This window comes from Arenibacter hampyeongensis, from assembly GCF_002909255.1.
Classification (GTDB): Bacteria; Bacteroidota; Bacteroidia; order Flavobacteriales; family Flavobacteriaceae; genus Arenibacter; species Arenibacter hampyeongensis.
Map to the genome: position 1 here is coordinate 346,030 of NZ_PIOB01000005.1, position 51,190 is coordinate 397,219.

Sequence of the window (51,190 nt, forward strand, 5' to 3'; positions counted from 1 at the left end):
CCCCGATGCCCCGTGCCTCGAAATAGGCAACGATCATTTTTTCGTCCAGACCACTGGCCAATCCTTCCGATGCATAACGTTCTTCATTAGGGTTTTTCAAGACCAAAAGAAGCGGTTGATCCTTATCCCTCCGTTGCCCTATTTGCATCGAAACCTTCAAACGCCATCCTTCCTCGGAAACAAAGCTGTAGTCCTTTCGTTCATCTCCCGACTTACTCGAAGACCTAAAATCCAATCGCATATCCAGCGGTCCGGGTTCGTCGGGAAATGCACCAAACGTTTTTTCCTTCAAAAAAAACTTAACCCTGTTTCTATAGGAATCCAGTTGTTCTACCGTTTTAATTTCTGGCGGTGAGGCCAACTCCACAAATGAATTTTGGATAGTTTTCGTTTTATCGTCTTTTGGCACACCATTTACATATACTTTTAGTTCTTCCTCCGACAGTTCCTTGGTGGTGTCAATATTAATAAGGGCTTCCGGTTTTGCCTTCTTTCCTTTTAATTCTTTTATAAAGAATGATAAAATTTCTGGTCGCAGTTCTTCCTTCGATCCATAACTATGTCCCCCAGTCGCATCTTTCATAATCAGATTTTCTGGCTTTCCGTAAAAGGAATAAATGGGTTTTGTTTTATTGAACAGCGTATGGACTGCCTCGATGGAGTAGTATAGGTCACGGTTTGGTTGTGCAATCATAAATGGTCGTGGTGCAATCAATGCACCGATGTCGGAGAAGTCGATGCCATAGGTATTGATCGGCATCATACAGTCGCAATGATCATCGATTGTTTTTTGAGCTATTTGGCCTTCAAGCGAACTTGCGCCTGCCACGGCCGCAGCAGCTTTTATTCGTGGATCGGCAGCTGGTAAATACCAGCTTTGGGAGCCACCTCCAGAAATGCCGGTTACGCCCAGATTATTTTTATCTACTTCCGGCATTGCGGACAATAGATCTAAGCCTCTAATGCCGTTCCATACTTCCACCCCCGCAGGATTGTAGCCTCTGCTATACCAATGGAACCATCCGTTCGATTCTTGCCCTAAATGTTCACCTTCTACTTCTCCTCTTTGAATGGTTTCGATAATCATGCACACAAAGCCGTTTTCAGCGAAATTCTTGGCATGTGCTTGATAGTTGTATTTTTGGGAATGGGCATGGCCACTAACATACAAAATGGCGGGCACTGGTTTTTTGATTCCATTGGGAATATAGAGGTTGGCGGGCACATATAGACCGGGCAAAGATTCGTAGTATAGCTTTTCGATCCGGTATCCCTTTTTTTGAATGCTTCCTGTTTTGGTTACATTTAAGGGAGACCTTTTTCCTTGAAGGGGCTTTCCCTGTAGCCCTAACATCTCAATAAATTGTTGGTGCCTCTCCTCGCGGACAGCCTCCCAGTCCTTCAAATTTTTAATATCATTTAAGGAATTACGGGTAATATTGCTGGCCACCTTACACAGATGTTGACGAATGTTATTTGGTTGATCAAAGTTAGGATCAACTGTAAGCCCAAAAGATTGAGGGAATGTCAACATTGAACAAAATGCAGAAAGAAGGATTACAATAGATTGACTTTTCATTGAATTGTGTTTTTACTTTTTTAACCTAAACTGCTGCATCCATCCACTCTAGATTCACGATTTCTGCTACTGACTAGATTTGTTGTAGTTTTTTATTTCAATACACTTTACTTACAATATATAAAAATATACTACCAAATGAATTTGAATAAGATGTCTAAAAAGTTGTAAATCAAAAAGAAACAACCTGGAAATCCTTGGGTATGGAAATTTTAAAACAATAGGTTTAAGTTAGTGCCGGTAAGATTTTGGACATTGGCAGTTATTTTTTCAATGGGCCAGTCCCACCATTGCTGTTCCAATAATTTGGCAATGTCCCCTTCTGAAAAACGTTTGCGGATCAATTTGGACGGATTGCCCCCAACTATACTATAGGGCTCTACATCCTTTACCACCTTGGTGTTGCTGGCTATAATTGCTCCATCGCCAATTGTAATTCCCGGCATAATGGTGGCTTTGTAGCCAATCCAAACGTCATTGCCTATAACTGTGTTTCCTTTGGAAGGGTAGCTTTTTCCATCCATCGCATGTTTCCAATCCTTGCCAAAAATGGCGAATGGGTAAGAGGAAATTGAACTGCTCAAATGGTTGGCCCCGTTCATAATAAAGGTTACATCTGAGGCAATCATACAGAATTTTCCAATAATAAGCTTGTCACCAACAAAGTCGAAATGGTATTTGACGTTTCTCTCAAAATTGGACACATCCTCAAAATCATCGTAATAGGTATAATCACCTACTACAATATTAGGGCTCTTCACAATATTCTTTAAAAAGCAGAGTCGATCGTAATTTTCCAATGGAAATGGATCGTTTTTATCAGGTGCGTTCATAACATTAAAAATTTGATAAATAACTAATTAAAATACCTACCGTAAAACTGAAAAGGGAATGCTGAAATGATAGTTTTTTAATTTGAAATAATTTCCATATCCACAAATTAAGCCAATTGAAGCGATTACGAAAGAGTCCATAAATTCGGAAGTTGACAAGAATGATCCTTGTTATTACAAATATATTAAAAAGTAAAGTTTCAAAAACAAAATGCCCAAACGGTATTATAAGGGTAAAAATTCTTTTTGTTTTGGGAAATAATCTAAGTGCGAACTACAAAATTAATCCATGGAAAACCAAAGTACAGTTAACTTCTTTTTTAAAACTAATACCGAAAATGGTTTTTATAAATTATTGTATTTTTGATTTGATTCCCAATTTATATAAACCGCTTAAGATTTTTTTCCAATGTCTAGCAAAAAAAACCGCCGTATCGTCGCTATAATGTTTACGGACATTGTTGGTTATTCGGCCTTAATGCAAAGGGATGAAAATGCTGCGGTGAAAATGCGGACACTGCATAGGCAAGAGTTTAAAAAAAATCATGAGGTTCATCATGGGGATATCCTTCAGTATTATGGGGATGGAACACTAAGTGTTTTTGCAAGTGGATTGGAGGCTGTGGAATGTGCTATAGATATTCAAATGGCATTACAGAAGGAAAACCTGGTACCACTTCGAATTGGGCTGCATATAGGAGATATTGTTTTTGATGGAACGGAAGTTTATGGCGACGGAGTAAATTTAGCCTCACGCATAGAGAGTTTAGGGGTTGCAGGTTCAATACTTCTGTCCGGTAAACTGAACGACGAACTTAAAAATCACCCACACGTATTAACCGAGTCCCTTGGGAAGGTTAAGTTGAAGAATATCTCAAAACCTGTTGAAGTCTTTGCCGTAACCAACAAAGGAATAAAAATTCCTGAAAGTTTTGAACTAAAGGGCATTCCCCAAAAGGAGGCAAAATCAGTTGCCGTGCTTCCATTTGTGAATATGAGTTCCAACACTGATAACGAATATTTCAGTGACGGAATGACAGAGGAAATCATTAATGCCCTGGCAAAAATTAAGGGGCTAAAAGTGACCTCGAGAACGTCTTCATTTCACTTTAAAAATGTTAATCTTCCTATTTCACGTATAGGTAAGGAACTTAATGTATCCACTATTTTGGAGGGAAGCGTGCGTTTATCGGGCACTAAAATGCGGATAACTGCCCAGCTGATCGATGTAAAGGACGATTATCATTTTTGGTCCGAAACTTTTGATCGGCCCTTGGAAGATGTCTTTGCCGTTCAAGATGAAATCAGCCTTCTTATTGCGGAAAGGCTTAGGGAACATATAGGCCATTTTGAAATTGAAGAACAACTGGTCCAAGACCAAGAAATACCGGTCGATGTTTATCAAGGCTATTTAAAAAGTAGGTATCATATTCTAAAGATGGGCAAGTCAGATATTGAAACAGGGATTTCAATATTGGAAAATATTATAGTGGATTGGCCCAATTTTGCACTGGCCCATTTAGGGATGCATCTGGCGTATACCCTTTTGGGAACAATAGGATTGGTTCCTTTACCTGAAGCCTTTGCCAAAGGTCAGCCTTTTCTGGACAAGGCTATGGAATTGGATGAAAACTTGCCCGAATGTCAATTACACCTTTCCTATGCCTCCTTGATTCAAAAATGGGACCTACAAGGAACCTATCGGCATTTGAACAAAGTGTATGAAGCTGGTCCCATAGTTGAGTATTATCCAAGTATGGCATCAACCTTGGTAGCCGAAGGCAGATTTGCAGCGGCAAGAACATATATTGAAACGGCCATTCAGCTTGATCCTTTTTCCTCCGTTAATTATCACCTCAAAGGGTTTATTGATTACTGCGAAGAAAAATATGATAGGGCCATTACTAGTTTTGAAAAGGCTGTAGAGCTCAAATCGGATTTTAAAACCTCCACTTTGTATTGGGGACAGGCACTTTTGTTAATGGGAAAAGGCGAGGAAGGATTGGCCTTTTTTGAGAAACTTCCTCAGGATGAAACCGAAGATGTGATGAGGTTGGGAGGAACAACCATGGCTTATGCTGTTATGGGGAAGAAAGAGCAAGCTGAAAAGGAAATTGCTAAACTGGAAGCTGCTTTGGAAACGGATCTAATGGGTAGGGCATTAAACTTGCTCATTCTATGTAATGCACTTTTGGGCAGGACATCGGAAACTTTTGAGTTAATAGAAAAGGGTATTGCCAATAGATTACCAATGATGATCTACCTATTTGTGGAGCCAATACTTAAGCCCTTTCATGGCATGTCACGTTTCCAGGTACTTAGAAGGGAAGTTTTGGGGGAGGGTAGTCAATTTGAGACAAGTAAAAGGAAGTATCAAAAATCCCTGATCAATAAAACACAGATCAAGAAATATAAAAATCAATTGGATTTGCTGATGTTGGACGAACAGCCTTACCTGGATCCCAGCCTCACTCTTAAGGCTTTGGCTGAAATGATGGAAATTCCTTCCAATCATTTATCCCAGCTGCTGAATGAGGGATATGGAAAGAACTTTGCGGATTTTGTTAATACCTACCGATTGGAAACCTTTAAAGCCAAAGTAGCGGACCCCTCCCAAAGAAACCTCACCATTCTGGCTCTGGCATACGATAGTGGTTTTAATTCCAAGACCGTATTCAATACCTTTTTTAAAAAGACGATGGGCACAACTCCTAGGGCCTATTGGAAAAAAACTGTCGCTTAAAAGGTTCCGATTTCCAAACCCGAACGACTAGTAACCCCTTTTCTTTCATCTTTGTCACAAATAAAACCCATTTATCGCCAGAAGAATTTTGGGTTTTAAGACAAAAATGCCATCAATTAAATTTTATGTTAATATGAACGGAACATATATCATAGGGGTAGTAATCCAATTAGCAATCCTGATTACCATTTTATTTACTTCATGCTAGTGTGGATTCGGATTTCGTCGAAAGCCGTGAATTGGACATTCCAGTTTCGAGTTTTGAAGCAAGATTGAGATTCTCCAAGTCAACAATTGTGATGGGGGCATACAGCAGGGTGTATTCTCTAGAATTGGTAGTATCTGATATATCAATAATTATAATGTAGACACATAGTGATAGTGTGAAGGAAATGTAAACAAAAATAGATTTAGAAGTTCGTATGTAAACCATAAAAAAAATAAAAAATGAAAGCAATCATAATTACTAAGTACGGCTCTCCCGACGTTTTAAAAGTTAAGGAAATATCGAAACCCCAACCCAAGGATAATGAAATCTTGATAAAGGTAAAGGCGGCCGGTGTAACCACCGCAGATACGATGATGCGGATGGGGAGTCCGTGGTACGGCAGACTTTTTATTGGTTTAACAAAGCCTAAGTATCCTATAGCTGGCACCGGATTCTCCGGGATAATTGAATCTATTGGTGAAAAGGTCAGTCTCTTTAAAAAGGGAGATCATGTCTTTGGCGAATCGGTATTTGGACAGGGCAGCAATGCAGAATACCTATGCATGCCGGAGGATGGATTGCTAAATATAAAGCCCTATGTAATATCCTTCGAGGAGGCCGCAACCATTTGTGATGGGCCATTGACTTCCTGGAATTTTTTGAATGAGGTAGCCAAAGTGAAAAGTGGTCAAAAAGTGCTTATAAATGGTGCTTCTGGAAGTTTGGGTACGGCTGCGATACAGTTGGCCAAATATTATGGTGCGGAGGTGACAGCTGTTTGTAGTACTTCCAATTTGGAGATGGTAAAGTCTCTTAGGACTGATTACGTTATAGATTATACCAAAACAAACTTCACAAAAACGGGGAATTGTTACGATATTGTTTTTGATACTGTGGGTAAGAGTTCGTTTTCTGAATGTAAACGAATACTGTCGAAAAACGGTATATACCTTTCACCAGTACTTGGTTTTCCATTACTATTTCAGATGTTATGGACTGCTATATTTGGCAGTAAAAAGGCAAAATTTTCAGCCACTGGTCTTTTGGCGGTTCCAAAACTTCGTGCAATGCTAACGGACCTTGTCGGACTTTTGGAAGACAATCTATTGAAGGTGGTCATTGACCAATATTATTCCTTGGACGAAGTTCCAGCTGCACATAGGTATGTTGATACAGGACATAAAAAAGGTAATGTGGTTATAAAGCTATAGGAAGCGGTGACTTTCAATTTTTCTCCGGGCTTGGGCGTTTTTATAGTATAAATAGCAGCATACTTTTTAAAAGTCATTTTTTAGGTTTAAAGGTCCCCATGGGCATTGGCCACTAAAAAATCCATTAACGTTTCTACTAAATTAATGGTCATTAAGGATTGTATTTTTTGGGCATTTAAAAAAGTGGATTATATCATTTTCAGTTGGTTGTTAAGCCAAATCTACATTTTATCCAAGGTTTGTTAGCGTTGAACGTTGATATTTTGAAACTCGATCAATCTACACTAACTTTAGGTTAAGGTACGTGCCATTATAATGCACATCCAAAATTTAAACCAAGGAATACCCAATCAAAATTAGATACCTCTCCAGTGTTATGGTGATGACTATGGAAAACAATAAAAAATAAAGTGATGAAAAAGAAATTTAATTTAATTGACCTTGTATTGACATTTAGCGGAGCCTTTGCGGTTATTGTATTGGTATTGGTAGTTTCCAAGTTTGTATAGTAGCGCTTGTTGTTAAGATGTTCAGGTCATAGGAAAGTTTCTTATAGTTAAGGGTCCATGGATGCTATTTTTTACGTAAATATATTGTTGTGTCCAAATGGATTATTTTATTGTTTAAACTAAATTCGGAATATGTCTAAAACATCCGCCCGTTGGTTAATGGTATTGGGTTTTGTTATAGTTGCTTTTGTGGTCGGTATTTACTTGCAGGATTTAAAGCATCAGGAAAGTACTAAGGCCGCATGGAAAGCCAATAGGTTTAATGTGGCTAGATTTAATAAGATAATGAGGTATGCTGGTGATATGAATTCCCATAATTGGTCCTCTATGAGGGACAGCATTGGTGGTCAACTGGATAGTTTAATGATTTTGAGATTTAGAAAAGAAGTGGACAGCATAAAAAAAACCAAAAAATAGAATTCCCTGCCAAATCAGTCCAAGTTGTTATTTATATCATGGACTGGCAAATACAGCAGGGAAATTATTAGTATAAGCAACCTAAGATGGTTGCTTTTTTTTGTGAATAACAGTATCAAATGGTATTGCATTTTTAAATTGAATAGTTAACTTAGAAGAAAATAAATGTAATAGGTATAAAATTATGTTGAGAACTGTAAACCTCACAATTACCATAAAATTGGCGTTCAGAAAAATATTAATTTGCTGCTATGGATATTAATTCGTGGGACTGGATATTTCAGTTGTTGGGACGCTTTCACCCTATGGTGGTACATTTTCCGATTGGCTTATTGGTAGTGGCCATTTTTTTGGAATTTTCTACTCTTGGAGGCAAAAGACAAGGGCTTAGGGAGGGTATTAATTGGATGGTCGCATTGGGAGCTATATTTGCTGTGCTATCTGCCGTTTTGGGCTGGCTGCTTCGTACCCATGAAGATTATGTAGGTGATTTGGTCCAATTTCATCAGAATGTGGGTATTGCAACTGCAGTTTTTGCCGCCATTACCTGGTTCTTGTTGCGGAATACATTAAGAGGTAAACTTGCCCATTATGGCTATTATAGGTTTGGACTGTTTGCAACTGTACTGTTGCTGGTTGTCGCCGGTCATTTGGGGGCGAGTCTTACACATGGGGAAGATTATTTAACCAGTGTCTTACCGCATAATCAGGATTCTTATGACGATGGAAAGGCCACGGTACTATTGGCGGAATTAAAGGGGTTGGATTCACTGTCCGAAGCTCAACAAGAAGATCTTAATCTTGGTGTAAGAGCAATTATAGCACATAATTGCTATCAATGTCATAGTGAAAATAAGCAAAAGGGCGAATTGGTATTGGACAACAAACGTGGGGTTTACCAAGGAGGGAAGTCGGGTCCAATTATTGTAGAAGGTAAGCCGGGGGAGAGTGAGATGTTCCGAAGAATAAGTCTTCCTCCGGATCATGACGAAGTAATGCCCAAGAAGGGAAAGGTCTTGAAGAGCAATGAAATAAAATTGATCGAATTATGGATCAAAAACGGGGCAAAATGGTCCGATGGGGCGCTTAAGATTTTTCCTGAAGCCGAGTTGGCCTTGTCAATGCCCGATATTCCCAAGACTAGCAATGAAAAACATCCCATAGATAAGTTTATGGATGTCTATTTTAAGGAAAATAGGTTGAAATGGCCCCAGGTGGTGGACGACAGAACATTTATTAGACGTGCCTCCCTGGATATACTTGGCCTGCTACCCGTGCCAGATAAAATAGATCAATTTGTAAACAACGGCGATAAGGGGAAAAGAGAAAAGCTTATAGATGAATTGTTGGGAGATAAGCATAATTACACCCAGCATTGGTTGAGTTTTTGGAATGACATACTCAGGAATGATTATAGTGGTCCCGGATTTATAACGGGTGGTCGTAAACAGATTACAGATTGGTTGTACCATTCCCTAATGGATAATAAGCCCTATAATATTATGGTCAAGGAATTGATAAATCCAAGTGAAGAATCGGAGGGGTTTATCAATGGGATTAAATGGCGGGGCTTGGTCAATGCCAGTCAACGCACCGAGATGCAGGCCGCCCAAAACATTGGTCAATCTTTAATGGGAGTCAATGTAAAGTGCGCTTCCTGTCATAACAGTTTTGTAAGCAATCTTACTTTGGAGCAATCCTATGGGTTTGCCTCTATTTTTGCAGATTCCATTATGGAATTAAATAGATGCGATATGCCCATTGGGAAAATGGCCGAAGTAAATTTTCTATATCCGGAATTGGGCTCGGTAGAGGCGGAAAGTGTAAAGGAGCGATTGCTATTGCTTTCAGAGGTCATGGTAAAGCCCGAGAATGGTAGGTTGTACAGAACTATCACAAATAGATTTTGGAAACGTTTTATGGGACGAGGGATTATTGAACCCGTAGACGAAATGGACAATGAACCATGGAATGCCGATTTGTTGGATTGGTTGGCCGCTGATTTTGTAAATTCTGGGTTTGATGTTAAATATTTAATGAAAATGATAATGACGTCCAAGGCCTATCAATTGGAGTCTACCCGCATGGAAAATCAGGAGAATTTGAAAAAAGGGTACGTATTTAATGGGCCGATCCTAAGGCGATTAAGTGCAGAGCAATTTTCGGATGCCGTTAGCCAGGTAGTTGCCCCTATGTATTATGCGGCGGCATATGACCCCAATAATGAAGGTTTGCCTTATAACAGGGTTTGGCATAGGGAAGTTAAGTTTGATCGTGATGTATTGCCCGAGCCGGGAACGAGATATTTCCGACATGGCTTCAATTTAACGGGGAAAAAAATCCAGACAGCAAAGGCACTGATTTCCGTAGACCATTCCTATACCCTGTATCTCAATGGTAAAATAATTTCGGAGGGAACGGATTGGAGAAAAGTAGACAGGTTAGAGGTTGGGGACAAGCTTATTGAAGGTGAAAATGTATTGGCTATAGAGGGAACTAATGAGGGAAGCATTGCCAATCCGGCAGGTATCCTGTTCTCAATGAAAATCCAATTTGAAGATGGATCGGAAATGCTGGTTACCTCCAATGATAAATGGAAAAGCACTGATAAACAACCGAAAGGAGAATGGGTACGATTAATATTTGATGACAGCGATTGGCAAGGTGTCCGTAATTATGGATCAAATAACTGGGACAAGTTGGTGAATTTTACTTTTGAAAATACAGAGCGGGAATTTGCCAGGGCCAGCCTAGTAAAGCAACATCCATTTATGAAGGTGATGGGCAGGCCTACTCGGGAAAATGTAGCCACCTCAAGAGATGAACAGGCTACCTTGTTACAGGCTCTGGAGTTGACCAATGGAGAGTATTTTAATGGCGTACTTAAGGAGGGGGCAGAGGCATGGCTTAAAAAGTATGGGGATAAGGACGAACAAATAGTGCTCAACCTATACCAAAAAACATTGGGTAGAAATCCAACAGATAAGGAAAAGGGGATAATGCTCAATGCATTGCAGACAGGTTCAAAAGAAGAGGCTTTGCAAGACCTGTTTTGGTCGATGTTTATTTCGCCCGAATTTCAATTTATATACTAACATAAAATGAATAAGGATTTACATAGTAGTGCGAGAAGGGATTTTGTTAAAAAGATGGGGGCAGCCAGTCTGGCGGCAGCTTCTACCAGCATTCCCTTGGCCAGTTTTTTAAGTTCCTGCAATTCGGTTCCAGCTATAACTTCCAAAGCAGATACCGTTATCTTACTGTGGATGGCAGGGGGAATGGCCCATACTGAAACATTTGACCCCAAGGCTTTTGTACCTTACACAAAGGGAGTGGAGAGCAAAAGGGTTTTAAGTACGTTTCCTAAAGTGCCCACAATAGTGGACGGATTACATTTTTCGGAGGGACTCGAAGGGATAGGGGGTGTAATGGATAAAGGTGCTATAATCCGCTCTTATAAATCAGCAGATCTTGGTCATATACTACATACGCGTCATCAGTACCATTGGCATACCTGTTATGAGCCGCCCCAGTCTGTGCAAGCTCCACATATAGGTGCCTGGATTGCCAAAGAAATGGGACCTGTAAACCCAGTTATTCCTCCATTTATAGCCATGGGACAGCGATTTACTGTTGGAGAGGCAGAGGAATTAAAGGCATTTCATTCTGCTGGATTTCTGGGGAGTGAATATGGTCCGTTCCTAATACCGGACCCGTCTACAGGTTTGGATAGTGTAAGGCCACCACAAGGCATGTCGCTAAAAAGGTTTGAAGCCCGCTATAAACTTTATAAGGAGTTGGCCAATAAGAGTAAGATTATGGAGGGCGGTAGTGATTATCAAAGGGAGTCCCTGATGCGTTCCATGGAACAATCCTATCGGTTGTTGAATTCTCCTGAAGCCAAGGTTTTTGATCTATCACAGGAGCCCAAAGAGGTGTATGATACCTACAATACAGGTAGGTTTGGGTTGGGGTGCCTTTTGGCAAAAAGATTGGCCATGAACGGCGGTAGGTTCATCAGTGTTTCAACGGAATATGAACCCTTTCTTGGATGGGATACCCACGAAAATGGCCATACCCGGGCGGCAAAAATGAAAGAGCTAATAGACCGGCCAATAGCACAACTCATAAAAGACTTGGATGAATCAGGGCATTTGGATAGAACGCTTATAATTTTGGCCAGTGAATTTAGCAGGGATGCTATTATGGAAGGCCGACCAGGAGTGCCCGTGCAGGACCAGGTAAATCAACCGGACATCATCGAAGACGAGAAATTCTATGGTATGCATAGGCATTTTACCGATGGTAGCTCCATACTCATGTGGGGTGGTGGAGTTGAGAAAGGTTTGGTGTATGGTAAAACAGCGGATGAACGACCCTGCTCTTCAATTGATAATCCAGTGGTGATCGATCAGGTGCATCAATCCATATATCATGCCTTGGGTATGGATCCGGAAACAAATTATACTATTGAAGGTAGACCGTTTTATACCACTCCGGATGGACAAGGTAAACCAATATTGGACTTGTTTGGCGAGAGAATAGTGACCTAAATACCTACCTGCGTTAATACAAGTGAAGTGATAGAGACCAATAAGGCGAAACTGAAATAATATAAATAAATAGCCATGCTATATTTGGGGAATAATATAACTCGGAATTGTATTGGTCTAGAACGGTAGGGTCCAGTTTCAATTAAAGAAACCAAAAGCTGCTAAAATCAGACAGACTACCACAGCTAATAGAATGGCGACCAATACTACTACCATAAGGCTAAGGAATCCATTGAGCACCCTAGTGCCAAAAGTAACATCTTCCATAATATTAAGAATTTAATACAATTTAATGAATTATCCTTAAATTATGATGGGTTTCAGAGTCAAATCCGTTAAATGACTTTGAAATAGTATACTAATCCGTTGTATTGTTAAAATTTTCGATAAACTACTGGAAATCAATCGATATTATTTTTAGATCTACTCAGTTTTTTGCCGAGTTCCTCGAGGGTAATTCCCTTGGTTTCCGGCATCATAAACATCACAAAGAGCAATTGCAACACCATCATAAAGGCGAAGAATCCGAAAACAGGTCCTGGACCTACCCAAGCAAAAAGTGCGGGGATAGAGGAGGGTATTAGCCAGGCCAGTACCCAATGTACAGAACTGCCAAAAGCCTGACCGGTTCCTCTTAAATGATTGGGGAATACCTCCGAAATAAATACCCAAATTACCGCACCCTGACCTATGGCGTGGGATGCAATAAATAGGAATAGAAAAATAGGGACTGCCATGCCTTCCCAGTTTAAAATAAAAGCAGCTGCTACCAGTGATAATGAAATTATATAGCCAATAGAGCCAAAATACATTAATTGCTTTCGACCTAGGCGGTCAATCAGAAATATACCCAATAGGGTAAAGATGAGGTTGGTGATACCGATTCCTATACTACTGAGCAAGGCAGTACTTTCACCTAATCCCGCAGCCTCAAATATTCTAGGAGCGTAGTACAAGAAAGCGTTGATCCCAGAGAATTGATTAAAAAATGCGATTAGAAAAGCCAGAGTCAATGGGAATCGATATTTTTTCATAAAAATACTTTCGGAGGCAGCGGCACCTTCTTCTCCGTAGGCAATTTCAGCTTCCAATTCTTCCAATGACAGATCTGGATTTATGGAATACAGAATTTTTTTGGCCTCTTCAGTTCTGTTTTTGGTCAAAAGCCATCTAGGACTTTTAGGAACAGTAAGAACAAATAAGGTATAAATTATAGCAGGGAAAGCTTCAACGCCCACCATCCAACGCCAATCGTTTTCGCCCACATTACTGAGGGCATAATTGGACATGAAGGCCACAAGGATTCCAAATACAAGCATAAATTGGTATAGGCCAACCAATCTTCCACGATCTTTTGCTGGAGCAATTTCAGAAATATAGGCCGGGGCCGCCACTGTTGATGCACCAACACCCAAACCGCCAATAAATCTGAATATTCCGAAGGTAACGGGATCATTGGCAAAAGCAGATCCTATGGCGGAGATGGAGTAAAGGATACCTATCCAAATAAGAGTATTTTTTCTGCCAATTTTATTAGTAGGAATTCCACCTAAAATTGCTCCAATAACGGTTCCAAACAAAGCCATGCCTATTACTACCGTTCCATGAAAGGCTTCCGAGGAGTTCCATAAAAGTTGTAATTTTTTTTCTGCCCCTGAAATAACTACAGTGTCAAAGCCAAATAAAAATCCGGCCAAAGCGGCAATAAGGGAAATGCGAAGAATTTTGGAATTCATAATCTGGTTTGTTGATTTTTGTAAAGCTAACAAAAAAAGCAAACCAAATGTATGGACTATTTAAGATAGGGCAATTTTTGGGTTAAGGGTATCCCTTGTTTTGGACTTTTGTCCATTTTTTGTTTTGGGAGCCTCTTTTTCAGGTTGTGGTTTCTGAATATCCTCCTTTTTTGGAGATGGAGCTTCTTTTTCTGGTGGTGTGGTGCCTTGTTGTTCTCCCATAGGTTCCCTACATGAAAAACAGGAAAGCACTAAATAGGATACAGCAACCAAGGTGAGAATTCGGGAATATTGCATAGTCGTACATAGGTGTTCATAGTAATGTACGTATATGGGTCATGATTTGGACGCTTGCTCCCTTATTTTCAGAGACATAAGTTCCGTTAATGTTTCCAGTTTTTGATAGATACTTTAAGTCCCCTAATAGCTCACTTATTAAGGTGTTGAATTCCATTTTGGATTTAACTACCAATATTCCACCTTTGATGACCAAGTCTTCGGCTTCCTTAAACCCCCTAAAGTTTGGTCCAATTATTACAGGAATACCGTGCACGGCAGGTTCCAATGTGTTGTGCAATCCAGTGGCAAATCCACCTCCTACATAGGAAATGTCCGCATAACTATAAATTTTGGTCAGCAGCCCAATGGTGTCTACTATAAGAACTTCATAGTCGGTTAGATCTTTATTCTCAATCTCAGAAAAAAGTACAGTTTTTTTATTTATGGATGCCCTTAATTTGTTGATATGTTCCAATTTAATGTTGTGCGGGGCAAGAACAAATTTTAAAGTGGATTCGCCAGAATTGATATAAGGCACCAAAATTGCCTCGTCTTCCGGCCAAGTGCTGCCAGCTACCAAAGTTTGGGTATTGTTCTTAAATTCTTCCATGAACTTTAAACTGTTGTCCCGATGGAGAATTTCAATTACCCTATCAAATCTTGTATCTCCGCTGATATCTGTATTTTTGATGCCAATCCCGCTTAATAATGCAATGGATTTGGAATCCTGAACAAAAATATGGGTAAAATTGCCCAAGGCCTTACGCATAAATCCCCCAAAACTTTTGAAATAAATTTGATTGTCCTTGAAAAGAGCGGAGATAAGGATAGTTGGTATTTTCCGTTGCCCCAATGATTTTAAATAATTGGGCCAAATTTCGTACTTAACAAAAATCACCAGCTTGGGATCAACGATGTCCAGGAATTTTTTGGCGTTTTTTGGGGTGTCCATTGGCATGTAAGTAATCATATCGGCCGCAGCCGTATTTTTTTTGACCTCATAGCCCGATGGGGAAAAGAAAGTGACCAATATTCTATATGCCGGATAATCTTTTTTTAATTGTTCTATTATGGGAAGGCCTTGTTCAAATTCTCCCAAAGAGGCAGTGTGTATCCAAATTATTTGATCACCCTTTGTAATGTTCTCTTGCAGGTAGGATAGTACGCCTTTACGACCGTTTACGAAAAGTTTGATTTTTGGATGGAACAGCGCTATCAATTCCAGGAAAAGAGCGGATAATTGTACGGCAAAATTATATATAGCAAACACTGAATCTTGGTTTGGGGCTAAAATACGCTTCTTTAAATAAATTCCATTGGCTGCCAATCCTTATTTTTGTAATATTGTTTGCTCCAAACCAAGTTGGGAATCTAAGTTTTATTCAATGAGGAAAATACAAATGGTTGACCTAAATGGTCAATACGAGGTCATAAAGGAGGAAGTAAACGCCTCCATCTCCAATGTTCTGGAAACAGCGGCATTTATTAACGGTCCAGAAGTACATGCCTTTCAAAAGGAGTTGGAGAACTATTTGGGTGTAAAGCATGTAATTCCATGTGCCAATGGTACCGATGCGCTACAAATAGCCATGATGGGACTTGGTTTAAAGCCCGGTGACGAGGTGATAACCGCAGATTTCACTTTTGCAGCAACGGTAGAGGTAATTGCCCTTTTGCAACTAACTCCAGTTTTGGTAGACGTGGAACAGGACAGTTTTAATATAGATCCAATAGCCTTGGAAAAGGCCATTACTCCCAAAACCAAGGCCATAGTACCTGTACACCTTTTTGGTCAATGTGCCAATATGGACGCCGTTTTGGAAATTGCCGAAAAGCATAGTCTATATGTTATAGAAGACAACGCCCAAGCAATTGGCGCCGATTATACCTTTAATAATGGTGAAAAGCAGAAAGCCGGTACTATGGGCCATGTGGCGGCAACCTCCTTTTTTCCGTCCAAGAACTTGGGATGTTACGGTGATGGTGGTGCAATATTTACCAACGATGATACTTTGGCGCATACCTTAAGGGGTATTGTGAACCATGGGATGTATGAACGTTATCATCACGATGTTGTGGGGGTGAACTCAAGATTGGACTCAATACAGGCAGCCGTGCTACGATCAAAGCTATCACGATTGGATGGTTATAATGCCAGTAGGAGGGCAGCAGCAAAAAAGTATTCAAAGGCCTTTAGTGGCAATAAGAATATTATTGTCCCACAAATGGCGAATGGCTGTAAGGAGATATGTGATACATGTGATTGTCACGTGTTCCATCAATATACCTTGAGAATTTTGAACGGTCAACGGGATGCTCTGGTAAAACATTTATCTGAAAAGCAAATACCATGCGGGGTGTATTACCCAATACCTTTACACAGGCAAAAAGCTTATTTGGATGAGCGTTATAAGGAGAAAGATTTTCCGATAACCAATCAATTGGTCAACGAGGTTATTTCTTTGCCAATGCATACCGAGCTGGACGATGAGCAAATCGCGTTTATTACCGAAACCATTATTCAGTTTATAGATAAATAATTGAAGGTCATTTCGGACTGCCCTTGTAGCAGATCAAAATATAAACAAAAATTTAAAATAAAAATCATTACATGAAGATACTCGTAACGGGAGGTTTGGGATTTATAGGTTCCCATACCACGGTAGAATTGCAGAATAAGGGCTATGAAGTAATTATTATTGACGATTTATCCAATTCAACGGAAAAGGTTTTGGATGGTATTGTGGCCATTACGGGGAAAAGACCCACTTTTGAGAAACTAGATCTTAAAGAAAAGTCAAAAGTTGAGGATTTTTTTAAAAGACATCACGATATAGTTGGCGTTATTCACTTCGCGGCTTCCAAAGCGGTTGGTGAAAGTGTGGAAAAGCCCTTGCTGTACTACGAGAACAATATAGGCACTTTGGTGTACTTGCTTAAGGAGCTTTCCCAAAAGAATAATTCCAGTTTTATTTTTAGTTCATCCTGTACCGTTTACGGACAAGCGGATAAAATGCCCATTACCGAGAGTGCGCCCGTAAAAGCAGCAGAATCACCTTATGGGAATACCAAGCAAATGGGAGAGGAAATAATTCGTGATACCTGTAAGGTAACGCCAGGAATAAATGCCATTGCGCTTAGATACTTTAATCCAATGGGGGCACATCCAAGTGCTGAAATAGGAGAATTGCCCATTGGTGTACCACAGAATTTGGTGCCGTTTATTACCCAGACAGGCATTGGTCTTAGAGAGCAGCTTTCGGTTTTTGGCGGGGATTATCCTACCACAGATGGTACTTGTATTAGGGATTATATTCATGTGGTGGATCTGGCAAAGGCCCATGTAGTGGCGTTGGAAAGACTACTGAACGGTAAGAACTCGGAGAACTATGAGGTTTTTAATGTGGGTACAGGTAAAGGCAGTACCGTTTTGGAGGCCATAAAAAGTTTTGAAAGGGTGTCCGGAAAAAAATTAAACTATAAAATTGTTGACAGAAGACCTGGGGACATTACCTCTGCCTATGCTGATACGACCAAGGCCAATAAAGTTTTAGGCTGGAAGGCAGAATCCACATTGGATGAGGCTATGAAATCGGCCTGGCTTTGGGAACAAAAGGTCAGAAAATAAATCTTGAAAGCTTACTTGGATTTTAGGATAAGTTTTGGCACAACTGATAGGTGTCAATAATTGAACGACAGTCTATTTTGGGGGTTAACATATAAGGATTAAGTAATTTTCCTGGAATAAAGCAACCCGCGCGAAGATTTTGTATCCTTCTAAAAAATAAAGGAAATGAAAGGCTTTGTTGGATTAATAACATTACTGATAATTCTGAACTGTAATAATAAAAGTGAAGATGATACTTTGGATTGTATAAATGTAGCCTGTACTGAAGAATATAGGACCATTACAATAAGTGTCAAAGATCAGGAGGGTAACGTTGTGGTTTTAAATGAATTTAAAGTAGTGGTCCTGCCAAAGGGTGCTGATATTACCCCGGATACCTCTAGTGGCGATTATGAGTGGATGATAATAAATGGAGTCTACCCTTTGTTTAGTGATAAGTATTCAATGGAATACAGGGACAAAAAAATTGAAATAAATTTCAAGGGATATGTAGAGGACAGACTTGTGGTTGATTCGGATTATACAGTTGGTGCAGATTGCTGTCATGTTTTACTTTTTGAAGGGGAAACGGATGTAGTTATCAATAATCTTTGATTCAAATAAACCATATATTATTTTGGTTAGGTAGATGTTCCAAATTAATGAGGTGTTGTTCCTTCAAGGTCCATAGGATAAATTTTCAAACAATCTTTAAGGCTGGGACTGGGAGTTTTTGAAAAAAAATGGCTTTATTGCATTTCTCAAAAACCATTTAAAGTAAAATTTCGTAAATAGGATATGGTTGTAAATTTTCCCACTATTTCGGCACTTCTAGAGCATGCAGAGGACAAGAGTCTCTATCAAAATCTAGTTTTGCAACTGCAAAAGGATTTTGTGTTTGCCAATGTATTTATAGACTTGCCCGACGAGGTGCCACCAAGGGATTTGAAGACTTTGATACATGAGAAAGTGTATTATTTGATCATGGAAAAATTCACGGATTATTTAAACTTGCTTTACATTATTGACGTTCCAGAGAAAGTGGTCAAAGCCATTGAAGCAACCGATGTGGTTGAAATTTCGGAGCAGGTGACCTTTGAGATATTAAAAAGGGAATGGCAAAAAGTTTGGTTTAGAAACGAGTACGGTTCCTAGTTTAAAAATATACTCTAACAAAAGGCATTAAGGCACTGGCGTATATGCTTTTTTGAGAGTCGTATAAAACATCGTATCGTATACCTATGGTCACATTTCTATTGCCATAGCCTATTCCAAGAAATAAGGCGGGTGACCAATAATCTTCTTCCAAATTGCCGCCATCCAATTCAAGTTGACGATTTACCCTTAGCTGTTCCAGTTCTGCCGAAAGTTGAAATGCAGGAATTGGATTGAATAGGGATATTAAACTTCCACCGTAGGCCACCAATTTTGCATCACGAAATTTGGCATAGTTAAAATTGAGTCCTGCGCCCAAACCCAATTGTTCGGTGGCCTGATAAATGGCACTTGGAGAAATCGATGCGTTGAAGGAATTATTGCCAAATCCAAAGCCTAAATTACCTCCAAAATGTACATTGTTCCAAAAATCTGAATCCCGTGGAGTCAGTTGTGAATAGCCCAAGCCGTATAAAGCAGTGAAAAAAACACATAAAATCAACTTTTTTTTTAAGGAATAACGATTTATCATAATTATTGTAATATTTTTCCATTATTAAGGACTAAGTTAAGCTTAGATATGCTAAATGTTGTATTTTTGAATAAATTTTGTTCAAAAGACAGAGAGACTTTTTCATGGATAAATATTCCTTTTTAAACGCTGCGCATACTTCTTACTTCGCAGAATTATACGATAAGTACCTAACAAATCCAGACAGTGTAGAGCCCAGTTGGAGGGCCTTTTTCCAAGGATTCGATTTTGGCATTGAAAATTCCATGGAAGGTTTTAACGATGAATTGCAAATGGCGACATTGTCGGTTGCGGGTGGTCATGAGGTAGAGGTGCCGGAGAAACTTCAGAAGGAGTTTCAGGTGGTGCGACTTATAGATGGGTATAGAACAAGAGGACATTTGTTTACTAAAACCAACCCCGTAAGGGAAAGAAGACAGTATTTCCCCACCTTGGAAATTGCTAATTTTGGATTGACACCTAGTGATCTGGATACTACTTTTACCGCAGGGGAAATTTTAGGTATAGGCCCCAGCAGCTTGCGACAAATTATAGAGCACCTTACAAAGATTTATTGCGATGCAATAGGTGTGGAATATATGTATATAAGAAACCCTGAGCGGGTAGAATGGATTCAGAATTGGTTGAATGTCAATGACAATCATCCTAAATATGATGCGGATCGGAAAAAACATATTCTTAAAAAATTAAATGAAGCGGTTTCCTTTGAAGGGTTTTTGCATACTAAATATGTTGGGCAAAAGAGGTTTTCATTGGAAGGTAATGAGTCGTTGATTCCCGCTTTGGACGCCGTAGTGGAAAAGGCTGCCGAAATGGGGGTTGAGCAATTTGTTATGGGAATGGCCCATAGAGGCCGATTAAATGTATTGACAAATATCTTCGGAAAGAAGGCAAAAGATATCTTTAGTGAATTCGATGGGAAGGATTATGAGCAGGAAATCTTTGATGGGGATGTAAAATATCATTTAGGGTGGACCTCTGAGCGAAAAGCAAACAACGGGAAGAAGATTATTATGAACATTGCACCAAACCCTTCCCATTTGGAAACCGTAGGTGCTGTTGTTGAAGGTATAGCCAGAGCAAAGCAAGATTCGCGCTACAGTGATGACTTCTCCAAGGTTTTGCCTATAGTTGTACATGGAGACGCAGCAATAGCAGGTCAGGGATTGGTGTATGAATTGGTGCAAATGGCCAATTTGGATGGTTATAAAACCAATGGTACCATTCACATTGTTGTAAATAATCAAATAGGCTTTACTACCAATTATCTGGATGCACGAAGTTCTACATACTGTACGGACGTGGCCAAGGTGACCTTGAGTCCTGTCTTACATGTTAATTCGGACGACCCCGAGGCTGTGGTTCATGCCTCGCTTTTTGCCTTGGAATTCCGTATGCGATTTCAAAGGGATGTATTCCTAGATCTTTTAGGGTATAGGAAATATGGTCATAATGAAGGGGACGAGCCTCGTTTTACCCAGCCCAAATTATACAAAGCAATTGCCAAGCATAAAAATTCCAGGGATATTTATGCCGAGGCACTAATGAAGGAAGGTATCATTGGTGATAATTATGTGAGGGAGCTCGAAGAACAATATAAAGCTACTTTGGAAGAGGAGCTGGAAGATTCCAGAAGAGAGGACAAGACCGTAATAACGCCATTTATGGCCGATGAATGGAGTGGGTATACCCACGTTCGTGAATGGGAAATGATGGATCCGGTAGATACAAAATACGATAAAAAGAAACTTACCGCAATAGCCAAGGTATTAACAGAACTGCCAAAGAATAAGAAGTTTTTGCGTAAAGTTGAGAAATTGGTAAACGACCGAAAGGCCATGTTTTTTGAAAATGACACTTTGGATTGGGCCATGGGAGAGCTGTTGGCTTATGGTACCCTCCTGGAGGAAGGCTATGGAGTGCGAATGTCCGGGCAAGATGTGGAAAGAGGTACTTTTTCGCATCGTCATGCGGTTATGAAAGTTGAAGAAAGTGAGGAGGAAGTAATGCTCCTGAACCATATATCCGATAAACAAGGTATTTTTCAAATATATAATTCCCTTTTGTCGGAATATGGAGTGGTTGGTTTTGATTATGGTTATGCCATGGCTAGCCCTAATACGCTTACCATCTGGGAAGCTCAATTTGGTGATTTTAGCAATGGTGCCCAAATAATGATCGATCAGTACATATCCGCAGCAGAGGACAAATGGAAATTGCAGAATGGATTGGTAATGTTGTTGCCACATGGATACGAAGGCCAGGGGGCAGAACATTCCTCGGCCCGTATGGAGCGCTATTTGCAGTTGTGCGCCAGGGATAATATGTTTATTGCTGATGTATCTACACCGGCAAATATGTTTCATTTGTTAAGACGGCAAATGAAGGTGAACTATAGGAAGCCATTGATCGTTTTTACGCCTAAAAGTTTATTAAGGCATCCCAAAGCTGTATCAACGGTTGAGGAATTTGCCAATGGTGGATTCCAAGAGGTAATAGACGATGCTACTGCTGAGGTATCCAAAATAAAGAGTTTGGTATTCTGTACCGGTAAATTTTATTATGACCTCTTGGCTTTTAGGGAAGAAAATAAAAGGGAGGATGTTGCCTTGGTTAGGGTGGAGCAATTGTTTCCAGTACCCGCAAAGCAAATGAAGGCGATTATGGAGAAGTATACGAATGCCGACGATAAGGTTTGGGCTCAGGAAGAACCAAGGAATATGGGGGCTTGGGGACATTTAACAATGCATTTTAGCGAGGCCCATAAATTGAGGGTGGTCTCTAGGAGATTTTATGCCTCTCCAGCGGCAGGTAGCGCAGTGCGCTCCAAACGTCGTCATCAACAAGTAATTGATTATGTTTTTGATATAAACAAGAACAACATGGGTTTAAATCCAGATGCGACAAATAATAAATAATAAAATGTCCAAAGGTTAAAATGGATCGAATCTGTTTTAAATCGGTTATTGGGTATTGTATGAAAGTTAAATTTCAATAAGAGTTCAGACAAAACACAAATTAAAATTATAAAACATGATTTTAGAAATGAAAGTCCCTTCTCCAGGGGAATCCATTACGGAAGTAGAGATAGCGGAATGGTTGGTAAATGATGGCGATTATGTTGAGAAAGATCAGGCAATAGCAGAAGTGGATTCCGATAAGGCTACCCTTGAATTGCCGGCAGAGGAGAGTGGAATAATTACTTTAAAGGCTGAAGTAGGAGATGCAGTTGCTGTAGGTGCTGTGGTGTGTTTAATAGACACTAGCGCTTCCAAACCTGAAGGAGCCAAAAGTGAAGAAAAGCCAGTATATAAAAAACCTGAGGTAAAAGAGGTGGCTGAAAAGAAAATTGAGGCAAAACCGGAAAAAACTTCTTATGCGTCCGGTTCAGCTTCTCCTGCTGCCAAGAAAATCCTAGCTGAGAAAGACTTGGATGCTGCTAATATTAAAGGTACAGGCAAGGACGGTAGGATTACCAAGGAAGATGCTGTAAAAGCGGTTCCATCCATGGGTACACCTACTGGCGGACCTAGAGGTGAAAGTCGTACCAAATTATCAATGTTACGCCGTAAAGTGGCGGAGCGATTAGTATCGGCCAAAAATGAGACGGCTATGTTGACCACCTTTAACGAAGTGGATATGTCGGCTGTTTTTGAATTGAGAAATCAATTCAAAGAAGACTTTAAGAACAAGCATAATGTAGGTTTAGGATTTATGTCCTTTTTTACCAAAGCTGTAATTAGGGCCTTGCAAATGTATCCTTCGGTTAACTCCATGATAGATGGCAAGGAAATGATTTCCTTTGATTTCTGTGATATTAGTATTGCGGTTTCAGGACCAAAAGGACTAATGGTGCCTGTAATACGCAATGCGGAAAATTTAAGCTTTAGGGGTGTGGAATCCGAAGTTAAAAGGTTGGCGATAAGAGCTCGTGAGGGTGAGATTACAGTAGATGAAATGACAGGGGGTACCTTTACAATTACCAATGGAGGGGTTTTTGGTTCCATGTTGTCCACTCCAATTATCAATCCACCTCAAAGTGCAATTTTAGGAATGCACAATATAGTGGAAAGACCTATTGCCCGTGATGGAGCCATAGCAATTGCGCCAATAATGTATGTAGCACTGTCCTATGACCACAGAATTATAGACGGCAAGGAGTCTGTTGGGTTCCTTGTGGCGGTCAAAGAAGCATTGGAGAGTCCAGAAGAGTTGTTGATGGATAATAATGTAAAAAAAGCTTTAGAGCTTTAATGTAATACTCAAGGGGCATGGCCCCTCAGGTATTGGAATGGAAATACAATGGACCTGCCAAGTTTTAAAAACTGGGCAGGTCTTATTTTTTACCCACCTTATTCGTTCTTATTGTTTTAGGTAAAGGCGGGTTTTTTTGTAATCAATAATGGCCCTACCTTTTTTTAGGATATCAGCCCCAATAATACCGTCTACTGGCATAGCCTTATGGGAGGTCAAGGCTTCGTTTACATGAACTAGGTCGAACAGGACAATTTTATGTTTTTTCTTGAACCAACTCCCCATTTCTATCCTATTTTTAGTGGATAGTTTTGTGAACATTTCTGTAGCCCCGGCACCCGCTGCCTTTATTTTGGAATCTTTGGAGTTTAATTTGAAGAAATCTATTTTGTCCAAGCCAATACAAGTGTTTGATGCTCCGGTGTCCAGAATAAATCTGCCTTTCACTCCATTGATGGTTGCGGTAACTTCAAAATGATTTGTTGCCGTTAGGACCAAGGGAATGGCTATATATTTTTTTTTGTAAAGAAAATCTTTAAGACTGGACATATATAATTTTTTGTCAAAGATAATCCTATTTTTGTTCTATGATATTAACAGATACGCATACCCATTTATATAGTGAAGCTTTTGATGATGATCGCAATTTGGTCATAGAAAGGGCCATGGATTTGGGAGTAAAACGCTTTTTTATTCCGGCAATTGATTCATCTTATACCAAGGCAATGTTGGATTTGGAAAATTCCTTTCCAGATAATATATTTCTTATGACCGGGTTGCATCCAACACATGTAAAGGAGAATTACAGGGATGAACTGGCCCACGTTGAGGAGATGTTGGCCTCAAGAAAATTTTATGCTGTAGGGGAGACGGGGATTGATCTGTATTGGGACAAAACTTTTCTTAAGGAACAGCAGATTGCCTTTAAACAACAAATTCAATGGGCCAAGAAATATGCTTACCCCATTGTAATACATTGTAGGGATGGTTTCGATGAAATATTCCAAATTTTGGAGGAAGAAAAAAGTGAGGAGCTATTTGGTATTTTTCATTGTTTTACCGGCACTTTTGAACAGGCGCTTAAGGCTATTTCCTATAATATGAAATTGGGTATAGGAGGAGTGGCTACCTTTAAAAATGGCAAAATTGATACTTTTTTAAGGGAAATTGACTTGAAACATGTGGTATTGGAAACAGATTCTCCTTATCTGGCCCCGGTTCCCTTTCGTGGAAAGCGCAATGAGAGTGCCTATTTGGTTAATGTTCTGAAAAAGATGTCGCTCATATATGGAGTGGATAAGGACGAAATTGCAGCTATAACAACTGCCAATTCCATGGAGGTTTTTGGAATCTAAAAGAAAGTCGAATCTATTGACTGATAATTGGGATTTAACCCTAATGATAGAGTTTGGAATTTGCCATTGTATATCCTAAATAAAAACTAAAATTGAATAATAGAACTTCAGTAGCCAAAAAAACGAAGATTCTCCTTATTTATACGGGAGGGACCATAGGTATGGTTAAGGATTATGAGTCCGGAGCCTTAAAAGCTTTTAATTTTAACAAATTGCTTAAAAATATTCCAGAGCTAAATCAATTGGACTGCAGCATAGAGAGTGTTTCCTTTGACGAGCCTATAGATTCGTCCAATATGGATGTTGGGCATTGGGTCAATATTGCTACGATTATTGAGGATCATTATGATACTCATGATGGTTTTGTAGTGCTCCATGGGAGCGATACTATGAGCTATACTTCTTCAGCCTTGAGCTATATGTTGGAGAATTTACAGAAACCAGTGATTTTTACGGGTTCCCAGTTGCCTATTGGTGATTTAAGGACAGACGCCAAGGAGAATCTAATTACTTCGATTCAGATTGCCGCATTGTGGAAAAACAACAAGCCCGTAGTGCAGGAAGTTGGTCTATATTTCGAATATAAATTATATAGGGCAAATAGGACTACAAAGATAAATGCGGAGCATTTTGAGGCTTTTGCCTCCTTAAATTATCCTGCATTAATAGGATCTGGGGTACATTTAAAAGTAAATGAGGAGTATTTATATAGACCGAACTCGGCTAAAAGACTAAAAGTCCATAAAGAAATGGATCAAAATGTATTCATTTTTAAATTATTTCCTGGTTTTAACCAATCCGTGTTGCACAGTGTCTTAAATTCCCCTAACTTAAAGGCAGTGGTTTTGGAGACATATGGCTCAGGAAATGCCCCAACGAACGAATGGTTTAGCTTGGAATTAAAAAAAGCCATGGAAAGAGGAATTTTTATTATTAATGTAACACAGTGTTCAGGAGGCAGTGTTCTTATGGGGCATTATGAAACCAGTAAGCACCTTCAAAAACTACAAGTAATTAATGGTAAGGATATTACAACGGAGGCGGCTATTACCAAGTTAATGTATTTACTTGGTAATAATATTTCCCCTAAGTTGTTCAAAACCATATATGAAACATCTCTCAGGGGTGAAATGCAATAAAAATAACAGTCTAAATTTCTTTAACTAATATTTTTTTTGTTATTTGGCTGCCCGTTAACTAGTACTAGAGAGGTGGCCGAGTGGTCGAAGGCGCACGCCTGGAAAGTGTGTATACCCCACAAGGGTATCGAGGGTTCGAATCCCTTCCTCTCTGCTGTTAAGTTTTAATTTTTATATTGCAATTTTTTTTTATCTTTAACCCTATTAACTAACTAAATTTAAGTTTGAAAGAAATGAAAAGACTATTCTCTATCCTAGCAACGGCTGGGTTATTTGTGGCAGGTACAAATACAGTAAGTGCGAAAGTTGTTGCAGCAGCAGCTATTTTGCAAGATGCGGCTCCAGCGGCAGAAAAAGGATTTACCCAAGTTCTTAAGGAACAATTTATACAGGGTGGTGCCGGATTTATGGGTATTGTTCTTTTATGTTTGATTCTTGGACTTGCGGTAGCGATCGAAAGAATTATTTATTTAAATCTTGCAACTACGAACACAACAAAACTAAAGCAACAAGTAGAAGATGCTTTGGCTTCAGGTGGTGTAGAAGCTGCCAAAGAAGTTTGTAGAAATACAAAAGGACCAGTTGCTTCTATCTACTATCAAGGTTTGGAAAGAGCTGGTGACAGTATCGAGTCTGCTGAAAAGGCAGTTGTAGCCTACGGAGGTGTGCAAATGGGTCAATTGGAGAAAAACGTTTCTTGGTTGTCTTTGTTTATCGCGGTAGCTCCGATGCTTGGGTTCATGGGTACGGTAATCGGTATGATTCAGGCCTTCCAGAAAATTGCAGCGGTTGGTAACTTAAGTGCTTCGCTTATTGCAGGTGATATCCAGGTGGCGTTATTAACAACGGTATTTGGTCTTATTACTGCGATTATCCTTCAAATCTTCTACAATTATATCATTGCAAAAATCGACAGTATTGTAAATGATATGGAAGATTCATCAATCGCTTTGATTGATATGTTGGCAGATCACAAAAAATAAGTCGGACACTAAATACTTAAAGTATCATGCATAAAATTGTTAAAATAATATTAGTTGTACTTGGAGTTATCGGGGCCATACTGTGGTTTCAGCTTCCAAGTTCAGACGTTCCCGCAACGGAAGCCATAAATAATGGGTCTATGAACTTTATGTTCATTATCACCTATTTATTGTTGGGGATTGCGATAGCGGCCTCGGTTCTTTTTGGATTGATGAATTTATTGACATCCAAAGGTGCCTTAAAGAAAACCCTATTTGGTGTAGGCGGACTTTTGGTTGTTGTTGTTATTGCTTATGCCCTAGCAAATGGAACGGACGTTAATTTGGACGAAATGGCCAAAAAAGGAGTTCCAACTACTGAGAGTACTGTTAAGACCATAGGGATGGGATTGAATGTATTTTTTATACTTACAATAATAGCTGTAGGTGCCATGTTGTGGTCCGGAGTTAAGAAAATGATTAGTAAATAATAAAATAAAATATTATGCCAAAAAGAGGAGCACCACCAGAGGTAAATGCGGGTTCTATGGCAGACATAGCGTTCTTATTGCTTATCTTTTTTCTAGTGACCACCACTATTGAGACAGATGCAGGTTTAGATCGTATGTTACCGCCAATAGAGCCGCCAGATACAGATGTAATCATTAAGCAAAAGAATATTTTTCAGGTTAACATTAACCGCGACGGACAATTATTGGCTGATGATGAATTAACGAATATTAAGGATTTAAGGGCGAAGGCCATTGCATTTTTGGACAATGGTGGTGCTCCTTCGGGAACCGCAGACTATTGTAATTATTGCAAAGGGAAAAGGGAAGCTACATCATCTGATAGTCCCTCCAAGGCCATTATTTCACTTAAGAACGATAGGGAGACTAAATATGGTACTTACATAACAGTTCAGAACGAATTGGTGGGTGCCTATAATGATCTTAGGAACCGTGAAGCTCAACGTTTGTTCAAAAAAGACTTTACGGATATGGAAGCTGAATATCTTAATCCAGAAACTCCGGACAATGTTCGTGATGAATTGAAGGAAAAGGTAAAGAAAATTCAGGATTTGTTTCCACAGAAACTTTCAGAGGCTGAAACATCGTCAAACTAAATTCAGAAGTTAAAAACTAGATACTATGTCAAAATTTAATAAGAAAAAAGATGCGGCTTTACCTGCGGTGAATACAGCATCATTGCCAGATATCGTTTTTATGCTTTTGTTCTTCTTTATGACGGTTACGGTGATGAAAGATAGTACCCTTAAGGTGGAAAACGTACTGCCCAATGCAACAGAAATTAAAAAACTGGAGAAAAAGGATCGAGTCATTTATATTTATGTTGGGAAACCAACCCGTGAATATGAGAAGACTTATGGTACCGAATCCAAAATTCAGTTGAACGATAAATTCGCTTCAGCATCGGACGTAGGAGATTATATTTTGATGGAAAGGGCCAAAAAGCCCCAGGAATTACAAAATGTATTGACAACAGCACTTAAGGTTGACAAGAATGCCAATATGGGTATTATTTCCGATATTAAACAAGAACTTAGAAAGGTAAATGCTTTGAAGGTAAATTATACCACCTATGACGGTGATGCTTTCAGGAATTTGCAATAGTTAGTAAAAGGATAAGAGAATCGGAACGCTTCAAATGGTTATATTTGGAGCGTTTTTTTTATGTTTAATTAATTACCTTTAGTGGGCTATGAGATTTTCCTGCATATTAATTATACTTCTGTTCTCCAGTGCATTTGTTGAAGCGCAGGTTTTGGATTCCAATCAAAATGGGGATCGAAAGTATTTGGAAGATCAGTTTTATTTTGGGCTTACCTATAATTTTGCCACAGAGCTCCCCATTGGTGTTTCACAAAGAAATTTATCATATGGATTGCAAGGAGGGTTTATAAAGGATATTCCACTTAGTTATGATAGAACCTTTGGACTTGGAATTGGTTTGGGTTATGGCATAAATTCCTACTATACAAATTTATTGGCATCCCAACAGGGTACCGAATTGGAGTACACTATATTGGATAGTGATGCTGATTTTAAAAGAAACAAAATAGCAACACATGTCCTGGAGCTTCCCTTTCAATTCAGGTGGCGCAATTCCACTCCTCAGGAATATAAATTTTGGCGGATATATACTGGAATTAAGATGGGCTATGTTTTTGATGGTCGGTCCAAGTACGTTTCCAGCACGGAGAAAATTGTTCTTGTCAACAAGGATATTAGGGATTTTCAGTATGGTCTAACCTTGAATGTTGGCTATAATACCTTTAATATTCATATTTACTATGCCTTAAGTTCGTTGTTTAACGATGGGATAATGGTGCAGTCGGGAGAGGCAATAGAGTACAAGCCACTTAAAGTCGGGCTTATTTTCTATATTTTATAGCCAAAATTTAATGGTAAATAATTGTGTAAAAAGGCCAATGGCAAAACCAATTATCACTTCCGCTTTGGTATGGGCGTTTAAATAAAGTCGGGATGTGGCCGCTAGGCCGCAAAGTATGGTCACTATGCTAATGGCAATGGTGATATTGATTTCGAAGTGTATACTTAGAGTTATCAGGAACATTAAAAGGCTGCCCATGCCCAAGAGATGCATACTGCATTTAAAGTTTAGAAAAAGCAATACCAGTGCGCTAAATAGGCCTGCTATAAGGCCTAGAAAATAGTAATGTAGCTCTATTGTAAAGTTGTTGGGGATTACCTTCAACAAGACCATTAAAAGCAGTCCTAGACTAATATAGAGCGGGTATTTCCTTTCTTGGAGATTTGGCATGAAAATGGAGCTGACAATCCCTAAGTTTCTTAAGATCAAAAAAAATATTATGGGAATAATAATGGTCAGGATAAATATGGGCAATATATTGCCGCTCTGCATTTCCAACGGACTGTATTTAGGAGTAATCAAAAAATAGGCTATAGTGCCAGCAAATGGCACAAAGAGCGGGTGTAGTAGGTAAGATGTGATCTTGAGGAATAGTCGCATTAAATCTGTTTTCTCAACCTAGCCACAGGGATATCCAACTGTTCCCTATATTTTGCTACAGTCCTTCTGGCAATAGGGTAACCTTTTTCTTTTAGTATGGCCGCCAGCTTGTCATCTGTTAGCGGTTTTTTCTTGGTTTCTTCGCCAATGACAGTCTCCAATATCTTTTTTATTTCTTTAGTGGACACATCCTCTCCTTGATCATTTTTCATGGATTCTGAAAAATAGTCCTTAATCAATTTTGTCCCATAGGGAGTGTCAACGTATTTGCTATTGGCTACTCTGGAAACCGTGGATACGTCCATGTGGATTCCATCGGCAATGTCCTTTAGGATCATAGGTCGCAGTTTACGCTCATCTCCGGTAAGGAAGTACTCTTGTTGATATTCCATGATTTCGTTCATGGTAATGTAAAGCGTTTGCTGGCGTTGTCTAATGGCGTCAATAAACCATTTGGCAGAATCCAGCTTTTGCTTAATGAACATTACGGTGTCTTTCTGGGACTTGGATTTTTCCTTGGAATTTTTGTATCCTTCCAACATGTTGTTGTATTCCCTTGAAACATGTAATTCTGGAGCATTTCTTCCATTTAGGGTAAGTTCCAATTCTCCGTCCACGATTCGAATTGTAAAATCAGGGACCACGTGCTCAACTGTTCTGTTATTTCCGGAATATGAACCGCCTGGTTTGGGATTTAGCCGCTCGATCTCAGATATGGCATCCTTTAACTGTTCCTCTGTTATATTGTGTTTCTGAATTAGTTTTTGATAGTGTTTTTTGGTGAACTGTTCAAAAGATTTTTCCAATAGTACTATTGCCAATTCAATACTTGGAGTTACTTCTTTTCTTCTTAATTGAATAAGCAGGCACTCTTCCAAGGTTCTTGCGGCTACACCTGCGGGGTCAAGATCTTGAACTATGCGCAATACTTTTTCTATGGTCTTTTCCTCAGTGTATATATTTTGGGTAAATGCCAAATCGTCCATAATGTCCGTAAGGGGCCTTCTTATATATCCGCTTTCATCCACACTACCTACCAAGAATTCGGCAATAGACCATTCCTCATCGGTCAAATAAATAGTGTTTAATTGATTTATTAGGTATTGGTTGAATGAAATTCCGGCGGCATACGGTACACTTTTTTCCTCATCATCGGCACTGTAGTTGTTGGCTTGCGTACGGTAATCCGGTACTTCGTCATCACTTAAATAGTCATCTATATTGATATCTTCGGCACTGATGTTTTCGCTATCGGTTTCGTTATCGTAGAGATCATCAAATTCATCCTCCTGGGTTTCGCCCTCTTCCTTTCCAGTTTCTAGAGCAGGGTTTTCCTCCAGTTCTTGTTTTAGTCGTTGTTCAAATGCTTGCGTAGGCAATTGAATCAACTTCATCAACTGTATTTGTTGTGGAGATAATTTCTGCGATAATTTAAACTGTAGGTGTTGTTTCAGCATAAAAATTGATAATCTTTCCTATAAAGTTAAAGAATAATGATTAGAATTCGGCATTTTGAGGCGTTCTTGGAAATGGTATTACATCCCTAATATTCCCCATTCCGGTTGCAAACAATACCAACCTTTCAAAACCAAGTCCAAAGCCACTGTGAACGGCAGAGCCAAATTTCCTTAGGTCCAAATACCACCAAAGTTCCTTTTCATCAATACCTAGTGCCTTTATCTTCTCCAATAAGACGTCCAAACGCTCCTCACGTTGCGATCCACCTACTATTTCGCCAATCCCTGGGAAAAGTATGTCCATGGCCCTAACCGTTTTGCCGTCCTCATTTAAACGCATATAAAATGCCTTTATTTTAGCGGGATAATCAAATAGTATTACAGGACATTTAAAATGTTTTTCCACCAAAAAGCGCTCATGTTCGCTTTGGAGGTCTGCTCCCCATTCGTCTATAAGATATTTAAACTGTTTCTTTTTGTTGGGTTTGCTGTTTCTTAATATATCTATCGCTTCGGTATAAGTTACTCGCTTAAATGTATTGTCCGAAACAAATTTTAGTTTTTCTATCAAAGGCATCTCACTGCGCTCTGCCTGTGGTTTGCTTTTTTCTTCGTCCAAAAGTCGTTGCTCCAGGAATTGTAGGTCTTCCAAACAGTTTTCCAAAGCGTACTTAATTACCTCTTTAATAAAGTCTTCGGCCAAATCCATGTTGGCGTCCAGGTCATTAAAGGCCACTTCTGGCTCGATCATCCAAAATTCGGCCAAATGTCTTGAGGTATTGGAGTTTTCTGCCCTGAAGGTAGGTCCAAAGGTGTATACTTTTCCCAATCCCATTGCGTATGTTTCAGCTTCCAATTGTCCCGATACCGTTAAATTGGTTTCTTTTCCAAAGAAATCTTCCTTATAATCTATATCTCCCTTATCTGTCAAGGGCGGTTTTTTATTGTCCAAGGTAGAAACTCTGAACATTTCTCCAGCTCCTTCCGCATCCGAACCTGTGATTATTGGGGTGTGAACGTAAAAGAATCCATTCTTTTGAAAATATTGGTGTACTGCAAAAGAAAGTGTAGAGCGTACCCTCATAATGGCCGCAAAGGTATTGGTTCGTACCCGAAGATGCGCCTTCTCCCTCAAAAACTCCAATGAGTGCTTTTTAGGTTGAATAGGATAGACTTCTGGATCTGCACCCCCATGAACTTTTATTTCCTTTACCTGTATTTCCAAGGATTGTCCTTTTCCTTGGCTTTCTACCAGCGTACCACTTATTCCAAGTGCCGCTCCTGTATTTATTTGCTTTAGTAAATTTTCGTCAAATTCCTCAAAATTTACAACGCACTGAATGTTGTTTATGGTTGAACCATCATTCAAGGCAATAAATCTATTGCTTCTGTAAGTTTTTACCCAACCATTAACAATGACCTCTTGGTGTAAATGATCGGCAGATAATAGCTCTTTTACGCTAAATGTATTCATTTGAATTCCTTCTAAATTAAGTGGCAAAGATAGCCTTTTTGCAAAAATATAAATCGAGTATATACCTGTATGTGCCAGGTAAAAAATATTTTAATAAACGGATGATTATTCCTTGTCCGTGATATTTAATTCTTCCTTCGGCAGAATGTCTATTTGCGGTTTTTTTAATACCTGTTTGTTGGCAATGCTTCTTTCTAGGGACAGCAGTAGTGAGGGTAATAGGATAAGGTTGGCCAGCATAGCGAATAACAAGGTGGCCGAAACCAGGGCCCCTAAAGCTACAGTTCCTCCAAAACTTGATATAACAAATACGGAAAAACCAAAGAACAAGACAATAGAGGTGTAAAACATACTAACTCCGGTTTCCCTCAAGGCGGCATAGACCGATTTTTTTATTCTCCAATGGTTGGCAATGAGTTCCTGTCTATATTTCGCTAAGAAGTGTATGGTATCGTCCACCGAAATTCCGAATGCGATGCTAAACACCAAAATGGTGGAAGGCTTTATAGGCACCCCTACAAAGCCCATGACACCTGCCGTTATCACCAGAGGCAATAAGTTTGGGATCAAGGAAATGACAATCATTCTGAACGATCTAAACAAATAGGCCATAAAGAGGGCAATAAGGCCAATGGCCAATGCCAGGGACATGATCAGGTTTTTTACCAGATATTTGGTCCCCTTTAAAAATAGGAGGGCACTTCCCGTCATGGTAACCTTATACCTATCCGAAGGGAAAATTTTATCAATATTCTCCCTTAGTTTCGCCTCAATAATTTCCATTCGGGATGTTTTTACATCCTTCATATATGTAGTCATCCGGGCTACTTGCCCGGTACTATCCACAAAACTTTTGAGAAGATCGCCGTTATCAGCAGATTTCCTGGCCACATCCATTATAAAAGTATTCTCTTGTGAAGTAGGAAGTTGATAGTATTTAGGGATGCCGCTGTAAAATGCCTGTTTGGAATATTTAACGAGGTCAACAACGGAAACAGGTCTGGAAAGTTCAGGAATCTCATGGATCACCGTTCCCAATTCATCCATTTTTTTAAGGGTGGAAGATTTTAGGACCCCTTTGGGTCTTTTGGTATCCACCACGATTTCTACGGGCATTATTCCGTCAAACTCTTGTTCAAAAAAGCGTATGTCCTGAAAAAATTCAGCTTTTTTTGGCATATCCTCAATAGGGCTTCCCGAAATATCTATTTGATAGATACCAATAATACTGGCTACCAAAAGGACAATGGAAACAATATAAACCGTAATCCTTCTATCCCTAACAATGCTTTCCATCCAACTCACAAAAGTTTCTATCCACTTCGTATTTAAGTGTTTCAAATGCTTGTGTTTTGGAAGGGGCATAAAGCTATAGATAATTGGAATTATCAAAAGGGAAAGCACAAATATTCCAATAATATTTATAGAGGCAACAATGCCGAACTCTTTAAGTAATTTACTGTCGGTTATTATAAATGTGGCAAAACCGGAAGCGGTGGTAACATTGGTCATTAAGGTAGCATTGCCAATTTTTGAGATTACACGTTGTAATGATAATGCCTGGTTACCGTGTTTCTTTACTTCTTGTTGGTATTTGTTTATGAGGAAGATACAGTTGGGAATACCAATAACAATTATTAATGGAGGAATAAGGGCAGTTAGTACCGTAATTTCATATTGTAGCAAACCTAAAATTCCAAAAGCCCACATGACCCCAATAATCACCACGAACATGGAAATAATCGTGGCCCTAAAACTTCTAAAAAAGAAAAAGAAAATTAAGGAGGTAACCCCAAGTGCAGCAAGAATAAATTTCCCTATTTCATCAATAATGTTTTGGGAGTTCATGGTTCTTATGTACGGCATCCCGGAAATATGGACATCCAGTTGGGTCTCCTTTTCAAAGTTTTTGACCAAAGTGGACAGGTCTTCCAGGATAAAGTCTTTACGTACTGAGGTATTAACAATATCCTTATCCAAATAAATTACACTGCGTATAGTATGTGATTTTTTGTTGTATATGAGATTGTCGTAAAAGGGAAGGTTGTTAAAAAGGTGGTTGGTTAAACTGTCTACCTCCTTTTTGGTTTTAGGAGCTTGCTTTAAAAAGGGCAGCATAACAAATTCCTGCTTTACCGTGTCCTTTACGAGCTCTTGTAGGTTATCCGTAGACAATACAAAATCTACCTCAGGGAATGCCCCCAATTGTTTGCTTAGCTTGTTCCAGCGATTAAATTTTTCAGGGGTAAATAAGGAGCTGTCCTTAACCGCCAAAACAACGACATTACCTTCCTCACCAAACTGTTTTAAAAAAGAAAGATATTCCAGATTTATCGGATGGTGGTCTGGCAAGAGGTTGGCCTGTGAATTGGAAAACCTCATTTTATCCCATTGCATGGACATGAAGATAGTCATCATGGCTAAAAGGACTAGAATTAGAATTCTGTTCCTAAGTATTATCCTTGCTATTTTTGCCCAAAATCCTCGCGTTAACTTTGCAACCATCTAGTGAAACGTCTTATTTTAAAATGCCTTATTGGGCATGCAAACCGTTAAATCCAATAAGCTATCCAAATTATATAGTCGCTCATAGAATCCTAAAATTATTCGAGCGCAAAGGTAGAGAATGATTGTTATTGTTCCTAGAAAGCTTGGACTAAATAGTTGGGTATTAGGATGTGATGTTGGTCGAAGATTAAATCTGGCAGGTAAACTAGTGGGCCATTGTATTTTTAATCTTGAAATAGTATGCAGAAATTAAAAGAGCGACCAATTGGTCGCTCTTTTAATAATACAGATCTATGGTGTTTATACCTTCATGATTTCAATTTCCTTGGCTTCAAGAAAGGCGTCAATTTTTTTAATGTATTTGTCTGTAAGTGTCTGCACATCGCCTTCTGCATTCTTTTGTAAATCTTCCGAAACGTCCAAGCCCCTAATTTCTTTGTTGGCTTCCTGCCTTGCATTACGAACACCAATTTTGGCATCTTCGGCTTCCGCCTTGGCTTGTTTTACCAAATCTCTCCTGCGTTCCTCCGTTAGGGGAGGTACGTTGATAATTACGAAATCGCCATTGTTCATAGGATTAAATCCGAGATTGGCGTTCATTATAGCTTTTTCAATTTCATGCAGCATGTTTTTCTCCCATGGTTGAACGGACAAAGTTCGGGCATCGGGAGTATTTACATTTGCAATTTGGGACAATGGGGTGGGGGAACCGTAATATTCCACCATTACACTGGATAACATTATAGGACTTGCTTTTCCAGCCCTTATTTTTATAAACATTTTTTCCAAGTGGGCTAGAGCGCTATCCATTCCTTCCTTGGTAGTGTCCAGTATAAACTTTATATCTTCGTTCATATGCTATTTTTTTTAAATTGATTTAACACAAATAGTGCCAAAACTATAGATTTACGACCGTTCCTATATTTTCTCCGGAAACCAATTTCATAAGATTCCCTTTTTTGTTCATATCAAAAACCACAATGGGCAATTCATTTTCTTGGCTTAATGTAAAGGCAGTGGTGTCCATTACTTTAAGTCCTTTTGTCAATACATCTTTAAAGGAGATGGTATCGAACTTTGTGGCTGTTTTGTCTTTTTCAGGGTCAGAGGTGTAAATTCCGTCAACCCTGGTGCCTTTTAAAATTACGTCGGCCTCAATTTCTATAGCCCTTAGAACGGCTGCTGAATCCGTGGTAAAATATGGGTTGCCCGTACCGCCTCCGAATATTACCACTCTGCCTTTTTCCAAATGGCGCATTGCGCGTCTTCTAATAAAAGGTTCTGCCACTTCATTTATTTTTATGGCAGATTGTAACCTGGTTTGTACTCCCTTTAATTCCAGGGCACTTTGTAGGGCCAGGCCATTAATTACGGTAGCCAACATGCCCATATGATCGGCTTGTACCCGGTCCATGCCATTGCTGGCTCCGGCCAAGCCTCTAAAAATATTGCCACCACCAATAACAATAGCTACTTCTATACCCTTGTCTACCACTTCTTTGATCTCCTCGGCATATTCAGAAAGACGTTGCCCGTCTATCCCATACTGCTTTGTTCCCATTAAGGCTTCGCCGCTGAGTTTTAAAAGTATTCTTTTATATTGCATCTTGATGTTGATTAATTTGAAGCAAAAATAATCAAAAATATTTATGAAGCGTCTTGTGCCGTACGATTCATGTATCCTTAATTATTTCATAATGGACATAGGAAGGTAGAATTATTTTTATAATCTTGTGTCAAATACTGTAGTTCCACTAATTTATATAGTTAATATGCTAAATGTTGGTCTATGCCCACATTGGGATATTTAGCTTTTCAGGAACCTACAATAAATAAAATCAATTGAAAATGACAAACAGATTAAGGTTTTTTAAAAGTTTATGGTTTTTAGGGGTTGCAATTTTAATGCTTCAAGCATGTGGCTCCACCAAGTCTTTGGTGACAGCGAATAAGGCCACCATTGTTGCCAAAATCGATTTGATCAGGGTGGTGGATGACAAGGTTATGGTGATGGTTGATCCAGGGGCATTTACATCCGAAAACATATCTTTTTATATTCCAAAAACGGTTCCAGGCACTTATAGTACGGATAATTATGGTAAATATGTGGAGCAATTTAAGGCGTATGATTATAAAGGAGGAGAGCTGCCGTTTGAGAAAATAGATGAGAATACTTGGAAAATTATTAATGCAAAGGAATTGGATAGGGTAGCATACTGGGTAAATGATACCTATGATACCGAAAGGGAAGTTGACGATAAGGTGTTTTCCCCGGCTGGCACCAATATTCTCAAGGGCAAGAATTTTATGTTGAATCTTCATGGGTTTGTGGGGTATTTTGAAGGATTACTGGAATTGCCATATTCTTTGGAAATTACTGCTCCAAAGGGGTTGGAACCTGCAACCTCCTTGACCAAAGGTGTTCAGGATGTGAAAACACCGGATACGGATGTTTTTGTAGCTAGTCGCTATTTTGAATTGATAGATAATCCTATCATGTATTCCAAGCCAAGTATAGAGACTTTTCAAGTAAATGATATTTCGGTTACTTTAAGTGTTTATTCTCCAAACGGATTTTATACTGCGGCCAGTTTAAAAGGGAGTATGGAAAAAATGATGCGGGCGCAAAAGGCATTTTTAGGGGATATCAATAGCACTAAAAATTACACCATTATCCTTTATCTTTCCAATATGGAGGATGCAGATGCAACTGGATTTGGAGCTTTGGAACACCATACTTCTACGGTATTGATCATGCCCGAACAAATTCCTAAAGATCGGTTGGAGGAATCAATGATCGATATAGTGTCGCATGAATTTTTTCATATCGTTACACCTTTGACCATTCATTCCCAGGAAATCCAATATTTCGATTTCAACGACCCCAAAATGTCCATGCATCTATGGATGTATGAGGGGACAACCGAATATTTTGCCAATCTGTTTCAAATTCAACAGGGTTTAATCTCTGAGGATGAATTTTATAAGCGTCTTATGGATAAGGTGGGCAATGCCAATTCCTATGATGACAATATGTCGTTTACCATAATGAGTAAAAATATCTTGGAGGAGCCCTATAAGGGTAACTATGCCAATGTTTATGAGAAAGGGGCCTTGATAAATATGGCTTTGGACATTAATCTTAGGGAATTAAGCGGAGGAGAAAAAGGTGTTTTGTGGTTAATGAAAGAACTTTCCAAAAAATATGGAGAATCCACCCCATTTGAAGATGTTGGCTTGATCAATGAGATTGTAAGTATGACGTACCCGGAAATAAAGTATTTCTTTGATGTCCATGTTACAGGTGAAACTCCTATAAATTACGAAGATTATTGGCAAAAAGTGGGGCTGGAGAAAGGGTCTGAAGAGAAATCCAGTGGTTATTTTTTAGATGGCGACATACCTTTTATTGATATTGATCCCGCTAAAGAGAATGAAGTGTTTGTTAGGAAAGGAATTACCCTTAATTCTTTTTTTAATGGGATTGGGGCTAAGGGAGGCGATATTATTAAAAGTATAGATGGAACACCCATAACCCTAGAAACTATGAGGGGTATTATTGGTCTAAGCTTTGGTTGGGCGCCGGACAGGGAAATTACTATGGTGGTTAAGCGGGGTGACCAGGAGCTTAGTTTAACCGGTAGAGTAGGTGTGCCAACTTTGAATACTATAAATTTAGTGCCTGTGAAAGGGGCATCCGAACAACAGATCAAGCTTAGGGAAGCTTGGATGAAAGGATAATTGATTCTAGTAAGGAATTTTAATTCAGAAATGACCAAATTTTATGTTGGGGGTTCAGTTTAATTTTAGGTAATTATCAGGGATTTCTATTTATTAAAATTAATGGAGTCTTCGATTTTTATGGCCAGAACTTTTAGAGCAAAAAAAACGCCTTTACATTGTAAAGGCGTTTTTTAATATGCTTAGTGCTTTTTGGATTACCCTAAAGCTACCCTTTTAAATCCGGTTACTTCCAATTTGGAATCAACAGATTTTACGTATTGGGCTACACTTTGTTTGCTGTCCTTGATAAAATCTTGGTTTACCAAAGTATTGTCTTTAAAGAATCGATTTAATTTTCCTTTAGCGATGTTATCCAACATAGCTTCCGGCTTTCCTTCTTGACGAAGTTGGTCTTTAGCAATTTCGATTTCTTTATCTATGATAGACTGGTCAACTCCTTCCTCGTTCAAAGCTACTGGATTCATTGCAGCGGCTTGCATGGCAACATCCTTAGCGGCGACATCTGCACCATCAACAGCGGCAGAAAGACCTACCAATGTTGCTATTTTGTTACCTGCATGTATGTATGAACCAACAAATGGAGCAGAAAGTCTACTAAATCCACCTATTTCAATTTTCTCACCTATTACACCGGTTTGCTCTGTAAGTTTATCTTGTACAGAGATTCCTTTGTAATCTGCATTCAAGAAAGCTTCCTTGGTGTCAAAGTTCAAAGCAAGGTCTGCCAAAGCGTTGGCCAAAGCAACAAAAGTATCGTTCTTTGCAACAAAATCGGTTTCACAGTTTAGAGAAATGATAACCCCGGAGGTATTGTCCGCACTTACTTTTGCAATTGCAGCTCCTTCGGAAGAATCCCTATCGGCTCTCTTGGCGGCAACTTTTTGTCCTTTTTTACGTAGGATTTCAATTGCTAATTCAAAATCTCCTTCAGCTTCAACCAATGCATTTTTGCAATCCATCATGCCTGCGCCAGTTGTTTGTCTTAATTTGTTTACCTCTGCGGCGGTAATTTTAGCCATTTTATTTTCTTTTAATTTTCATCTGGATTAGAATTGTTACGTAATCCTAATCCAGGTGAATGTTAAATTTATATTCTATTATATTAAAAGGGGATTATTCTACTCCTCCTTTAACGCTATCTTGCCATTCCTGCAATTCATCCCATTTACCGTCAGCAGCCATTTGAGCTTGCTTAGGCCATGATGCTGGATTTTTGGAAGCATATCTTGGGCCGGATTCAGTAAGGATGTCCTTAAGGTCCTCTTCTGATTTGTCGGCTAGATCGGCAAAAGTGTTAATACCTGCTTCTTGAAAAATTTCAGCAATTTTTGGACCAATACCTTCTACTTTGGTAAGGTCGTCTGCTGCTGGGGCTTTTTTAGGAGCTTTTGCTGCAGGAGCTGCTTTTTCTTCTGAAGTTGCCTTTGCCTTTTTCTCTTTAGGCTTGGCTTCATCTCCACCTTCTTTATCACTTTGCTTTTCAGATTTACGTTCTGTTAATCCTTCGGCAATAGCAGCAGTTACAGATGCCATAATTACTTCAATGGATTTGGAAGCATCATCATTGGATGGTACTATAAAATCTATTTGTCGTGGGTCAGAGTTGGTATCTACCATAGCAAAAATTGGAATGTTCAATTTTTGTGCTTCTTTTACCGCGATGTGCTCGCGCATTGTATCTACAATGAACAAAGCAGCTGGTAGACGTGTCATTTCAGAAATGGAACCTAAGTTCTTTTCCAACTTTGCACGCAAACGATCAACTTGTAAACGCTCTTTTTTGGAAAGTGTGTTAAAGGTACCGTCTTTCTTCATTCTATCAATAGAAGCCATTTTCTTAACGGCTTTACGAATAGTAACGAAGTTGGTCAACATACCACCTGGCCATCTTTCAGTGATGTAGGGCATATTAACATTGCCTGCTTTTTCAGCAACAATATCCTTTGCTTGTTTTTTGGTAGCTACGAAAAGTATTTTTCTACCTGAAGCTGCAATTTTTTTAAGGGCCTCATTGGTCTCCTCTAATTTTGCAACAGTTTTGTAAAGATTGATAACGTGAATCCCATTACGCTCCATGTAGATGTAAGGAGCCATGTTTGGATTCCATTTTCTGGTAAGGTGACCAAAATGTACACCTGCCTCTAAAAGGTCTTTTACTTCAACTTTGTTTGCCATTTTTATTTTTTAGTTTACGTTCCTTTGAATTAGCAATACTAAAGTGGTACCCTGTGGTAGCCTTTAATATTTAGATGCTAAACTAATTTATCCAGAATATATCTACTATTGGATTTCCCTAGGAGGGACAGCCAATTGTTAAAATTCAGGATTATTACTTACCCTATGACAAGGGTTTTCAATGAACAATTAAAATTTACACCAAAACCTGCAAAACGTTCCAAATGGTAATCAAGAACACTGCGTAATTTCAGTATTTGTTTTGTTAATACAGTATTAACGTTTGGAGAACTGGAATTTCTTACGGGCTTTCTTCTGACCGAATTTCTTACGTTCAACCATTCTTGGATCTCTAGTTAAAAGACCTTCTGGCTTAAGAACTAATCTGTGCTCGGCATCCATTTCGCATAATGCTCTTGATAATGCCAAACGAACAGCTTCCGCTTGTCCAGTAATACCGCCACCATATACATTAACCTTAACGTCAAAGTTTTCTTCGTTGTTGGTTAGGGCAAATGGCTGCTTTACCTTGTACTGTAATGTTGCAGTAGGAAAATAGTTGCTTAAGTCTCTGTTGTTGATGGTAATGTTACCTTTTCCTTCAGTAACATAAACTCTGGCAACTGCAGTCTTTCTTCTACCAATTTTATGAATCATTTCCATTACTTAAAATCGTTTAAGTTAATTGCTGTTGGTTTTTGTGCTTCTTGATTGTGGGCTGTGCCAGCATATACCTTTAGATTACGGAAAAGCTCTGCACCCAATTTGTTCTTGGGCAACATACCTTTTATCGATTTTTCTACTATACGCGCTGGATCTTTAGCCAACATTTCATTAGCCGTTGTAAACCTCTGGCCTCCTGGATAACCGGTATGACGAACGTAGGTTTTTGAATCCCATTTCTTTCCGGTCAGGTTGATTTTTTCTGCATTGATAATAACAACATTATCCCCACAATCAACATGTGGTGTAAAATTAGGCTTGCGCTTCCCTCTAAGTAACAACGCTACTTTAGAAGCAAGACGGCCCAATGTTTCTCCTTCAGCATCAACTAGTAACCATTGTTTGTCAACGGTCGCCTTATTGGCCGAAATCGTCTTGTAGCTTAATGTATCCACACTAATATATTTATTGATTAAACACTTCAATCCCGTTTAACGGGCTGCAAATGTACAATTATTAAGTTGAATTCCAAATGGTTGTTTCTTATTATTTATAGTTTTTTCCAATAATATACTGTCGAGGTGAACTTTGTAAACCCATTTCATCACAATTGTAACTTTTTACGTGTAAGTAGACTACTCGTTTACTTCAAATCCAAATAGGTGGGTCTGCCTTTAATTGTGCAGGGCAAGTAATGGGAATATAGGTTAAGAAACTTTGTTTTCCAAGGATTCTGGGAATACTAAATTGTTTTATAATACGTTAGCTTTTTAAACAACATAATTCTTAAAAAGATGAAATTAAAATTTTTATTGCTTTTAATAATTACCGGTCTTTTCATTTCATGCTCTTCGGATAACGATGGTGATAAGTCCAAGGAAGATACAATTGTGGGAATTTGGCAGGCACATGAGCTAAAGGTAAATAATGATACGGCCAGTGATGATGAAAAAAATGCAAGGGATTTGTTGAATTTTCTAACATTGAAGGACTGCTATGTGTTGAGTTTTAATTTTAAAGAGGATTTAACCGTCATCATTGATAATTCCGTTCAGTATCTGGAAATCGGCTTAAATTCCGAGGGGAATGGGTTTGATATTCCTTGTCCGACCGAAAAGGATACGGAAACCACTGTGTATGTGTATGCCGACGGCAAACTTACCTATACGGATGAAGATCAACAAATCGTAACCGTAGATGTAGCCATAGATGGTGATGTTATGACCGTTGATGCCGCTGGTTTGGATATCCCAAATTTAAATGCTGGTGGACAGCTTATTTTTAAAAGGAAATAAGATTCGGAAAAAAAGCTATATAAAAATAAAAAGCGGAATGCATTTAGGTTAACCCCTTGGCATTCCGCTTTTTTTGATTAATAAGGTATAGGGCTAATGGGCTTCCAGCCAATTATTACCAACGCCCAACTCTACATCCAAAGGCACCGATAATTTATAGGCATTTTCCATCTCCGATTTGATCATTGTCTTTAATTCCTCCAATTCGGGTTTATATACATCAAAGACCAATTCATCATGCACTTGTAAGAGCATTTTACTTTTGTAATTTCCTTTTTCAAGCTTATTGTGGATATTGATCATAGCAATTTTTATGATATCCGCGGCACTTCCTTGTATGGGGGCATTTACGGCGTTGCGTTCCGCAGCTCCACGGACAATGGCATTGCTGCCATTAATGTCCTTAAGATACCTTCGTCTGCCCAAGACTGTCTGTACATAACCATTCTCCCTGGCAAATTCTATTTGTTCACTTATGTAATTACGTAATTTGGGGTAGGTCTTGTAATAGGTTTCTATTAGTTCCTTGGATTCGGCTCGGGATAGGTCGGTTTGGTTGCTTAATCCAAATGCGGATACTCCGTATATAATTCCAAAATTTACGGTCTTGGCATTGCTTCGCTGTTCCCTGGTTACCTCTTCCAATGGGATGTTAAATACTTTGGAAGCTGTGGAAGCGTGAATATCCTCTCCGTTTTTAAAAGCCTCTATCATAGTGGTCTCCTCACTTAAAGCAGCAATAATCCGCAATTCGATCTGTGAATAATCTGCCGCCAATAAGATGTAATTTTCGTTTCTTGGGATAAAAGCCTTTCTTACTTGTCTTCCTCGTTCTGTTCGTATGGGAATGTTTTGAAGGTTGGGGTTGTTGCTGCTCAATCTTCCCGTAGCGGCTACGGTTTGCATATAATCTGTATGTACTCTGCCGGTGCTTGCCTCTATTTGTTCGGGCAAGGCATCCACGTAGGTGCTCTTTAATTTGCTAAGTCCACGGAAGTCCAATACGCTTTGGATTATTTCATGGTCTTTAGCCAGGTATGAAAGTACATCTTCAGCCGTGGAATATTGACCTGTTTTGGTCTTTTTGGGTTTGTCTACCAACTTCATTTTGTCGAAAAGTATTTCGCCCAATTGTTTTGGAGAAGCTATATTAAATTCTTCACCTGCTTCCTTGTAAATCTTTAATTCCAAATTTTTGATATCGTCATCCAAATCCTTGGCGAGCGAATTCAAAAATGCCTTGTCCAAATTGATTCCTTCCTGCTCCATGTCTGCCAAGACATGTAAAAGCGGGATCTCTATGTCATTAAATAATTCTTCCGTGTTTGCCTCTTTCAATTCAGGTCTAAAGTGCTGGGCCAATTGAAAAGTGATATCTGCATCCTCTACGGCATATTCGGTTTGTTTTTCCAAGGGAACCTCCCTCATGGATAGTTGGTTTTTACCTTTTTTGCCTATGAGTTCGGTTATGGAAACAGGGGTGTAATTCAAATAAGTTTCAGCCAGTACATCCATGTTGTGGCGCATATCCGGGTTTATGAGGTAATGGGCCAGCATGGTGTCAAAACATTTACCTTTTACGGATACGTTGTATTTGTGAAGTACCTTAATATCATATTTTAAGTTCTGACCAATTTTTTCAATACCTACCGCTTCAAAAAATGGTCTTAATTGTTCAATAATATTCTGTGCTTCCTTTCTGTCTTCGGGAAAGGGAACATAGAAACCTTTTCCGGCTTCCCAGCAAAATGCAATGCCTACCAATTCCGCTGTAAGTGGGTTTAATCCAGTAGTTTCCGTGTCAAAACAAACGGATGCCTGCTTCATTAAATTCTGAACAAAAAGATTCATGGCCATACCTGAATGAACGCTCTGATATACATGCGAAACCTCAGCAATATTTTTCCTGCTGGATACTTCCTTAATAGTACCTCCTGTAACCTGACCGTCACCACCGAATAAGGAAAATTGACCGCCGCCTGCCTCAGTTGGTTTCTTTTTGGAAACAGGGCTGCTGTCCTGTTTATTATCATTCGCACTGTCTTCATCAGATTCCGCAGAAAAAAGTTTAAGAAATTGGTCCTTAAGCCTTCGGAACTCCAATTCTTCGAAAATCTCCTGTACTTTATCACCATCGGGCATGGAGAGTTCATAATCCTTGGCATTAAAGGTTACGTCACAATCCACGAATATGGTGGCCAGCTTTTTGGATAGGATTCCGAGTTCGGCATTTTCTTGGACTTTCTCCTTCATTTTGCCTTTCAATTTATCTGTATTGGCCAGCAAATTTTCCATAGAGCCGAATTCCTCGATGAATTTTTTGGCTGTCTTGTCACCAACTCCAGGTAATCCTGGAATGTTGTCGCTAGCATCGCCCATCATTCCCAAATAGTCTATGACTTGTTCTGGACGTTCAACACCAAAGCGTTTTTGGACTTCAGGGATACCCCATATTTCAATGCCATTGCCCATTCTGGCCGGGCGGTACATAAATATGTTCTCGGATACCAACTGTCCAAAATCTTTATCCGGGGTGACCATAAATACCTTGTAATCCTCCTTCTCAGCTTGCTTTGCCAGGGTGCCTATGATATCATCGGCTTCCATTCCCGCCAATTCCACTACAGGAATGTGCATGGCCTTTAATATATTTTGTATATAGGGTACGGCTATTTTTATAGCATCTGGAGTGGCATCCCTATTGGCTTTGTATTCTGCGAACATTTCCGTACGGTCCGCACTTCCTCCTTTGTCAAAACAAACTGCCAAATGATCTGGTTTTTCCCTTCTTATAACATCCAATAGAGAATTCATAAATCCCATTATGGCAGAGGTGTCCATTCCCTTGGAATTTATTCTGGGGTTTTTGATAAGTGCGTAGTAGCCCCTAAAAATGAGTGCGTATGCATCAAGTAAGAAAAGTCTCTTTTGTTCTGCCATTATTTTTGATTCTTATTAAGATTTGGATTTAATGAAATTAAGGTTTAGGATTTTAAAAATGTCTCCGTGGTATTGTTGGTTTGACCTGCCTCAGAATAGCCACTATAGCTAAATCCAGGGTGAATGCAGTATCCTCCAGTTTCTCCATTCTTGTTGATGGCAATAAAGCCAATTTGAAAATCCCTTCTGTCCTTGTTCTTTTCCATGATTCGTCTTACGCCTTCCTCGCAGGCTTCCTGTGGCGATTTCCCTTGGCGCATTAGTTCAACTATCAAGAAACTACCGACCGTGCGCACAACTTCTTCCCCGACTCCTGTGGCTGTTGCTCCGCCAACGGCATTATCTACAAATAATCCGGCACCAATTATTGGGGAGTCTCCAACCCTTCCGGCCATTTTGTAACCCATTCCACTTGTGGTGCAGGCTCCGGCAATATCTCCATTTTTATCTATGGCCAGCATACCTATGGTATCGTGGTTTTCTATATTGATAATGGTTTCGTATTTGGATTTCTTTTTCCATTCCAACCAATCTTTTTTGGCTTTTTCAGTCAGTAGATTGGTTTTTGGGAATCCTTTTTCATAAGCAAATTGTTCCGCTCCTTTTCCGGCCAACATTACGTGTGGTGTATCTTCCATTACCTTTCTTGCAACCGAAATAGGATGGGCAATATTTTCCATACAGAGCACTGCCCCGCAGTTGCCGTCTTTGTCCATAATACAGGCGTCCAAGGTAACGTGGCCATCCCTATCCGGTCTACCTCCGTTGCCAACTGTTTCATTGCTAAGATCTGCTTCTTCTACCATTACACCCTGTTCTACAGCATCTAGGGAAGAACCTCCATTGTCCAAAACTTCCCAAGCCTTTGCTGTGGCATTCTTAAAATTCCAAGTGCATATTACAATAGGTTTTACACTTGCTGGGGTATTTGCAATTGGTGGTAGTTCCTTTTTTGTTTCTTGGCAGGATGCAAAAAGTGGTGCTGAAATTATTCCGGCAGTGCTTAGAGTAGAATTTTTAAGGAAATTTCTTCTTTTCATACGATTGTGTTACTTAATTTTAAGGTCCTAAATATAAGAAATATGATTGTAGAAGTATGCGCCAATTCTTTAGAATCTGCTGTAAATGCCCAAAAAGCTGGTGCTGACCGTATTGAATTATGTACCGAGCTGGCGGGAGGGGGTACAACTCCATCTTTTGGCCTTTTGAAAGTGATAAAGAAATATATTTCTATTCCTGTAAATGTGTTGATTAGGCCTAGGAGTGGTGAATTTACCTATTCCGATCTAGAGTTTGAGATAATGAAGAAAGATATTGAACTGTGCAAAGAACTAGGTTTTAATGGGATTGTATCAGGAGTGTTGAAAAAGGACTTTACTTTGGATGTTGAAAGAACTAAAGAATTGATCAATTTATCAAAGCCTATGCAATTTACCTTCCATAGGGCATTTGATTGGGTAGAGGATCCTATGGCAACGTTAAAGCAATTGGAGGAACTGGAAGTGGATACCATTTTGAGCTCCGGACAACAAAATTCTTCAGTTGCAGGAATCGACCTATTGTCAAAGTTGCTGAATAAATCCGAGAGAACTGTTATTATGCCTGGAGGTGGTATACAGGATTCCAATGTATTGGAATTTAAGAAGAAAGGTTTTGGAGCAGTACATTTGACCGGTATAAAATTCCATAGGACTCTTGATCATACACCTGTAGTTCCAATGAGCACCCCCAGCTTTCTTCGGGACGATGAAATAGCCATTAGTCATTTGGCTACCCTAAAAGAAGTGGTCCGCCTAGTTAAAGAAAAGTAAAATAGGTTCTAAAGGTTTTGAAACCAATATCTTTACTAAAAATTTAAGGAATGCTTCGTTGGATTGTTTTCATTGTTATTTACATCACACTTGGGATTTATACTTTACAGGCATTGCGGGCTGTAACCCGTTACCCTTGGGTTTATTATGCCTATATGGTATTATCTCTCTTTGTTTTGGGAAATTTTATTTATCAATTCACTATGGGCGATGCTCCTGGCCGAGTGTTGAGTGTTCCAAAAAGTTACGCCTTTGGTCTCTTGCTGGCTATGCTCACTTTTAAGTTGATTACTATTGTATTTTTATTCTCCGAGGATATTTTCAGATTTCTTTCTGCCGGCTATCATAAGATATTTGGGGGAACTAAGGAATTTAGTCTACCCCAGCGCAGACGTTTTTTAAGTACGATTGCCATGGGAATTGCTGCATTGCCATTTTCCGCATTGTTGTACGGCATGTTGAAAGGGAAGTACAATTTTAAAGTGCTTAAATACAATTTGGAATTTGATGATTTGCCCTCTAGCTTCGATGGATATCAAATTACACAAATATCGGATGTTCACAGTGGCAGTTTCGATAATAGGGAGAAGATAGAATACGCAATAGACCTTATTAATCAGCAAAAAAGCGATGTGTTACTTTTTACAGGGGACATGGTCAATAATATGGCGGAGGAAATGTTGCCATGGAAAGGCCTGTTTTCGACATTGAGTGCCAAGGACGGTAAATTTTCAGTTTTAGGGAATCATGATTATGGGGATTATGTGGAATGGGAGACGGAAGAAGCCAAGAGGAACAATTTGATCGATCTTAAAAATTTACAGAAGGAAATGGGCTTTGATCTCCTATTAAACGATAGCAGATATTTGCAAAAAGGAGAAGATAAAATTGCCTTGATCGGTGTTGAAAATTGGGGTAGGGGAGGTTTTAAAAAGGCTGGAGACCTTAAAAAAGCAGTGTCCAAAATTAATAAGGACGATTTTAAGATTCTAATGAGCCATGATCCATCACATTGGGAGGATCAAGTCTTAAAAGATGATTACCATTATCATTTAACTTTAAGCGGACATACCCATGGGATGCAATTTGGTATAGAAATTCCTGGATGGATTAAATGGAGTCCGGCCAAATGGAGATATAAGTATTGGGCAGGGGTATACAAAGAATTGGGTCAAATGATCAATGTAAACCGGGGATTCGGATTTTTAGGTTATCCAGGAAGGGTTGGTATATGGCCAGAAATCACGGTAATAACCCTTAAAAGAAAACAGATATGATACGTTGGTTAATTATTGTGCTAGTTTATTTTATACTGGCTATTTATACTTTTCAGGTTATTAAAGCAGCTAAAATGTATAATATTGTAGCTTATTGCTTTGTTCTGATTTCTTTGGTAATATTGGGAAATTTCGTTTTTCAAATAGTTTATGCGGGTAAGGTTGGGATGGTTTTTAGTGATCCTAATAATAAGGCTAAGAGTTATGCTTTAGGATTGTTTTTGGCAATGGTTGTATTTCAGGGTATTGTCTTTTTCTTTTTGTTTTTTGAGGATGCCTGTAGATTTATAGTTGCGATTTACAATAGGTATTATGGAATTTCTAAAGAGTTTTCTTTGACCTCTAGAAGACGATTTGTGAGTTTGATAGGATTGGGTGTGGCGACAATTCCTTTTTCGGCCTTACTTTACGGAATGCACAGAGGTAAGTATAATTACAAAGTATTAAATTATAATTTGGAATATGAAGATTTACCTGAGGCCTTTGAAGGCTACAAAATAACTCAAATATCGGATATTCATTGTGGAAGTTTCGACAATAGAAGTATGATTGAATATGGCGTGAGTCTAATAAACCAACAAAAGAGTGATGTCATATTGTTTACAGGTGATATGGTTAATAATAAAGCTGATGAATTAATTCCATGGAAATCTGTCTTTTCCAAACTAGAGGCAAACGATGGTATATTTTCTATCTTGGGCAATCATGATTATGGGGATTATGTGGAATGGGAGACGGAAGAAGCCAAGAGGAACAATTTGATCGACCTTAAAAATTTACAGAAGGAAATGGGCTTTGATCTCCTATTAAACGATAGCAGATATTTGCAAAAAGGAGAAGATAAAATTGCCTTGATCGGTGTTGAAAATTGGGGTAGGGGAGGTTTTAAAAAGGCTGGAGACCTTAAAAAAGCAGTGTCCAAAATTAATAAGGACGATTTTAAGATTCTAATGAGCCATGATCCATCACATTGGGAGGATCAAGTCTTAAAAGATGATTACCATTATCATTTAACTTTAAGCGGACATACCCATGGGATGCAATTTGGTATAGAAATTCCTGGATGGATTAAATGGAGTCCGGCCAAATGGAGATATAAGTATTGGGCAGGGGTATACAAAGAATTGGGTCAAATGATCAATGTAAACCGGGGATTCGGATTTTTAGGTTATCCAGGAAGGGTTGGTATATGGCCAGAAATCACGGTAATAACCCTAAAAAAGAGGTCATTAACGTGATTTTAACAGCTACCTTCCCTACAAAAATGATAGCACTAGTTGTATTTTAACATTTTTTCTTATTTTTGATTTATAACCCAACGTATTGTATATGTCTAAATTTGGTGAATTAATTGATATAAATGTTCCCGTGTTATTGGATTTTTACGCAGAGTGGAACGAACAGTCAACAGCCATGCACCCTGTACTGAGGGATGTAGCCGCCGCTTTGGGCGATAAGGGCAAAGTTATTAAGATTGATGTGGATAAGAATAAAGAACTATCCCAGGCGTTGAGAGTGAAAGGTTTGCCTACCTTGATGATATACAAAAAAGGTGAAATGGTATGGAGACAGAGTGGGGAACAGGATGCCAATACCCTTATCGGAATACTCAATGAGTATCTATAGCTAAAATAAAACGCATAAAAAAACCGGGACATCTGTCCAGTCATGGTCGGAAGAAATTCCGACCATTTTTTTATGTTTCAAAATGATCTAATTTCCCTTCACATTTTACGACTATCATAGCAATAGCCAAATT

44 protein-coding genes and 1 tRNA gene (1 of these 45 cut by a window edge) are annotated in these 51,190 nt (G+C 39.1%); 25 read left to right on the forward strand and 20 right to left on the reverse strand.

The window, feature by feature from the left end; all coding sequences use genetic code 11:
• A protein-coding gene (locus CWD91_RS14620) for an alpha/beta hydrolase family protein (protein WP_103441696.1) crosses the window boundary here: on the reverse strand, positions 1-1,579 show its 5' portion. 473 nt of this gene lie to the left of the window's left edge; the window shows 1,579 of its 2,052 coding nt (coding positions 1-1,579); the start codon lies at positions 1,577-1,579; the stop codon falls past the left edge of the window.
• Between the two features lie 212 nt (positions 1,580-1,791).
• Positions 1,792-2,412: a CatB-related O-acetyltransferase gene (locus tag CWD91_RS14625; protein WP_103441697.1), complete on the reverse strand. Its 621-nt coding sequence runs from the start codon at positions 2,410-2,412 to the stop codon at positions 1,792-1,794.
• Between the two features lie 409 nt (positions 2,413-2,821).
• Here CWD91_RS14625 and CWD91_RS14635 point away from each other — a divergent pair, with 409 nt between their 5' ends.
• The 5 genes from CWD91_RS14635 (at position 2,822) to CWD91_RS14655 (ending at position 12,053) form a co-directional block, all read left to right on the forward strand.
• Positions 2,822-5,155, forward strand: coding sequence for a helix-turn-helix domain-containing protein (locus CWD91_RS14635; RefSeq protein WP_103441699.1), 2,334 nt, complete (start codon positions 2,822-2,824; stop codon positions 5,153-5,155).
• A 447-nt stretch (positions 5,156-5,602) separates the two neighbouring features.
• Positions 5,603-6,574 carry an NAD(P)-dependent alcohol dehydrogenase gene (locus CWD91_RS14640; RefSeq protein ID WP_103441700.1) on the forward strand — a complete coding sequence of 324 codons (972 nt, stop codon included), beginning with the start codon at positions 5,603-5,605 and terminating at the stop codon, positions 6,572-6,574.
• 641 nt (positions 6,575-7,215) lie between these two features.
• On the forward strand, positions 7,216-7,500 hold the full coding sequence (locus tag CWD91_RS14645; RefSeq protein ID WP_103441701.1) for a hypothetical protein: 285 nt from the start codon (positions 7,216-7,218) through the stop codon (positions 7,498-7,500).
• Positions 7,501-7,751: 251 nt separating this feature from the next.
• On the forward strand, positions 7,752-10,595 hold the full coding sequence (locus tag CWD91_RS14650) for a DUF1549 domain-containing protein (RefSeq protein WP_103441702.1): 2,844 nt from the start codon (positions 7,752-7,754) through the stop codon (positions 10,593-10,595).
• Between the two features lie 6 nt (positions 10,596-10,601).
• On the forward strand, positions 10,602-12,053 hold the full coding sequence (locus tag CWD91_RS14655) for a DUF1501 domain-containing protein (protein ID WP_103441703.1): 1,452 nt from the start codon (positions 10,602-10,604) through the stop codon (positions 12,051-12,053).
• Positions 12,054-12,191: 138 nt separating this feature from the next.
• Here CWD91_RS14655 and CWD91_RS23085 read toward each other — a convergent pair whose 3' ends face one another.
• The 4 genes from CWD91_RS23085 to CWD91_RS14670 all read right to left on the reverse strand — a co-directional run bounded on the left by CWD91_RS23085 (position 12,192) and on the right by CWD91_RS14670 (position 15,338).
• Positions 12,192-12,320, reverse strand: a complete 129-nt coding sequence (locus CWD91_RS23085; RefSeq protein ID WP_262509684.1) for a hypothetical protein — start codon at positions 12,318-12,320, stop codon at positions 12,192-12,194.
• 134 nt (positions 12,321-12,454) lie between these two features.
• Positions 12,455-13,789 carry a sugar porter family MFS transporter gene (locus tag CWD91_RS14660; protein WP_103441704.1) on the reverse strand — a complete coding sequence of 445 codons (1,335 nt, stop codon included), beginning with the start codon at positions 13,787-13,789 and terminating at the stop codon, positions 12,455-12,457.
• A 60-nt stretch (positions 13,790-13,849) separates the two neighbouring features.
• Complete coding sequence (locus CWD91_RS14665; RefSeq protein ID WP_103441705.1) at positions 13,850-14,086, reverse strand: hypothetical protein; 237 nt, start codon at positions 14,084-14,086, stop codon at positions 13,850-13,852.
• A 16-nt stretch (positions 14,087-14,102) separates the two neighbouring features.
• Positions 14,103-15,338: a 3-deoxy-D-manno-octulosonic acid transferase gene (locus CWD91_RS14670; RefSeq protein ID WP_103441758.1), complete on the reverse strand. Its 1,236-nt coding sequence runs from the start codon at positions 15,336-15,338 to the stop codon at positions 14,103-14,105.
• Between the two features lie 115 nt (positions 15,339-15,453).
• On the opposite strand from CWD91_RS14670, the gene CWD91_RS14675 reads away from it, so the two are divergent.
• From CWD91_RS14675 to CWD91_RS14690, 4 genes are all read left to right on the forward strand, one after another.
• Positions 15,454-16,608, forward strand: coding sequence for a DegT/DnrJ/EryC1/StrS family aminotransferase (locus tag CWD91_RS14675; protein ID WP_103441706.1), 1,155 nt, complete (start codon positions 15,454-15,456; stop codon positions 16,606-16,608).
• Between the two features lie 71 nt (positions 16,609-16,679).
• Positions 16,680-17,696 (forward strand): UDP-glucose 4-epimerase GalE, encoded by a 1,017-nt coding sequence (galE, locus tag CWD91_RS14680; protein ID WP_103441707.1) that lies wholly within the window; start codon positions 16,680-16,682, stop codon positions 17,694-17,696.
• A gap of 165 nt (positions 17,697-17,861) precedes the next feature.
• Positions 17,862-18,290 carry a hypothetical protein gene (locus CWD91_RS14685; protein WP_103441708.1) on the forward strand — a complete coding sequence of 143 codons (429 nt, stop codon included), beginning with the start codon at positions 17,862-17,864 and terminating at the stop codon, positions 18,288-18,290.
• 183 nt (positions 18,291-18,473) lie between these two features.
• Entirely contained in the window at positions 18,474-18,830 is a 357-nt protein-coding gene (locus tag CWD91_RS14690) for a hypothetical protein (protein ID WP_103441709.1), read from the forward strand.
• Between the two features lies 1 nt (position 18,831).
• On the opposite strand, the gene CWD91_RS14695 is transcribed toward CWD91_RS14690, so the two are convergent.
• A complete protein-coding gene (locus CWD91_RS14695; RefSeq protein WP_239985797.1) occupies positions 18,832-19,362 on the reverse strand; it encodes an alpha-ketoglutarate decarboxylase in 531 nt (176 codons plus the stop codon).
• Between the two features lie 104 nt (positions 19,363-19,466).
• Here CWD91_RS14695 and CWD91_RS14700 point away from each other — a divergent pair, with 104 nt between their 5' ends.
• Together CWD91_RS14700 and odhB are read left to right on the forward strand one after the other, a co-directional pair.
• Positions 19,467-22,280 carry a 2-oxoglutarate dehydrogenase E1 component gene (locus tag CWD91_RS14700; protein WP_103441711.1) on the forward strand — a complete coding sequence of 938 codons (2,814 nt, stop codon included), beginning with the start codon at positions 19,467-19,469 and terminating at the stop codon, positions 22,278-22,280.
• A gap of 115 nt (positions 22,281-22,395) precedes the next feature.
• Complete coding sequence (odhB, locus tag CWD91_RS14705) at positions 22,396-23,616, forward strand: 2-oxoglutarate dehydrogenase complex dihydrolipoyllysine-residue succinyltransferase (protein WP_103441712.1); 1,221 nt, start codon at positions 22,396-22,398, stop codon at positions 23,614-23,616.
• A 108-nt stretch (positions 23,617-23,724) separates the two neighbouring features.
• On the opposite strand, the gene CWD91_RS14710 is transcribed toward odhB, so the two are convergent.
• Positions 23,725-24,165 carry a retropepsin-like aspartic protease family protein gene (locus tag CWD91_RS14710; RefSeq protein WP_192877679.1) on the reverse strand — a complete coding sequence of 147 codons (441 nt, stop codon included), beginning with the start codon at positions 24,163-24,165 and terminating at the stop codon, positions 23,725-23,727.
• 38 nt (positions 24,166-24,203) lie between these two features.
• Here CWD91_RS14710 and CWD91_RS14715 point away from each other — a divergent pair, with 38 nt between their 5' ends.
• From CWD91_RS14715 to CWD91_RS14750, 8 genes are all read left to right on the forward strand, one after another.
• Positions 24,204-24,971, forward strand: coding sequence for a TatD family hydrolase (locus tag CWD91_RS14715; RefSeq protein WP_103441714.1), 768 nt, complete (start codon positions 24,204-24,206; stop codon positions 24,969-24,971).
• A gap of 92 nt (positions 24,972-25,063) precedes the next feature.
• Complete coding sequence (locus tag CWD91_RS14720) at positions 25,064-26,110, forward strand: asparaginase (RefSeq protein ID WP_262509685.1); 1,047 nt, start codon at positions 25,064-25,066, stop codon at positions 26,108-26,110.
• A gap of 66 nt (positions 26,111-26,176) precedes the next feature.
• Positions 26,177-26,264, forward strand: a tRNA-Ser gene (locus CWD91_RS14725).
• 79 nt (positions 26,265-26,343) lie between these two features.
• Positions 26,344-27,093: a MotA/TolQ/ExbB proton channel family protein gene (locus tag CWD91_RS14730; RefSeq protein ID WP_103441715.1), complete on the forward strand. Its 750-nt coding sequence runs from the start codon at positions 26,344-26,346 to the stop codon at positions 27,091-27,093.
• 26 nt (positions 27,094-27,119) lie between these two features.
• Positions 27,120-27,563: a hypothetical protein gene (locus CWD91_RS14735; RefSeq protein ID WP_103441716.1), complete on the forward strand. Its 444-nt coding sequence runs from the start codon at positions 27,120-27,122 to the stop codon at positions 27,561-27,563.
• Positions 27,564-27,577: 14 nt separating this feature from the next.
• Positions 27,578-28,198, forward strand: a complete 621-nt coding sequence (locus CWD91_RS14740; protein WP_103441717.1) for an ExbD/TolR family protein — start codon at positions 27,578-27,580, stop codon at positions 28,196-28,198.
• Positions 28,199-28,223: 25 nt separating this feature from the next.
• Positions 28,224-28,706, forward strand: coding sequence for an ExbD/TolR family protein (locus CWD91_RS14745; RefSeq protein ID WP_103441718.1), 483 nt, complete (start codon positions 28,224-28,226; stop codon positions 28,704-28,706).
• A gap of 88 nt (positions 28,707-28,794) precedes the next feature.
• Positions 28,795-29,487 (forward strand): porin family protein, encoded by a 693-nt coding sequence (locus CWD91_RS14750; protein ID WP_103441719.1) that lies wholly within the window; start codon positions 28,795-28,797, stop codon positions 29,485-29,487.
• On the opposite strand, the gene CWD91_RS14755 is transcribed toward CWD91_RS14750, so the two are convergent.
• The 6 genes from CWD91_RS14755 to pyrH form a co-directional block, all read right to left on the reverse strand.
• Positions 29,482-30,087, reverse strand: coding sequence for a hypothetical protein (locus CWD91_RS14755; RefSeq protein WP_103441720.1), 606 nt, complete (start codon positions 30,085-30,087; stop codon positions 29,482-29,484). The two genes, CWD91_RS14750 and CWD91_RS14755, sit on opposite strands and share 6 nt — an antisense overlap.
• Positions 30,087-31,544 carry an RNA polymerase factor sigma-54 gene (gene rpoN, locus CWD91_RS14760; protein ID WP_103441721.1) on the reverse strand — a complete coding sequence of 486 codons (1,458 nt, stop codon included), beginning with the start codon at positions 31,542-31,544 and terminating at the stop codon, positions 30,087-30,089. The genes CWD91_RS14755 and rpoN overlap by 1 nt, the downstream gene beginning before the upstream one ends.
• Before the next feature lie 40 nt (positions 31,545-31,584).
• Positions 31,585-33,018 (reverse strand): asparagine--tRNA ligase, encoded by a 1,434-nt coding sequence (asnS, locus tag CWD91_RS14765; RefSeq protein ID WP_103441722.1) that lies wholly within the window; start codon positions 33,016-33,018, stop codon positions 31,585-31,587.
• A gap of 105 nt (positions 33,019-33,123) precedes the next feature.
• Positions 33,124-35,523: an efflux RND transporter permease subunit gene (locus CWD91_RS14770; protein WP_103441723.1), complete on the reverse strand. Its 2,400-nt coding sequence runs from the start codon at positions 35,521-35,523 to the stop codon at positions 33,124-33,126.
• 303 nt (positions 35,524-35,826) lie between these two features.
• A complete protein-coding gene (gene frr / locus CWD91_RS14775) occupies positions 35,827-36,381 on the reverse strand; it encodes a ribosome recycling factor (protein ID WP_103441724.1) in 555 nt (184 codons plus the stop codon).
• Between the two features lie 43 nt (positions 36,382-36,424).
• Positions 36,425-37,132, reverse strand: a complete 708-nt coding sequence (gene pyrH, locus CWD91_RS14780) for a UMP kinase (protein WP_103441725.1) — start codon at positions 37,130-37,132, stop codon at positions 36,425-36,427.
• Positions 37,133-37,374: 242 nt separating this feature from the next.
• On the opposite strand from pyrH, the gene CWD91_RS14785 reads away from it, so the two are divergent.
• A complete protein-coding gene (locus CWD91_RS14785; protein WP_103441726.1) occupies positions 37,375-39,267 on the forward strand; it encodes a M61 family metallopeptidase in 1,893 nt (630 codons plus the stop codon).
• A 197-nt stretch (positions 39,268-39,464) separates the two neighbouring features.
• On the opposite strand, the gene tsf is transcribed toward CWD91_RS14785, so the two are convergent.
• The 4 genes from tsf to rplM all read right to left on the reverse strand — a co-directional run bounded on the left by tsf (position 39,465) and on the right by rplM (position 42,563).
• On the reverse strand, positions 39,465-40,289 hold the full coding sequence (gene tsf / locus CWD91_RS14790) for a translation elongation factor Ts (protein WP_103441727.1): 825 nt from the start codon (positions 40,287-40,289) through the stop codon (positions 39,465-39,467).
• 94 nt (positions 40,290-40,383) lie between these two features.
• On the reverse strand, positions 40,384-41,445 hold the full coding sequence (gene rpsB, locus CWD91_RS14795; RefSeq protein ID WP_103441728.1) for a 30S ribosomal protein S2: 1,062 nt from the start codon (positions 41,443-41,445) through the stop codon (positions 40,384-40,386).
• A 276-nt stretch (positions 41,446-41,721) separates the two neighbouring features.
• On the reverse strand, positions 41,722-42,108 hold the full coding sequence (gene rpsI, locus CWD91_RS14800; RefSeq protein ID WP_103441729.1) for a 30S ribosomal protein S9: 387 nt from the start codon (positions 42,106-42,108) through the stop codon (positions 41,722-41,724).
• Positions 42,108-42,563 carry a 50S ribosomal protein L13 gene (gene rplM / locus CWD91_RS14805; RefSeq protein WP_103441760.1) on the reverse strand — a complete coding sequence of 152 codons (456 nt, stop codon included), beginning with the start codon at positions 42,561-42,563 and terminating at the stop codon, positions 42,108-42,110. Before rplM ends, rpsI begins: the two co-directional genes overlap by 1 nt.
• A 339-nt stretch (positions 42,564-42,902) precedes the next feature.
• Between rplM and CWD91_RS14810 the strand changes: the two genes are divergently transcribed.
• Positions 42,903-43,403 carry a hypothetical protein gene (locus CWD91_RS14810; protein WP_103441730.1) on the forward strand — a complete coding sequence of 167 codons (501 nt, stop codon included), beginning with the start codon at positions 42,903-42,905 and terminating at the stop codon, positions 43,401-43,403.
• Between the two features lie 93 nt (positions 43,404-43,496).
• Here the strand turns inward: CWD91_RS14810 and polA are convergent, their stop codons facing one another.
• Positions 43,497-46,343, reverse strand: coding sequence for a DNA polymerase I (polA, locus tag CWD91_RS14815; protein WP_103441731.1), 2,847 nt, complete (start codon positions 46,341-46,343; stop codon positions 43,497-43,499).
• 44 nt (positions 46,344-46,387) lie between these two features.
• Positions 46,388-47,383, reverse strand: coding sequence for an isoaspartyl peptidase/L-asparaginase family protein (locus CWD91_RS14820; protein ID WP_103441732.1), 996 nt, complete (start codon positions 47,381-47,383; stop codon positions 46,388-46,390).
• 42 nt (positions 47,384-47,425) lie between these two features.
• Here CWD91_RS14820 and CWD91_RS14825 point away from each other — a divergent pair, with 42 nt between their 5' ends.
• From CWD91_RS14825 to CWD91_RS14840, 4 genes are all read left to right on the forward strand, one after another.
• The gene (locus tag CWD91_RS14825) at positions 47,426-48,154 is read left to right on the forward strand and encodes a copper homeostasis protein CutC (protein ID WP_103441733.1); all 729 of its coding nucleotides are present in this window, start codon (positions 47,426-47,428) and stop codon (positions 48,152-48,154) included.
• Between the two features lie 50 nt (positions 48,155-48,204).
• On the forward strand, positions 48,205-49,431 hold the full coding sequence (locus tag CWD91_RS14830) for a metallophosphoesterase (protein ID WP_103441734.1): 1,227 nt from the start codon (positions 48,205-48,207) through the stop codon (positions 49,429-49,431).
• Positions 49,428-50,669, forward strand: a complete 1,242-nt coding sequence (locus tag CWD91_RS14835) for a metallophosphoesterase (RefSeq protein WP_103441735.1) — start codon at positions 49,428-49,430, stop codon at positions 50,667-50,669. Before CWD91_RS14830 ends, CWD91_RS14835 begins: the two co-directional genes overlap by 4 nt.
• A 91-nt stretch (positions 50,670-50,760) precedes the next feature.
• The gene (locus CWD91_RS14840; RefSeq protein WP_072862855.1) at positions 50,761-51,057 is read left to right on the forward strand and encodes a thioredoxin family protein; all 297 of its coding nucleotides are present in this window, start codon (positions 50,761-50,763) and stop codon (positions 51,055-51,057) included.
• Positions 51,058-51,190 lie beyond the last annotated feature (133 nt).

What these genes read in the sequence shown, in the direction of transcription:
- galE (WP_103441707.1), top strand. Translation starts at nt 16,680, where the DNA reads ATGAAGATACTCGTAACGGGAGGTTTGGGATTTATAGGTTCCCATACC.
- CWD91_RS14665 (WP_103441705.1), bottom strand. Translation starts at nt 14,086, where the DNA reads ATGCAATATTCCCGAATTCTCACCTTGGTTGCTGTATCCTATTTAGTG.
- CWD91_RS14655 (WP_103441703.1), top strand. Translation starts at nt 10,602, where the DNA reads ATGAATAAGGATTTACATAGTAGTGCGAGAAGGGATTTTGTTAAAAAG.
- CWD91_RS14715 (WP_103441714.1), top strand. Translation starts at nt 24,204, where the DNA reads ATGATATTAACAGATACGCATACCCATTTATATAGTGAAGCTTTTGAT.
- CWD91_RS23085 (WP_262509684.1), bottom strand. Translation starts at nt 12,320, where the DNA reads ATGGAAGATGTTACTTTTGGCACTAGGGTGCTCAATGGATTCCTTAGC.
- CWD91_RS14685 (WP_103441708.1), top strand. Translation starts at nt 17,862, where the DNA reads ATGAAAGGCTTTGTTGGATTAATAACATTACTGATAATTCTGAACTGT.
- rpoN (WP_103441721.1), bottom strand. Translation starts at nt 31,544, where the DNA reads ATGCTGAAACAACACCTACAGTTTAAATTATCGCAGAAATTATCTCCA.
- CWD91_RS14650 (WP_103441702.1), top strand. Translation starts at nt 7,752, where the DNA reads ATGGATATTAATTCGTGGGACTGGATATTTCAGTTGTTGGGACGCTTT.
- CWD91_RS14640 (WP_103441700.1), top strand. Translation starts at nt 5,603, where the DNA reads ATGAAAGCAATCATAATTACTAAGTACGGCTCTCCCGACGTTTTAAAA.
- CWD91_RS14675 (WP_103441706.1), top strand. Translation starts at nt 15,454, where the DNA reads ATGAGGAAAATACAAATGGTTGACCTAAATGGTCAATACGAGGTCATA.
- CWD91_RS14700 (WP_103441711.1), top strand. Translation starts at nt 19,467, where the DNA reads ATGGATAAATATTCCTTTTTAAACGCTGCGCATACTTCTTACTTCGCA.
- CWD91_RS14660 (WP_103441704.1), bottom strand. Translation starts at nt 13,789, where the DNA reads ATGAATTCCAAAATTCTTCGCATTTCCCTTATTGCCGCTTTGGCCGGA.
- CWD91_RS14625 (WP_103441697.1), bottom strand. Translation starts at nt 2,412, where the DNA reads ATGAACGCACCTGATAAAAACGATCCATTTCCATTGGAAAATTACGAT.
- CWD91_RS14730 (WP_103441715.1), top strand. Translation starts at nt 26,344, where the DNA reads ATGAAAAGACTATTCTCTATCCTAGCAACGGCTGGGTTATTTGTGGCA.
- asnS (WP_103441722.1), bottom strand. Translation starts at nt 33,018, where the DNA reads ATGAATACATTTAGCGTAAAAGAGCTATTATCTGCCGATCATTTACAC.
- CWD91_RS14740 (WP_103441717.1), top strand. Translation starts at nt 27,578, where the DNA reads ATGCCAAAAAGAGGAGCACCACCAGAGGTAAATGCGGGTTCTATGGCA.
- CWD91_RS14825 (WP_103441733.1), top strand. Translation starts at nt 47,426, where the DNA reads ATGATTGTAGAAGTATGCGCCAATTCTTTAGAATCTGCTGTAAATGCC.
- CWD91_RS14770 (WP_103441723.1), bottom strand. Translation starts at nt 35,523, where the DNA reads ATGGTTGCAAAGTTAACGCGAGGATTTTGGGCAAAAATAGCAAGGATA.
- CWD91_RS14690 (WP_103441709.1), top strand. Translation starts at nt 18,474, where the DNA reads ATGGTTGTAAATTTTCCCACTATTTCGGCACTTCTAGAGCATGCAGAG.
- polA (WP_103441731.1), bottom strand. Translation starts at nt 46,343, where the DNA reads ATGGCAGAACAAAAGAGACTTTTCTTACTTGATGCATACGCACTCATT.
- CWD91_RS14710 (WP_192877679.1), bottom strand. Translation starts at nt 24,165, where the DNA reads ATGTCCAGTCTTAAAGATTTTCTTTACAAAAAAAAATATATAGCCATT.
- CWD91_RS14645 (WP_103441701.1), top strand. Translation starts at nt 7,216, where the DNA reads ATGTCTAAAACATCCGCCCGTTGGTTAATGGTATTGGGTTTTGTTATA.
- CWD91_RS14745 (WP_103441718.1), top strand. Translation starts at nt 28,224, where the DNA reads ATGTCAAAATTTAATAAGAAAAAAGATGCGGCTTTACCTGCGGTGAAT.
- CWD91_RS14735 (WP_103441716.1), top strand. Translation starts at nt 27,120, where the DNA reads ATGCATAAAATTGTTAAAATAATATTAGTTGTACTTGGAGTTATCGGG.
- CWD91_RS14820 (WP_103441732.1), bottom strand. Translation starts at nt 47,383, where the DNA reads ATGAAAAGAAGAAATTTCCTTAAAAATTCTACTCTAAGCACTGCCGGA.
- CWD91_RS14750 (WP_103441719.1), top strand. Translation starts at nt 28,795, where the DNA reads ATGAGATTTTCCTGCATATTAATTATACTTCTGTTCTCCAGTGCATTT.
- frr (WP_103441724.1), bottom strand. Translation starts at nt 36,381, where the DNA reads ATGAACGAAGATATAAAGTTTATACTGGACACTACCAAGGAAGGAATG.
- pyrH (WP_103441725.1), bottom strand. Translation starts at nt 37,132, where the DNA reads ATGCAATATAAAAGAATACTTTTAAAACTCAGCGGCGAAGCCTTAATG.
- CWD91_RS14635 (WP_103441699.1), top strand. Translation starts at nt 2,822, where the DNA reads ATGTCTAGCAAAAAAAACCGCCGTATCGTCGCTATAATGTTTACGGAC.
- CWD91_RS14755 (WP_103441720.1), bottom strand. Translation starts at nt 30,087, where the DNA reads ATGCGACTATTCCTCAAGATCACATCTTACCTACTACACCCGCTCTTT.
- CWD91_RS14830 (WP_103441734.1), top strand. Translation starts at nt 48,205, where the DNA reads ATGCTTCGTTGGATTGTTTTCATTGTTATTTACATCACACTTGGGATT.
- rpsI (WP_103441729.1), bottom strand. Translation starts at nt 42,108, where the DNA reads ATGGAAATGATTCATAAAATTGGTAGAAGAAAGACTGCAGTTGCCAGA.
- odhB (WP_103441712.1), top strand. Translation starts at nt 22,396, where the DNA reads ATGATTTTAGAAATGAAAGTCCCTTCTCCAGGGGAATCCATTACGGAA.
- tsf (WP_103441727.1), bottom strand. Translation starts at nt 40,289, where the DNA reads ATGGCTAAAATTACCGCCGCAGAGGTAAACAAATTAAGACAAACAACT.
- CWD91_RS14695 (WP_239985797.1), bottom strand. Translation starts at nt 19,362, where the DNA reads ATGATAAATCGTTATTCCTTAAAAAAAAAGTTGATTTTATGTGTTTTT.
- rpsB (WP_103441728.1), bottom strand. Translation starts at nt 41,445, where the DNA reads ATGGCAAACAAAGTTGAAGTAAAAGACCTTTTAGAGGCAGGTGTACAT.
- CWD91_RS14840 (WP_072862855.1), top strand. Translation starts at nt 50,761, where the DNA reads ATGTCTAAATTTGGTGAATTAATTGATATAAATGTTCCCGTGTTATTG.
- CWD91_RS14835 (WP_103441735.1), top strand. Translation starts at nt 49,428, where the DNA reads ATGATACGTTGGTTAATTATTGTGCTAGTTTATTTTATACTGGCTATT.
- CWD91_RS14810 (WP_103441730.1), top strand. Translation starts at nt 42,903, where the DNA reads ATGAAATTAAAATTTTTATTGCTTTTAATAATTACCGGTCTTTTCATT.
- CWD91_RS14785 (WP_103441726.1), top strand. Translation starts at nt 37,375, where the DNA reads ATGACAAACAGATTAAGGTTTTTTAAAAGTTTATGGTTTTTAGGGGTT.